This is a genomic window from Achromobacter maghribensis, assembly GCF_057334215.1.
Window position 1 is genome coordinate 112199 of record NZ_JBHFII010000017.1, and the last position, 57671, is coordinate 169869.

At 63.1% G+C, this 57671-nt stretch carries 52 protein-coding genes (1 of these 52 cut by a window edge); 16 read left to right on the forward strand and 36 right to left on the reverse strand.

The genetic code is table 11. The features are described from left to right. The 10 genes from ACE039_RS07355 to ACE039_RS07400 all read right to left on the reverse strand — a co-directional run. Nucleotides 1-1125 (reverse strand): 3-deoxy-D-manno-octulosonic acid transferase (locus ACE039_RS07355; RefSeq protein WP_485822012.1); only part of this gene is annotated, 1125 nt, incomplete at its 3' end. A 1-nt stretch (nucleotide 1126) separates the two neighbouring features. Further along, entirely contained in the window at nucleotides 1127-2164 is a 1038-nt protein-coding gene (waaC, locus tag ACE039_RS07360; protein ID WP_313460600.1) for a lipopolysaccharide heptosyltransferase I, read from the reverse strand. Between the two features lie 115 nt (nucleotides 2165-2279). Further along, complete coding sequence (locus tag ACE039_RS07365) at nucleotides 2280-4115, reverse strand: polysaccharide biosynthesis protein (RefSeq protein ID WP_313460599.1); 1836 nt, start codon at nucleotides 4113-4115, stop codon at nucleotides 2280-2282. A 17-nt stretch (nucleotides 4116-4132) separates the two neighbouring features. Next, the gene (locus tag ACE039_RS07370) at nucleotides 4133-4717 is read right to left on the reverse strand and encodes a NeuD/PglB/VioB family sugar acetyltransferase (RefSeq protein WP_448711541.1); all 585 of its coding nucleotides are present in this window, start codon (nucleotides 4715-4717) and stop codon (nucleotides 4133-4135) included. A 63-nt stretch (nucleotides 4718-4780) separates the two neighbouring features. After that, a complete protein-coding gene (locus tag ACE039_RS07375) occupies nucleotides 4781-5806 on the reverse strand; it encodes an MraY family glycosyltransferase (RefSeq protein ID WP_485811094.1) in 1026 nt (341 codons plus the stop codon). A gap of 52 nt (nucleotides 5807-5858) precedes the next feature. Beyond that, entirely contained in the window at nucleotides 5859-6737 is an 879-nt protein-coding gene (locus tag ACE039_RS07380; protein WP_448711545.1) for an NAD-dependent epimerase/dehydratase family protein, read from the reverse strand. A 52-nt stretch (nucleotides 6738-6789) separates the two neighbouring features. Further along, nucleotides 6790-7917 (reverse strand): non-hydrolyzing UDP-N-acetylglucosamine 2-epimerase, encoded by a 1128-nt coding sequence (gene wecB, locus ACE039_RS07385; RefSeq protein ID WP_485811091.1) that lies wholly within the window; start codon nucleotides 7915-7917, stop codon nucleotides 6790-6792. After that, nucleotides 7910-8920, reverse strand: coding sequence for a polysaccharide biosynthesis protein (locus tag ACE039_RS07390; protein WP_169273426.1), 1011 nt, complete (start codon nucleotides 8918-8920; stop codon nucleotides 7910-7912). Before ACE039_RS07390 ends, wecB begins: the two co-directional genes overlap by 8 nt. Before the next feature lie 21 nt (nucleotides 8921-8941). Next, complete coding sequence (locus tag ACE039_RS07395) at nucleotides 8942-9802, reverse strand: dTDP-4-dehydrorhamnose reductase family protein (RefSeq protein ID WP_448708821.1); 861 nt, start codon at nucleotides 9800-9802, stop codon at nucleotides 8942-8944. Nucleotides 9803-9804: 2 nt separating this feature from the next. Further along, nucleotides 9805-11052, reverse strand: a complete 1248-nt coding sequence (locus ACE039_RS07400) for a glycosyltransferase family 4 protein (RefSeq protein ID WP_485822013.1) — start codon at nucleotides 11050-11052, stop codon at nucleotides 9805-9807. A gap of 462 nt (nucleotides 11053-11514) precedes the next feature. On the opposite strand from ACE039_RS07400, the gene ACE039_RS07405 reads away from it, so the two are divergent. The 3 genes from ACE039_RS07405 (at nucleotide 11515) to ACE039_RS07415 (ending at nucleotide 14469) form a co-directional block, all read left to right on the forward strand. After that, nucleotides 11515-12084, forward strand: coding sequence for an SRPBCC family protein (locus ACE039_RS07405; protein ID WP_105555783.1), 570 nt, complete (start codon nucleotides 11515-11517; stop codon nucleotides 12082-12084). Nucleotides 12085-12183: 99 nt separating this feature from the next. Then, the gene (locus tag ACE039_RS07410) at nucleotides 12184-13536 is read left to right on the forward strand and encodes an MFS transporter (protein ID WP_485822014.1); all 1353 of its coding nucleotides are present in this window, start codon (nucleotides 12184-12186) and stop codon (nucleotides 13534-13536) included. Nucleotides 13537-13599: 63 nt separating this feature from the next. Then, complete coding sequence (locus ACE039_RS07415; RefSeq protein WP_105555781.1) at nucleotides 13600-14469, forward strand: DMT family transporter; 870 nt, start codon at nucleotides 13600-13602, stop codon at nucleotides 14467-14469. An 8-nt stretch (nucleotides 14470-14477) separates the two neighbouring features. Here ACE039_RS07415 and clsB read toward each other — a convergent pair whose 3' ends face one another. From clsB to ACE039_RS07475, 12 genes are all read right to left on the reverse strand, one after another. Beyond that, nucleotides 14478-15689 carry a cardiolipin synthase ClsB gene (gene clsB / locus ACE039_RS07420; RefSeq protein ID WP_448708824.1) on the reverse strand — a complete coding sequence of 404 codons (1212 nt, stop codon included), beginning with the start codon at nucleotides 15687-15689 and terminating at the stop codon, nucleotides 14478-14480. Then, a complete protein-coding gene (locus ACE039_RS07425; RefSeq protein WP_105555779.1) occupies nucleotides 15686-16552 on the reverse strand; it encodes an endonuclease/exonuclease/phosphatase family protein in 867 nt (288 codons plus the stop codon). The genes clsB and ACE039_RS07425 overlap by 4 nt, the downstream gene beginning before the upstream one ends. A 271-nt stretch (nucleotides 16553-16823) precedes the next feature. After that, complete coding sequence (aspS, locus tag ACE039_RS07430; protein ID WP_105555778.1) at nucleotides 16824-18611, reverse strand: aspartate--tRNA ligase; 1788 nt, start codon at nucleotides 18609-18611, stop codon at nucleotides 16824-16826. 40 nt (nucleotides 18612-18651) lie between these two features. Further along, nucleotides 18652-19317: a DUF502 domain-containing protein gene (locus ACE039_RS07435; RefSeq protein WP_485811089.1), complete on the reverse strand. Its 666-nt coding sequence runs from the start codon at nucleotides 19315-19317 to the stop codon at nucleotides 18652-18654. A 16-nt stretch (nucleotides 19318-19333) separates the two neighbouring features. Then, the gene (locus ACE039_RS07440) at nucleotides 19334-19654 is read right to left on the reverse strand and encodes an FmdB family zinc ribbon protein (RefSeq protein WP_485811088.1); all 321 of its coding nucleotides are present in this window, start codon (nucleotides 19652-19654) and stop codon (nucleotides 19334-19336) included. Nucleotides 19655-19859: 205 nt separating this feature from the next. Beyond that, entirely contained in the window at nucleotides 19860-21143 is a 1284-nt protein-coding gene (locus tag ACE039_RS07445) for a putative Na+/H+ antiporter (protein WP_448709202.1), read from the reverse strand. Between the two features lie 181 nt (nucleotides 21144-21324). Next, nucleotides 21325-22221, reverse strand: a complete 897-nt coding sequence (locus ACE039_RS07450; protein ID WP_448709201.1) for a DUF6999 family protein — start codon at nucleotides 22219-22221, stop codon at nucleotides 21325-21327. After that, nucleotides 22218-24152: an iron-containing redox enzyme family protein gene (locus ACE039_RS07455; protein ID WP_448709200.1), complete on the reverse strand. Its 1935-nt coding sequence runs from the start codon at nucleotides 24150-24152 to the stop codon at nucleotides 22218-22220. Before ACE039_RS07455 ends, ACE039_RS07450 begins: the two co-directional genes overlap by 4 nt. Nucleotides 24153-24186: 34 nt before the next feature. Then, a complete protein-coding gene (locus tag ACE039_RS07460) occupies nucleotides 24187-25119 on the reverse strand; it encodes a fatty acid desaturase (RefSeq protein ID WP_310035056.1) in 933 nt (310 codons plus the stop codon). Beyond that, nucleotides 25079-25855, reverse strand: a complete 777-nt coding sequence (locus tag ACE039_RS07465; RefSeq protein WP_485822015.1) for a sterol desaturase family protein — start codon at nucleotides 25853-25855, stop codon at nucleotides 25079-25081. Before ACE039_RS07465 ends, ACE039_RS07460 begins: the two co-directional genes overlap by 41 nt. A 134-nt stretch (nucleotides 25856-25989) precedes the next feature. Continuing rightward, complete coding sequence (dapA, locus tag ACE039_RS07470) at nucleotides 25990-26883, reverse strand: 4-hydroxy-tetrahydrodipicolinate synthase (protein ID WP_485822016.1); 894 nt, start codon at nucleotides 26881-26883, stop codon at nucleotides 25990-25992. A gap of 342 nt (nucleotides 26884-27225) precedes the next feature. After that, nucleotides 27226-27711 (reverse strand): GAF domain-containing protein, encoded by a 486-nt coding sequence (locus ACE039_RS07475; RefSeq protein WP_485822017.1) that lies wholly within the window; start codon nucleotides 27709-27711, stop codon nucleotides 27226-27228. Nucleotides 27712-27869: 158 nt separating this feature from the next. Between ACE039_RS07475 and ACE039_RS07480 the strand changes: the two genes are divergently transcribed. The 5 genes from ACE039_RS07480 (at nucleotide 27870) to ACE039_RS07500 (ending at nucleotide 32736) form a co-directional block, all read left to right on the forward strand. After that, nucleotides 27870-29066, forward strand: coding sequence for an aminotransferase-like domain-containing protein (locus tag ACE039_RS07480; RefSeq protein WP_448709197.1), 1197 nt, complete (start codon nucleotides 27870-27872; stop codon nucleotides 29064-29066). A gap of 213 nt (nucleotides 29067-29279) precedes the next feature. Beyond that, nucleotides 29280-30206: a 4-hydroxybenzoate octaprenyltransferase gene (ubiA, locus tag ACE039_RS07485; RefSeq protein WP_485822018.1), complete on the forward strand. Its 927-nt coding sequence runs from the start codon at nucleotides 29280-29282 to the stop codon at nucleotides 30204-30206. A gap of 98 nt (nucleotides 30207-30304) precedes the next feature. Beyond that, complete coding sequence (locus tag ACE039_RS07490) at nucleotides 30305-30709, forward strand: DUF1090 domain-containing protein (protein WP_448709195.1); 405 nt, start codon at nucleotides 30305-30307, stop codon at nucleotides 30707-30709. Between the two features lie 312 nt (nucleotides 30710-31021). Continuing rightward, on the forward strand, nucleotides 31022-31414 hold the full coding sequence (locus tag ACE039_RS07495; RefSeq protein WP_105555766.1) for a DUF4148 domain-containing protein: 393 nt from the start codon (nucleotides 31022-31024) through the stop codon (nucleotides 31412-31414). A gap of 203 nt (nucleotides 31415-31617) precedes the next feature. After that, nucleotides 31618-32736 (forward strand): saccharopine dehydrogenase family protein, encoded by a 1119-nt coding sequence (locus ACE039_RS07500; RefSeq protein ID WP_485822019.1) that lies wholly within the window; start codon nucleotides 31618-31620, stop codon nucleotides 32734-32736. 28 nt (nucleotides 32737-32764) lie between these two features. Here ACE039_RS07500 and glcC read toward each other — a convergent pair whose 3' ends face one another. After that, on the reverse strand, nucleotides 32765-33529 hold the full coding sequence (glcC, locus tag ACE039_RS07505; RefSeq protein WP_105555764.1) for a transcriptional regulator GlcC: 765 nt from the start codon (nucleotides 33527-33529) through the stop codon (nucleotides 32765-32767). A gap of 240 nt (nucleotides 33530-33769) precedes the next feature. Here glcC and ACE039_RS07510 point away from each other — a divergent pair, with 240 nt between their 5' ends. The 3 genes from ACE039_RS07510 to ACE039_RS07520 all read left to right on the forward strand — a co-directional run bounded on the left by ACE039_RS07510 (nucleotide 33770) and on the right by ACE039_RS07520 (nucleotide 37810). Next, entirely contained in the window at nucleotides 33770-35941 is a 2172-nt protein-coding gene (locus ACE039_RS07510) for a malate synthase G (protein WP_485822020.1), read from the forward strand. Between the two features lie 138 nt (nucleotides 35942-36079). Then, nucleotides 36080-36697 (forward strand): TetR/AcrR family transcriptional regulator, encoded by a 618-nt coding sequence (locus ACE039_RS07515; RefSeq protein ID WP_105555762.1) that lies wholly within the window; start codon nucleotides 36080-36082, stop codon nucleotides 36695-36697. A gap of 255 nt (nucleotides 36698-36952) precedes the next feature. Further along, on the forward strand, nucleotides 36953-37810 hold the full coding sequence (locus tag ACE039_RS07520) for a cysteine hydrolase family protein (protein WP_332007332.1): 858 nt from the start codon (nucleotides 36953-36955) through the stop codon (nucleotides 37808-37810). Between the two features lie 86 nt (nucleotides 37811-37896). Here ACE039_RS07520 and ACE039_RS07525 read toward each other — a convergent pair whose 3' ends face one another. The 4 genes from ACE039_RS07525 to ACE039_RS07540 all read right to left on the reverse strand — a co-directional run bounded on the left by ACE039_RS07525 (nucleotide 37897) and on the right by ACE039_RS07540 (nucleotide 40803). Then, a complete protein-coding gene (locus ACE039_RS07525) occupies nucleotides 37897-38499 on the reverse strand; it encodes a TetR/AcrR family transcriptional regulator (RefSeq protein ID WP_448709192.1) in 603 nt (200 codons plus the stop codon). Between the two features lie 129 nt (nucleotides 38500-38628). Then, nucleotides 38629-38937: a DUF4148 domain-containing protein gene (locus ACE039_RS07530; protein ID WP_485811084.1), complete on the reverse strand. Its 309-nt coding sequence runs from the start codon at nucleotides 38935-38937 to the stop codon at nucleotides 38629-38631. 99 nt (nucleotides 38938-39036) lie between these two features. After that, complete coding sequence (locus ACE039_RS07535; protein ID WP_448709190.1) at nucleotides 39037-39345, reverse strand: DUF4148 domain-containing protein; 309 nt, start codon at nucleotides 39343-39345, stop codon at nucleotides 39037-39039. A 291-nt stretch (nucleotides 39346-39636) separates the two neighbouring features. Next, nucleotides 39637-40803 (reverse strand): mandelate racemase/muconate lactonizing enzyme family protein, encoded by a 1167-nt coding sequence (locus ACE039_RS07540; protein ID WP_332007331.1) that lies wholly within the window; start codon nucleotides 40801-40803, stop codon nucleotides 39637-39639. 107 nt (nucleotides 40804-40910) lie between these two features. On the opposite strand from ACE039_RS07540, the gene ACE039_RS07545 reads away from it, so the two are divergent. After that, on the forward strand, nucleotides 40911-41813 hold the full coding sequence (locus ACE039_RS07545; protein WP_448713053.1) for a LysR family transcriptional regulator: 903 nt from the start codon (nucleotides 40911-40913) through the stop codon (nucleotides 41811-41813). Here ACE039_RS07545 and ACE039_RS07550 read toward each other — a convergent pair. Next, on the reverse strand, nucleotides 41810-42688 hold the full coding sequence (locus ACE039_RS07550) for a LysR substrate-binding domain-containing protein (RefSeq protein WP_485822021.1): 879 nt from the start codon (nucleotides 42686-42688) through the stop codon (nucleotides 41810-41812). The two genes, ACE039_RS07545 and ACE039_RS07550, sit on opposite strands and share 4 nt — an antisense overlap. 105 nt (nucleotides 42689-42793) lie before the next feature. Here ACE039_RS07550 and trpB point away from each other — a divergent pair, with 105 nt between their 5' ends. Continuing rightward, complete coding sequence (trpB, locus tag ACE039_RS07555; protein ID WP_485822022.1) at nucleotides 42794-44002, forward strand: tryptophan synthase subunit beta; 1209 nt, start codon at nucleotides 42794-42796, stop codon at nucleotides 44000-44002. Then, complete coding sequence (trpA, locus tag ACE039_RS07560; protein ID WP_485822023.1) at nucleotides 43999-44790, forward strand: tryptophan synthase subunit alpha; 792 nt, start codon at nucleotides 43999-44001, stop codon at nucleotides 44788-44790. The genes trpB and trpA overlap by 4 nt, the downstream gene beginning before the upstream one ends. Before the next feature lie 19 nt (nucleotides 44791-44809). Here the strand turns inward: trpA and ACE039_RS07565 are convergent, their stop codons facing one another. From ACE039_RS07565 to ACE039_RS07595, 7 genes are all read right to left on the reverse strand, one after another. Continuing rightward, entirely contained in the window at nucleotides 44810-45862 is a 1053-nt protein-coding gene (locus ACE039_RS07565) for a glycosyltransferase (RefSeq protein WP_448713060.1), read from the reverse strand. Between the two features lie 44 nt (nucleotides 45863-45906). Further along, nucleotides 45907-47118, reverse strand: a complete 1212-nt coding sequence (locus ACE039_RS07570; protein WP_448713062.1) for a glycosyltransferase family 2 protein — start codon at nucleotides 47116-47118, stop codon at nucleotides 45907-45909. 12 nt (nucleotides 47119-47130) lie between these two features. After that, nucleotides 47131-48324: an O-antigen ligase family protein gene (locus ACE039_RS07575; RefSeq protein ID WP_448713063.1), complete on the reverse strand. Its 1194-nt coding sequence runs from the start codon at nucleotides 48322-48324 to the stop codon at nucleotides 47131-47133. Then, nucleotides 48321-49766, reverse strand: a complete 1446-nt coding sequence (locus ACE039_RS07580) for a flippase (RefSeq protein WP_485822024.1) — start codon at nucleotides 49764-49766, stop codon at nucleotides 48321-48323. The genes ACE039_RS07575 and ACE039_RS07580 overlap by 4 nt, the downstream gene beginning before the upstream one ends. A gap of 188 nt (nucleotides 49767-49954) precedes the next feature. Continuing rightward, nucleotides 49955-50857, reverse strand: coding sequence for a Wzz/FepE/Etk N-terminal domain-containing protein (locus ACE039_RS07585; protein WP_448713066.1), 903 nt, complete (start codon nucleotides 50855-50857; stop codon nucleotides 49955-49957). 511 nt (nucleotides 50858-51368) lie between these two features. After that, nucleotides 51369-51890 (reverse strand): single-stranded DNA-binding protein, encoded by a 522-nt coding sequence (ssb, locus tag ACE039_RS07590; RefSeq protein ID WP_169273366.1) that lies wholly within the window; start codon nucleotides 51888-51890, stop codon nucleotides 51369-51371. A gap of 302 nt (nucleotides 51891-52192) precedes the next feature. Next, nucleotides 52193-53377, reverse strand: coding sequence for an MFS transporter (locus tag ACE039_RS07595; protein WP_313457093.1), 1185 nt, complete (start codon nucleotides 53375-53377; stop codon nucleotides 52193-52195). A gap of 192 nt (nucleotides 53378-53569) precedes the next feature. On the opposite strand from ACE039_RS07595, the gene uvrA reads away from it, so the two are divergent. Together uvrA and ACE039_RS07605 are read left to right on the forward strand one after the other, a co-directional pair. Continuing rightward, complete coding sequence (uvrA, locus tag ACE039_RS07600; RefSeq protein ID WP_448713067.1) at nucleotides 53570-56425, forward strand: excinuclease ABC subunit UvrA; 2856 nt, start codon at nucleotides 53570-53572, stop codon at nucleotides 56423-56425. Between the two features lie 54 nt (nucleotides 56426-56479). Next, nucleotides 56480-57142: a glutathione S-transferase N-terminal domain-containing protein gene (locus ACE039_RS07605; protein WP_485822025.1), complete on the forward strand. Its 663-nt coding sequence runs from the start codon at nucleotides 56480-56482 to the stop codon at nucleotides 57140-57142. A gap of 16 nt (nucleotides 57143-57158) precedes the next feature. On the opposite strand, the gene ACE039_RS07610 is transcribed toward ACE039_RS07605, so the two are convergent. Next, a protein-coding gene (locus ACE039_RS07610; RefSeq protein WP_485822026.1) for a LysR family transcriptional regulator crosses the window boundary here: on the reverse strand, nucleotides 57159-57671 show its 3' portion. Its footprint extends 390 nt past the window's final position; 513 of the gene's 903 nt are visible here — the last part of the coding sequence; its start codon lies off the right edge, out of view — the gene reads right to left on this strand; the stop codon is at nucleotides 57159-57161.

A 57671-nucleotide genomic window follows, 5' to 3' on the forward strand; every position in this document is an offset into this window, starting at 1 on the left:
TTTGGCGTCTTCCGCCGCCTGCTTGAAATTGAACGTGTGCGGGCCGACGATGACGGGCACGCCGGCCGCGCACGCCTCGATCAGATTCTGGCCGCCCAACGGGGCAAAACTGCCCGCCACGATAGCTACGTCCGACGCGGCGTAATAGAACGCCATCTCGCCCAACGTATCGCCCAGCATCACCACGGTGTCCGGGCCCGGCTCGACACCGTCGGCACGCCGCACGAACGACAGCCCGGCCTCCGTCAACTGGCGGGCCGCCTCGTCAAAACGCTGGGGATGCCGGGGAATCAGCAGAAACAGCGGCGCATCAGGCCCCCAGGCTGCGGCGGCATGCCGTTTGATGGCGGCGATGAAACCGCTGTCTTCGCCTTCGCGGGTGCTCGCCACCGCCACCACCGGCCTTGCCCGTTGCGCCCGCCACGCCCGGCCCGCCAGCACCTGCGGCGCCGGCAGCACCAGATCGAATTTCAGGTTCCCGGTCACGATGGGCGGGGGCGCGCCGGCCTGGGCCAGCCGGGCCGCGTCTTCGGACGTCTGCGCCAGCACCCGGTCCAGACCGGCCAACGCTTCACGCATCACGCTGCCCATTCGCCCCGCCTGACGTAGCGACGACGCCGAATACCGGGCGCTGACCAGCGCCATCGGCACCCGCGCGCGCCGCGCCGCGGCCAGCAGGTTGGGCCAGATCTCGCGTTCGATCAGCAGGCCGCAGCGCGGCTGATGGCTATCCATGAAGCGGCGCGTCGCGCCGGGAAAGTCGTAAGGTAGCCAGGCTTGGCGTAATTGCCCGCGGCCAATGGCCTCCGGGAACAGGCGCTGGCCCTCGGCGCGGCCGGTCGCCGTCATATGGGTCAGCAGCACGGGCAGGCCCCGGTCCAGCAACGCCTGCAGCAGCGGCTGCGCGGCGCGCGTTTCACCCAGGCTGACGGCATGCACCCAGACAGGCCGCGTCCAGGACGAAAAAGCCGGGGAAGGGGCAGGGGCCGGCGCCTCGGCATGACCGAACCGCTGCGGCGAGAAGATTTCCCACTGACCGCCCGCGCGCCTGGCGCGGTGGGCCATCCACAGCCAGACCAGCGGTGACAGTGCCCTGAGCGCCAGAGAATAGACGCCGCGGTTCATATCACTGGGCAGCCAATGCCTGCTCCACCGCCGCCATCACGGCCTCGCGCGACGGCGACGCGCCGCGGTCGCCCAGGCTGGCGGTGTAGTTCGAACCCACCAGCGGCGTGCGCACCGGCGTGGAAGCCCGGTAGATGCCGATCGTGGGGCGGCCCAGCGCGGCGGACAAGTGGGTCAGGCCGCTGTCCAGGCCGACCATCAGCCGCGAGCCCGCCAGCAGACGCGCGACCGCGCTCAGATCCATGCGGGGCATCACTTCGGCCCCATCCATGCCCGCCACCAGCAGGCCGGCGCGCTGCGCTTCCGAGTCATTGCCCGCCAGCAGTTTCAGGGTGCACCCGGCCTCGCGCAGCCGGCGGAACACCGCGCGCCAGTCTTCTTCGGGCCACAATTTGTCGTCGCGGCTGGCCGACGGCATGATCACGGCGTAGCCACGATCGGTATCCAGGTGATGCAGGCGTGGCAATTCGGCGGCATTCAGCCCGTCGCTGCCCACATCATGCACGGGAGCGGCCGCCTGGCCTGCCTGGCGCACAAATGACTGCAGGCCAAAATCCGGCAAGCCCGCATGCTGGTAGCCGAAGGTCAGCCCAGCCAGTTTGCGCTGGCGGATCACGGCGGGCTGCCAGAATTCCACGCGATGACGCACGTTGTAGAACAGCGATGCCAACGGCTCGCGCGCCGAACGCCAGTCCAGCCCGTGGCGCACGCCGCGCGCCTGGCGCACCAGCCATGCGGACTTCAGAAGACCCTGCATATCGAGGACGATGTCGTATTGCACCGACCGCAAGCGTTCCTTGAGCGCTTTGCGCTCCGCCCGTACCTGCGCCGACCACCACGCCTTGCGCCAGCGGCGATGGGCGACTTTGATGACCTGATTGACAGCGGGGTGCCATGCAGGGATATCCGCGAAAGCTTCTTCCGCGATCCAGTCGATTTCGGCGTCCGGGACATGGCGGGCGATGTCGGATATAGCCGGCAACATGTGCACCAGATCACCTAGGGAAGAAGTGCGGACGATGAGAATGCGAGTCGGCATCAAGTCGAAGGGGGTACGTTGGAGAAGGGAATGTACAACACAACCCCACAGGCGATCGATACAAGCCCGCATCCCTGCCCAAAGACCAGGGCATCCTTTTCTGGATGAGCCCTGTTCAAAGGCGCGAAGGCACGTACTCAGGCATCCAGTGCTTCAACTGTGCACGTACTTCATCATCCGAAACCGGCCCTTTTTTCGTCATCCACGCCAGACTTTCCTCGTAGAACCCTTCCGGCACCGAGCGGGAGCGTGCAATTCTCAGTTTTTCGTGCGGCGTCTCGCGCGTTTCCTCGGAATCAGCCAACAATTCCTCGTACAGTTTTTCGCCGGGGCGCAGGCCCGAATACTCGATATGGATTTCGTCTTCGGTATATCCGGACAAGCGGATCATATTGCGCGCCAGGTCGGCGATCCGCACGGGTTCCCCCATGTCCAGGACAAAGACCTCGCCCCCTTGCCCCATCGAGGCCGCCTGCAGGACCAACTGCGCCGCCTCCGGGATCGACATGAAATAGCGCGTGATGTCGGGGTGAGTCACGGTGATCGGTCCGCCTCTGGCGATCTGCGCCTGAAACTTCGGGATGACGCTGCCAGTGCTGCCCAGGACATTCCCGAACCGCACCATCTGGAAACAGGTGTTCCCGCCGCGGCAATGCAGCACTTCACAGATCATTTCCGCCATGCGTTTGGTCGCGCCCATCACATTCGTGGGGTTGACGGCTTTGTCGGTCGAGATCAGCACGAAGCGCTTGGCGCCGAACCGACGGGCGCACTCCGCGACGTTGAGCGTGCCCAGCACATTGTTGCGCACCGCTTGCCAGGCATTTCCAACTTCCATCAAGGGAACGTGCTTGTAGGCGGCCGCGTGGAAAACCACTTCCGGCTTCCATGTCTCGAATATCTCTTCCAGGCGCGCAGCGTCTTTCACATCGCCTGCCAGCGGGATGATGCGGACACCGGGATGGTGCTCGGTAAACCACTGCTCGATGGTGTACAGCGCAAACTCGCTTGCCTCGAAGAGGATCAGACAGCTTGGTCCAAAACGCGCCAATTGCCGGCACAGCTCGCTGCCGATCGAGCCGCCCGCCCCCGTCACCAGGATCGGCTTGCCCGCGATCATCTCCTGGACATTCACGTTATTGATCCGGACCGCTTCACGGCCGAGCAGGTCCTCGATATTCACCGGGCGCATCATGTTGATCGCGACGCGGCCGCTCATCAATTCACTCAGCCCCGGCACCGTGAACAGCGCCGCGCCCGCATTGGTGGCGATCTCCATGACCCGCCGGACAGAGGACGCCTTCGCCGACGGAATGGCCAGGATGACCCTCGTCGCGTCGAATTCAGCCAGAACCTCCGCCAGCCTGTCGGTGCCGCCCACTACCCGGCACCCCGACAGTTCCAGCCCCCATTTGGCAGGATTGTCATCAACCAGCGCGACGACATGCCATTCCGTGCTTCGGCTCAGTTCACGCACCAGCATTGCGCCTGCCGTGCCCGCCCCCACGACGACGACCGGCGTCCCGCGGCCGCTGACTCGGCCATATAGGCGATATTCTTTCCACATACGCCATGCGGCACGTCCGCCCCCCATCGCCAGCAGCAGCAACAGGGGGTACAGCAGCAGGATGGATCTCGGCAGCGCGGCTTCATTGCGCACGAGGAATGCAAAAACCAGCAACGCGACCGCGGAAGCGACTACGACTTTCAGTACCCGCTTAAGGTCTGAAATGCTGGCAAAAATCCACATTCCCCGATACAGACCTGCGGCACGGCAGGCGACCGCCTGCACCGGCAACAGGACCAGCAGTGCCATCCAGATCGTGCGCTCCCAGCCGGTGGGCCAATCAAAATTGAACCGCAGCAGGAACGCGCCGAGCCAAGCGACAACAATCGCTCCCAGGTCGAACAGGAAGACCAGGACGGTGCGAAATCGAGTTGGAATGATCATGGATCGAATGGTGTGAATTAGTCGGCGACAAGGCTCGTCCCGGGCCCAACAATCGTGTCTGGCGGAACACGCACGCGATATCCCGCGCATGTGCCCGCCTGCAGCCACACCCGCTCTGCGACAACGACGCCTCCCGCGAGTTGGACTCCCACGCCCAGATGGGAAAAATCACCTACCACCGCATCATGGTCCACCGTGGCGTTGGCGTTGACGATAACGCCGCGCCCCAATCGAGCGGCCGTGCCAACGATGGCTCCGGCCATGATGGCACAGCCCACGCCGACGGTTGCGTACGGGCTCACGTAGGCCCGGGGATGGATGACGGTGGCAAAGGGGATGCCCAGCGCTTCCTGCGCAAGCATCAAACGCTCGCGCGCCGCCTGGTTACCGATCGCCACAATGACAGCATCGCCCGGCCCCGTCAGCGAGCCTAGCTGGCTGGGATGGCCGACAATTTTCCAGGAGCCAGAGGTGGATTGCCCGGGGTAGTTGTCATCGACAAAGACAATTTCCGACCAGGAGCCGTCCAGCTCCGCCGCTTCCGCGACAGCCCGGCCGTGCCCGCCTGCACCTACGACGACAAGATTGCGTTTAGTTTTCATAACATCCAGAAGAGCCGTTGGTTCGACTCGAACAAATTTCCCGATTCCCCCTTCGACCGCCCATCAGGCGCTTGCCGGCTCCCGAAGGCCCGCCTTCAAGCGCAGTGCCGCGATAACCAGCGGCGCATACGCCACCGCCATGCCCAGCGAGCCGTCAATCTTGCCCAGCGCCACCAGACAGGCCATGGGGAAAAGCCACAACACGTTTATCGCCAGCACGGTCAGCGTCACGCTGACGTGGCTGCCCCACTTCCGGGAGGCGTACTGATAGGCATGCGTGCGGTGCGCTTCGTAGACCTTCTCGCCGCGGATCAGCCGCCGAAGCAAGGTCAGGGTCGCATCCACGATGAATACGCCAAGGAGAATGGTCCATGCCCAGAACAGTTCGGGTGCCTGCCAGCCCGCCTTCAGCGACAGGATGCCCAGCGTCAGTCCCAGGAAGCCGCTTCCCCCGTCGCCCATGAAGATCTTCGCAGGGGGAAAATTCCAGATCAGGAAGCCCAGTACAGCCGCGGCCAGCAACATCGGGGCAAGGCCGGCGTCGCCGGCACCCGTTAGAAAGTAGAGAACGCTTGCGCCAGCCGTCACGCAGATTGCCTCGACGCTGGCAAGCCCGTCGATGCCATCCATGAAGTTGTACAGGTTCAGCAGCCACACCAGGTAAAAGGCCGCTGCGATATTCAGCAGCCATCCCGCCTCCAGCGGCAGGCCGCCGATCGACAACGCCGGCACCCCGCCCATCCAGTAAAGGCCCCACGCGGCACCGATAAAATGCGCCAGCAGCCGCCACCGCGCCTGGATGTGGCCATGATCGTCAAGAAACCCGATCAGGGCGATCCACGCGCCCGCCACGGCGACCCCGCATACGACGGACCAGGCGACGAAGCCGCCAGCCCCCATCACGAGCATGCCCGCCACGAAAGCGACGACGAAAGAGATCCCGCCGCCGCGCGGCGTGGGCGTTTTGTGCGAACTGCGCGCATTGGGCACGTCAATCACATTACGTGCCAGCGCATACCGGCGCAATGCGCCCGTCAGAAGCCACGCAAGCGCAAAGACAAGGCCGAACAGCCACCACGGTGCGATCATTGGGTGCGTCAAAAAATACGGTTTATCGAAAAAAAGGCAGCGCGATGCCGGATCAGGCACTCACGTCAATCTCGCGCAGCACGAACCGCTGCGGGTCATACGCAAAATCGCGACGGGCGTCGTCATGGTCGAACACCATGTCGCGGTTCATCCGTTGGACCATGTCCGCGTTCCATTTACGGTAACGGGGAATAAGGCGCAGAAAGAACAAGGCAAAATTGAACAACCAGATCGGCACGCTCAGAAAGCGGGGCTTGCGTCCCATTGCCTTGAAAATCCGCGAGACCATTTCGCGGTAGGTCAGGACTTCGGCGCCCGAAATGTTGTAGCTATTGCAGCCAGCATCAGCGGAAAATACTGACAGAACCGCGGCCTTGGCAACATCATCCACATAGACGGGCTGCCGCAGGCCTTCCGCGCGGCCGAACAAGGGGAAAAGCCCCAGCTTTCGGATCAGCTTGACGATTTCGGCAAGATTACGGTCGGTTCCCCGGCCATAAATCAACGTCGGCCGCAGAATCGTCCATTCAACGCCATGCGCCTGCGCCCACTCGGCGATTCGGCGCTCGCCCTCCACCAGCCGGCGGACGATCTCCTCCTCCTGCGGATTCGAAGACGTGGTTTTCGTGAAGCGGCTGGTGGAAGACAGGCAGACCACGCGGCGTACGCCATGCCTGAGCATCAGGTCGAAATGCTCCGGCAGGTTCCAGATGCCGCACAGCGCGATCCAGTGCGGGATCGGCTCACCATCGGCGTCCGTGGCGTCCGCATGCAGCGTGGCCCAGCGCACCCGCGCATCGTCGGTCTGCTGTGGTCGCCGCGAAAACGCCATCACCGAATGTCCGGCGTCCGCCAATTGGGCAAGCACCTGGCGTCCAACCGGCGACGTCGCGCCCAGCACTCCTGCCGTTAATCTGTCTGAATTGCTCATAGCCTGTCTTCTCAACCGCAGCCAGCGTCGCGCGTGGCGGCCGGTGCGCGTTCTACGGGGTGACCGACCAGACGGTGCGGTTCACGTACGGCACATAACTCAAGACGATCCGAACGATCTTCACCGACACGGCTCCTCCACGGTAGTCGTCCACCGTCTTGACGCGGGCCGCTTCCTCATTCTGGCCGGTCACGACGCGGATGGCCTCAAGCACGCCCTTCGCCTTCAGCCCGCTCATGATCAAAGTGCCTTCGTCCATGCCTTCCGGACGTTCGTGCGCCGTGCGCACGGTCACCGCCGAAAGGTTCAGCAGCGACGCTTCTTCGGTGATCGTACCGCTGTCGGACAGGACGCACTTGGCGCCCATTTGAAGCTTCATGTAGTCCAGGAAGCCAAACGGCTTCACGAAGCGAACCAGCGGATGCTCGATGGAACGACCCAAGGCTTCCAGCCTGGCCCGCGTGCGCGGGTGCGTCGAGACGACGACCGGCATGGAATACGACTCCGCGACCGCGAAAAGCGTATCCAGCAGATCATGCAGGTTCTGGACCGAATCCACGTTCTCTTCGCGGTGGATGCTCACCAGGAAGTACCCGCGCGCGGTCAGTCCTTCGCGTTCCAGCACCGTGGAAGCCTCGATCTGGGGCTTGTAGTGCCCAATCACCTCTTCCATGTGCGAGCCGGTCTTGATGATGGTCTCGGGCCGCACGCCTTCGGCGATCAGATACCGGCGCGCATGCTCCGTCAGCACCAGATTGATGTCGCTCAGATGGTCCAGGACCTTTCGGTTCAGCTCTTCGGGCACGCGCTGGTCGAAACACCGGTTGCCCGCTTCCATGTGGAAGACCGGAATCTTGCGGCGCTTGGCGGAAATGACCGCCAGACAGGTATTCGTGTCCCCGTACAGCAGTAGCGCGTCGGGCTTTTCCTGGGCAAAGATTTCATCCGACTTGGCGATGACCTCTGCGATGGTCTTGGCCGGCGTATCGGCAGCCACGCCGAGAAAATGGTCCGGCTTGCGGATGCCAAGTTCGTCGAAAAAAACCTGATTCAGCTCGTAGTCGTAATTCTGGCCGGAATGCACCAGAATGTGATCGACTTGCTTGTCCAGTTCTGCAATCACCCGGCTCATCTTGATGAGTTCCGGGCGAGTGCCGACCAGCGTCATGACTTTAGTCATTCAATTGCTCCTGCAGGTACGCAAGCCCGAGCAGAATCTTCTCAACGCCAGGAACGTCCAGTCGCGTCGTGTTATGCGACGTGTAGTCATCCAGTTCGGATACTTCCTTTTCACCCTCGACGAAGTACTTCTTGTAGTTCAGGTCGCGGTTATCCATGGGGATCCGGTAGTACCGGCCCATATCCACCGCCTTCGCCATTTCCTCGCGGGAAATCAGGGATTCGTACAGTTTTTCCCCGTGGCGCGTACCGATGACCTTGACCGGGGCGGCGCTCTTGAAAATGTTCTTCAGCGCTTCAGCCAGGTCACCAACGGTCGATGCGGGCGCCTTCTGCACGAAGATATCGCCCTGCTCTGCATGTTCGAACGCGTGCAGTACCAGATCGACGGAATCCTCAAGCGACATCAGGAAGCGCGTCATGCTCGGATCGGTAATGGTCAGCGACTCGCCTGCCTTGATCTGCTGGACGAACAAGGGGATCACCGAGCCCCGCGACGCCATCACATTGCCGTAGCGGGTTGAACAGACCACCGGGCCGCCTTCGGGAATGGCGCGGGATTTGGCGACCACCAGCTTTTCCGCCATGGCTTTCGAAATGCCCATGGCATTGATGGGATAAACCGCCTTGTCCGTACTCAGCACGATCACGCGCTTGACGTGGTTGGCGATAGCGGCGTTCAGCACGTTTTCCGTTCCGAGGACGTTGGTTTTAACCGCCTCCATCGGGTAGAACTCGCAGGACGGAACTTGCTTCAATGCCGCCGCATGGAAAACATAATCAACGCCGATCATCGCCTGGGAAACGCTGCTGTAATCGCGCACGTCCCCGATGTAGAACTTGACCTTGTCGTTGGCAAGTTCAATGCGCATGTCTTCTTGCTTCTTTTCGTCGCGGCTGAATACGCGAATTTCGCGGACGTCGGTATCCAGGAAGCGTTTCAGTACCGTGTGGCCAAAGGAACCCGTACCACCGGTAATCATCAGGACTTTATTTTCAAACATAATTCACCACAGTAGTCAGGGTTACGCGCGCGTTTCGTGCATCGTGGCAATCAAACGATCCCAAGACGGCGGTTGATAATTGAAGGCCGCACGGAAACGGGATGAATCGAGAGAGCGGTCGATATGCAGCTTATCGTCCGGCTCGATATCGATCTGTTTGCCGTAGACCTTGGCCACCAGGGACAACAGGCGGAACTTGTCGATGGGGTCCACCGACACATGGTAGAGGCCGCTGAACTCTGGCTTGGGCAGCACCAGATCTTTGATCACGCGGGCCAGTTCAACGGTCGGCAGCCCGGAAAAAATGGCTTTGGTAAAGCCTTTGACCGGTCCGGTCTGCGACAGGAACCAGTCCACCAAAGCCAGATTCGTGCCCAATTCGTGGCCGATGATCGACGTGCGCAAGGTGATCGCATGCGGAAAATCGTGCAGCTCCCCCATGTACTTCGATTTGCCATACAGGTCTTCCGCGTCCGACAGGTCGGACTCGACGTACATGCCTTTCTTACCGGAAAACACGCAGTCGGTGCTGATATGCACCAAGCGGGCTCCGACCAGGCCGCACAAATGCGCCAGCCGATGCGGGAGGAGGGAATTGAGCGGCAAGGTCACAAGCGGATCTTTCGCAGTGGATGCCTGTTTGATCACGCCCACGCAGTTGATGACCGCATCGGGGCGGACGCGTCCCAGCAGCGACACCAGCGCATCTTGGTCGGTTGCGTCCACGCCGGTGATCAGGCGAGCGCGGACATCGGGGGAAAACCGCTCGCGCAACGTACCGCTACGCAACGTTCCCCAAGCCTCGTAGCGGGCGTCGGAGGAAAACTCGCGGAATGTCGCGCTGCCCAGCATGCCGCTGGCGCCCAGGATCAGAACTTTCATACTCAGTGCCTCGCATTATAAATTTCAGTCGCGGCCGCCAAAAGGCGCGACAGTTCCGTAGCCTGCTTCCGCATTTCGAAGTGCTCCAGGAAGTAGCGGCGCCCCGAATCGGCCAGCTCTTGGCGGGCAGACGCATCCATGCGATACAACTGCTCGATGCATCCGCAAAGGCCGGGCACGTCTTCCGCGCCGCACACGACTCCCGCCCCCGCTTCGCGGACCACCTGGGCCCCCTCACCGTCCAGCGCGGCGATGATCGGGCGGCCAGCAGCGAAATAGGCCTGAATTTTACTCGGAACCGTGTACGCGAAAATCTCTTCCCGCTTCAACGAGACCAACAACGCCTGCGCCCGGCGGAAGAAGTTCGGCATCTCGCTGGCAGGGTAGCGGCCGGCCAGAATAAGATTGTCGAGATTATGCAATTTCTTCTGATTCTCGACCCATCCAAGCATGCTTCCGCTGCCCACCATCACCAGCTTGCAGTCAGGAAGGTGTACCAGTTTCCGGGCGGCTTCCACAATCGTCTCGACGGCCTGCGCCGTGCCGATGTTACCGGCGAATAGAACGCAGAAATTGCTATCCATCGTATGCAGTATTTCCGGCGGAATGCGGGATTCATCCGCCGGCGCGGCTTCTGGTTCCCGGTATGAATTTGGATAATATTCAAGCTTCGCTGGGTCGGCCAATCGCGATATGGGTGCGAAAAACCCGCGCGATTGCACCAGGATGCGGTCGCAAGACGCGTAAATCCGGCGAACCATCGCACCGACCGCGCCAAGCACATGTTTATTCTTGATGAATCCGGTGGCACTAAGGCTTTCAGGCCATAAATCCTGAACCCATACCACCAGCGGCGCTTTCAAGCGCTTCTTCAGGAACACAGCCGGAATCACTGCCGTAATGGGCGACAACGCCACCGCGAAAATCACATCGAATTTTTCGCCCTTGACCGCTTTCCCTGAGTGCCAGATAGCGTTGAAAAGAAACGACAGATAGTTGAGAACCATATTCTTGCCGCCGCCGTTGCCACGCGCCCGCAACGGCACCCGGCTGACGGTAATCTTGTCGCCGTACATTTCACGCTGATAACCGCCGGATGAATACCCCGGGAATATTTTTCCATCGGGATAATTCGGCTTACCCGTCAAAACATGGACCTCGTGGCCTTGCTCTGCCAATTCATGGATCAGGTCATTAACAACAACAAAAGATTCGGGCCAAAAATATTGCGTGACCACGAGAATTTTCATCAATAACCCTATAATTTATTCATGGAGCGGCGACACCCTCCACCCACAGTTTGGCCATCGAAACCGCATACGGATAATACGGCGGCGTTCTTAACCCGATCCGCGCACATATATATTTTTTTTACCATCGTCCGCATACGTGCCAAAAAGTAGGGAAAGATAATAAAAAGTTCCATTGCACGAAACGCAATAATCAAACCCGGACAGCCTTTCTTCAGTCGGCGCATATTATCCCCCAGTCCTCAGATCCACGCCAGAAGAATCCGTGAAAGTAAATGCGATTCAATATACTGATTTCACTGGGCAATCCTTGCGGGGCTGTTCCAAATAGATAACTCCGGCGACTGCCCGTCACACCGGCCTACCCATCCCGGCTCCAGGCCGGTCCTGAGTTGAGGCGCCGGGCTTTCCCTTACGGCCGCTTAGGTCCACAATAGGCCAAAGACCTACAAGGAGACTGCCATGCGCATTGCCGATGCCCAGTGGATTCCTTCGACGCAACACCAGACCTGGGATGCGTTGACCGACCCGAGAGTGTTGCAGAAATGCATACCGGGCTGCGTGGAAGTCGCGATGCGCAGCCCCACCGAGTACGCCGTCACCTTGCGGGCCAATATCGCCGGAATCGACACCGATTACGAAGGCGAGATCCTGCTTTCCGATGTCAATGCGCCAGACAGCTGCACCCTGGTATTCGAAGGCAAGGGCCGGGCGGCCTGTCTCGCCATCGGCACCGCCCAGGTCAACCTCAGCACCAAGGACCAGGGCACCCGCGTAGCCTATACCGTGGCCGGCATGGCGGGCGGCAAACTGGCCGAATGCGGCGAAGGCCTGCTGCTGAAAGCCGGCGACAAGATCATCCAGAAGTTCTTCGCCGCCTTTATCGACCACATGGCCGTGCAGCCTCGCCTGGCACCTCCGCCCCCGCCCCCGGAACCCGAACCCCGCGGATTGTCCAATTCGCGCTGGTCGTGGGTGCTGGTGCTGCTGGTGGTCGCGGTGTTCTGGGGTTACCACTCGTTCTACAAGTGAAAACCCTAGTGGGCCGGTGATATCCTAAGCGGCATGACTCCGCCGCCATCACCGCCCCCGCCAGCCGCCGACCCCGCCCGCTCCCGCAGGGACCTCCTGATGGCGATGGCGGGCGTGTCGGCGACGGTGGTGCTGGCGGCGCTGGATTCCACCATTATCAGCACCACGCTACCCCGTGTGGCCGAAGCGCTAAATGGGATGGCCCTCTATGCGTGGGTCGGCACCGGCTACCTGTTGGCCACCGCGGCGTCCATCCTGATTTTCGGCCGGCTGGGCGACATGTTCGGCCGCAAGCCCTTGATGCTGGTTTCGGTCCTGATCATCGCGTTGGGGTCCATCGCCTGTGGCCTAGCGCAGTCCATGACGCAGTTGATCGTGTTCCGAACCCTGCAAGGGGTAGGCGGCGGCATGATGATCGCCACCGCCTTCGCGGCGCCCGCCGATCTGTTCCCCGACGCCAAGCAACGCGTGCGATGGATGGCGCTGGTGTCCGCCGCCTTCGCCATGGCCAGCGGCATCGGCCCGGTTCTCGGCGGCGCGGCCACGCAAGCGCTGGGCTGGCGCGCGGCGTTCTTCATCTCGCCCATTGCGGCGGCCGGCGCCTTTTTCCTGCTAGCACGCTATTTCCCGCGCATCCGCCCCATCCATGACGGCAGCCGCAAGATCGACTGGGTGGGCGCCATCCTGTTGGTCCTGGCCGTGGGCGCCCCGCTCGCGGCGCTGGAACTGGCCTTTGCCAGCGGCGAGCACGCGCGTCCGCTCCTGGGAGGCATGCTGGCGCTGGTCGGCGTGGCCGCCGTCGCCATCCTGATTCCCACCGAACGCCGCGTGAAATCGCCCATCTTTCCGCTACGCGTCCTGGCGGGCCTCGACTCCCGTTTGCTGAACCTGGCCGCCATGATGGTCGGCGCGGTGATGTTCGTGCTGATCTTCTACAGCCCGCTGCTGCTGCAGCAGGTGCTGGGCTACACGCCCAGCGAGGCCGGCCTGCTGCTGACCCCGCTGGTCGCGGCGATCTCGGTGGGCAGCATCGTCAACGGCCGGCTGTTCCCCAAGCAGACCGAACCGCAGCGCCTGATGGTGTTCGGCGCCCTGCTGCTGGCGGCCGGCACGCTGATGGTGCTGCTGATTTCCCCGGGCACGTCGGCGTGGTGGATCCTGGCCGCCTTCTTCGTCAACGGCTGCGCGCTGGGCTTCCTGCTGCCCAACCTGACGCTCTTCATGCAGATGCTGAGCGAACGCCGCGACGTGGGCGTGGCCTCGGCGCTGGTGCAGACCACGCGCGCCATCGGCAGCGCCTTGGGCACGGCGGTGGTCGGCATCATCATTTCACACAGCACGGTACTAAACGGAGTGCGGGCCGGCCTGGTCCTGTGTATTGTGCTGTCGCTTGCCTGTGCGCTGCTGGCGTATCGGGTCAAGATGAAAAACCTGGTCACCGGCCGGAAGTAGGCCACCCCGGCTTTACCCCAGGCATCACCCAAGAACGCCCCCGAGGCGAACCCGAGACAAATCATGCGCCAACGCAATCTGCTGGACCTGCTGCTGCTTGCAGCGGTCTGGGGCGGCTCTTTCCTGTTCATGCGTGTCGCGGTCGGCGATTTCGGCCCGATCGCGTTGATCGAGCTTCGCGTGGGCCTGGCCGCGCTTTTCCTGCTACCGGCGGCCCTGTGGCGCGGCAAGCTGCCGGTGATCGCCCGGCACTGGAAGGCGTTGCTGGTGGTCGGCACCCTGAACGCCGCCGTGCCCTTCCTGCTCTACGCCTACGCGGCGCAGTCACTGGGCGCCGGCTTCCTGTCGGTGGCCAATGCGGTGACGCCCGTGTGGGGCGCGGTGGTGGGATGGCTTTGGCTGAAGGACAGGCTGCCCTGGATGCGCTCGCTGGGCCTGATGATCGGGTTCCTGGGCATCATCGTGCTGGTGTGGGACAAACTGAACTTCCAGGCCGGCGGCACAGGGCCGGCGGTGCTGGCCGCCGTGTCGGCACCTGTCTTCTACGGCATCGCCGCCAATTGGACCAAGCGCTTCCTCACCGGCGTGGACGCCCTGGCCAGCGCCACCGGCAGCATGATCGCCGCCTCGCTGGTGCTGCTGCCCCTGGCGATCTCCGCATGGCCCGAGGCACCCGCGTCGATGGCGGCCTGGATCTCGACGATCCTGCTGGCCGTCGTCTGCACCGGCGCGGCCTACATCATCTTCTTCCGCCTGATCGCCAACGTCGGGCCCACCGGGGCGGTCAGCGTGACGTTCCTGGTGCCGATATTCGGCGTGGTGTGGGGCGCCTGGTTCCTGGATGAGCGCATCACCCCGTCCATCGCGGTAGGCGCCGCCATCATCCTGATAGGCACGGCCCTGGCGCTAGGCCTGATCAAGCGTCGCGTCTAAGCCCGCGCTCAGTATTTATCCGACGTGCCGGTCAACGCCACGCCGATGCGCAACAGCGTGTAGGACACCGCATCCACCCAGCGCCGCACCCATCCCCGGCGCTGGTAGTCCAATGGGCGGATGAAGCGGCCGCCCTCGCGGATGGCCGTTTCCAGGCGCTCCTGCAAATCCCACGCGAACGGTTGGTCGTCCACGACGACGTTGGCCTCGCGCGCCAGCAGCAGGCTGAACGGGTCCAGGTTGGAGGAGCCCACGGTCGCCACGTTGTCGATCACCGCCACCTTGGCATGCAGGTAGCTGGGCATGTATTCGTAGATCTCGATGCCGTCTCGCAGCAATTGGTCGTACAGCGACCGGGTCGCATGGTATTGCATGCGATATTCGACCTTGCCTTGCAGCAGCAGTCGCACTCGCACGCCGCGCGCGGCGGCCCGGGCCAGGGCACGGCGAAACTGCCGGCCGGGGAAAAAGTAGGCGTTGGCGATAAGGATGTCGCGGCGCGCCTGCGTAATGCCGTAAAGGTAAGCGCGTTCAAACGTCTGGCGGTAACGCACGTTGTCGCGCAGCACCAGCGCCGCGCGCTGCGTGCCGCAAGGGGCTACCGGCGCATGGCGCGGCTTGGTCAGCCGCATGCGGTTCCAGTCGCGCGGATGGCGCCGCAGGCGCGCCCAGTTCAGCCGCACCCACAGCAGGTCTTGCGCATAGGCCGCGTCCGTCACCAGCGGGCCTTCCACCTGCACGGCAAAATCGAAGCGCGGCGCCGAAATGCCATCCGTGGGATCCAGGTCGTCGTAGTCATCGATGACGTTGATGCCGCCGATGAACGCCACGCGTCCATCCACGACGGTGACCTTTCGGTGCAGCCGCCGCAAACGGCTGCGCGACGGGATCAGGCGAGCGAACCAGCGCGGCTCGGGCCGGAAAATGCGGCATTGCGCACCCGCTTCCAGCAGCCGTTCGCGCACCACGACTACGTTTTCAGCGCTGCCGAAGCCGTCCAGCACCACGCGTACCTTCACGCCGCGCCGCGCGGCTGCGGCCAGGCATTCCAGCACCCGTGAACCGGTGCGGTCGACCATGAAGATATAAGTTTCCAGATGCACGCTGAACTGAGCGGCATCGATGGCCGCGCACAGCGCGGGAAAGAAATCGGCGCCGTTCTGCAACAGCCGGATGCCGTTGCCGTCGGTCCATTCCAGCTTGACCTGCTCGGCCTTCACGGGAGTTCCAGCTCGGCCAGCAAGGGGGAGTGATCGGACATCCGCGCCCATTCGCGGCCGCGCAACACGCGCGCGCTGCGCACGGCAAAGCCGCGCTGGTAGATGCGATCCAGGCGGAACCACGGGAAGACGGCAGGAAACGTTCGGGGCGGTGGCAGCAAGAGGCGCGAGCTGCCTTCCATGCCCAATTGATTGTTGCGCTCCATGACGGACAGGCCGCTGTTCGGCAAGCCTCGCAGTGCATTGCTCAAGCGCTTGACCGAGTCACGCAGGCGCGGCAATTCACCACCATGGCTGCGCGGCGCATGGGAAAACACTTCATACAGCCCCAGCTGCTGCACGAATAGCGGGGCCAGGCGGTCATTCCAGTCGTTGAAATCGCCCGCGATCAGGATGGGCTCGCCGTCCGGCACCATGTGCCGGATGCGTTCGGTCAGCGCCAGGATCTGGCGGCTGCGGCTACCGGCGAACAGGCCCAGATGCACCACGAAGCAATGCACCGCGCGGCCATCAAGCTCGATCCGCGCATGCAGCAAGCCGCGTTGCTCCAGCCGATGGTCGGAGATATCCAGGTTTTCGTGGTCAAGAATGGGAAAGCGCGACAGCAGCGCGTTGCCGTGATCGGTCGCATGGCGGATAGCGTTGCGGCCATAGGCCACATCCAGCCGCAGGGCGGCAGCTAGCGATTCGTGTTGAGCGTCAAGCAGCGATTTCTGCTCGTTGCGGCCTTGGACTTCCTGCAGGAAGACGAGGTCCGGGCGCAAGCCATACAGGCCCAGGCGAAGTTCATTCAGGGAATCGAGTCGGCCCAATGCCGAACGGCCCTTGTGAATGTTGTAGCTGACGACACGGATGAGCGACATAAAAGCGATGGCGCCTTTGAAAGCAGAGAAACCCCTGGCCAAGCCCAAAAGCAGCCCCGGCCAGCACCGCCACAAAGCGGCGTTTGCCAGATTACTCCAATTCAGCAGCCCCCAGCCGCAACAGAACACTAACGAGCCGCCACGCCGCAAAAGAAAGCACCACGCCGCAAGCAAGTGCCGCGCCGCAAGCCGGGCCGCCGAGGATCCGGCTCCGCCGGTCCCGCGAGGCGCCCCCCTGGGGGGGAGGCGCCCCCGGCGCCTCGGGGGGGGCTTACTTGTTTTCGACGTTACGCAAGCGGATGTGCAGCTCGCGCAATTGCTTTTCGTCGACTTCGGACGGCGCTTGCGTCAGCAGATCCTGAGCGCGTTGCGTCTTCGGGAAGGCGATCACGTCGCGGATCGATTCGGCGCCGGTCATCATCGTGACGATGCGGTCCAGTCCGAAGGCGATGCCGCCATGCGGAGGCGCGCCGTACTGCAGCGCGTCCAGCAGATAGCCGAACTTTTCCCGGGCTTCCTCGGCGCCGATCTTCAGCGCGCGGAACACCTTGCTTTGCACTTCTTCGCGATGGATACGGACCGAGCCGCCACCGATTTCCCAGCCGTTCAGCACCATGTCGTAAGCCTTGGCGAACGCCTTGCTGGGATCGGTTTCCAGGAAGTCTTCGTGGCCGTCCTTCGGGCTGGTGAACGGGTGGTGGGCGGCGGTGTAGCGGCCGTCTTCCTCGTCGTATTCGAACATCGGGAAGTCAACCACCCACAGCGGCTGCCAACCGGCTTCGAACAGGCCGGTCTTCTTGCCGAATTCGCTGTGGCCGATCTTCACGCGCAGCGCGCCGATGGCGTCGTTGACGACCTTCTCGCGATCCGCGCCAAAGAAAATGATGTCGCCATCTTGCGCGCCGGTGCGCTTGACCAGTTCGGCCAGCGCGGCGTCGTGCAGGTTCTTGACGATGGGCGACTGCAGGCCATCACGGCCCTTGGCCACTTCGTTGACCTTGATGTAGGCCAGGCCCTTGGCGCCGTAGATGCCGACGAACTGCGTGTAGCCGTCGATTTCGCTACGCGACATTTCAGCACCGCCGGGCACGCGCAGGGCGACCACGCGGCTGCCGGGCGCCGTGGCGGCGGCGGCAAACACCTTGAAGTCCACATCGCGCATCACGTCGGTGATGTCGGTGAATTCGAGCTTCACGCGCAGGTCCGGCTTGTCCGAACCGTAGCGGCGCATCGCTTCCGTCCACGGCATGATCGGGAACGGCTGGGCCAGGTCAACGCCCTGCACCACCTTGAACACGTGGCGGATCAGGTTTTCGAAGATTTCACGGATCTCGAATTCGTTCAGGAACGAGGTTTCGCAGTCGATCTGGGTGAATTCGGGCTGGCGGTCAGCGCGCAAGTCTTCGTCGCGGAAGCACTTGGTGATCTGGTAGTAGCGGTCGAAGCCCGACACCATCAGCATCTGCTTGAACAGCTGCGGCGATTGCGGCAGCGCGAAGAAGTGGCCGGCGTTCACGCGCGAAGGCACCAGGTAGTCGCGCGCGCCTTCGGGCGTGCTCTTGGCCAGCATCGGGGTTTCGATGTCGATGAAGCCCAGCTGGTCCAGGAACTTGCGCGTCTCGATCGACACGCGGTAGCGCAGCATCAGGTTGCGCTGCATCTGCGGACGGCGCAGGTCCAGCACGCGGTGCGTCAGGCGAGTCGTTTCCGACAGGTTGTCGTCATCCAGCTGGAACGGCGGGGTGACCGACGCGTTCAGGATTTCGACTTCCTTGCACAGCACTTCGATTTCGCCCGAAGCCAGCTCGCTATTGGCGGTGCCGGCCGGACGCTCGCGCACCAGGCCGGTGACGCGCACGCAGAATTCATTGCGCAGGCGCTCGGCAGTGGCGAAGGCGGCGTTGTCCGGATCGAACACGATCTGGGCCAGGCCCGCGCGGTCGCGCAAGTCGATGAAGATGACCCCGCCGTGGTCGCGGCGGCGGTTCACCCAGCCGTACAGGGTGACGGTCTGGCCGAGATGGTCACGGCAAACCTGGCCGGTGTAGCAGGTACGCATGCGGGATGACTCCGTTGTGTGCTTAGTTTGAGCGTAAGGGTTACGAATCGGCGCGGGGTGCGTCTTGCACGCCATGCGCCGGAGAGAGCGGGGCCGGCCGGTCCTCCGGCGCGGACGCCAGGGCCGGGGCGACAACGCCCATGGAAACGATGTACTTCAATGCCGCGTCCACGCTCATCTGAAGGTCAATCGCGTCGGCGCGAGGCACCATCAGGAAAAAGCCGGACGTGGGGTTCGGCGTTGTCGGCACATACACGCTGATGTGATCGCCGGGCAACAGGCTGGCGACTTCACCGCTGGGCGTGCCGGTGACAAATGCAATCGTCCAGGAGCCCGCCCGCGGATACTGCACCAGCACCGCGCGGCGAAACGCCTGGCCGTTCGGGGCAAGCACGGTATCGCTGACCTGCTTGACCGAGTTGTAGATCGAGCGCACCAGCGGAATGCGGCCCAGCAGGTTCTCCCACTGGTCCACCATGGTACGGCCGATCAGGTTTGCCGCAAACACGCCCGTCATCAGCACCACCACGATGACCAGGACGAAGCGGAAGCCGGGGATATCGATGCCGAACAGCGATTCGGACGACAGAAAGCCAGGCACGAACCCTTCCAGGGTGGCGACCAGCAAACCCAGCACCCACACCGTGATGACCAGGGGAACCCAGATCAACAGGCCGGTGATGAAGTACTTTTTGATGAGGCGCATCCGCATGGCGTGCGCGCTAGGCGGCGGGCGTTCCGCCAGCCGGCGCGGCAGGCGCGGGAGCGGCCGCCGGGGCAGCAGGCGCAGCGGGCGCCGCAGCGGACGCGCCGCTTTCCGACGACGCGGGCGTGCTGGCCGGCGCGGCGCCGCCAGAACCGTTACCGCGGAAATCGGTGACGTACCAGCCGGAGCCCTTGAGCTGGAATCCAGCCGCGGTCACCTGCTTGGAAAACGTGCTTTGGCCACATTCGGGGCAAACCGAAAGCGGCGCGTCGGAGATCTTCTGCAGAACGTCTTTGGCATGGCCGCAGGCGCTGCACTTATAAGCGTAGATGGGCATCAAGGGCTCCCAGGCGCGGGCCCGGCAAATCAAAAGCCGTCGGCCGCCGGACGAACGGATCCGGGGCGGCGGGTGGGCAAGGCCGGAAAATGTACGGGAAAGTCTTGAATTTTAGCGGTTTTTCATGAACCGTCGGTGTCCAGCCCGCCGGGCGGGCGGGAACGGCCTTCCCGAGGGGCCGGCCCGAGTCCGGCGCCCCCCTTCCCTAGACGGGCAGCAGGAACATGACGGCCGCCACCAGGGTCGGCCCCAGGGCCGACAGGAACAGCCGGCCGGACGAGATGCTGCCGTCGGGAAAGTGGTTTTTCAGAATGGCGAAACCGGCCGGATTGGGCGCATTCGCGATCACGGTCAACCCGCCCCCTGTCACGGCGCCGGCCACCAGCATGTAGCGCCAGGCCTCGTTGGTGCCCTCCACCAGCGACCCCAGGTAGGTCAGCGCGGCGTTGTCGGTAATGGCGGTCAGCGCGGTGGCACCCCAGAACAGCACGAACGGCTGCAATCCGCCCAGCAGATCCTGCAGCCACCATTTCTGCAACCCGCCCAGCACCACCAGGCCTGCCAGGAAGAAACCGACCATCAGGCCTTCCTTGATCAGCAGACGGTTCTGGTGACGCTTGTAGGCTTCGGAAAAGCCGATGAACATCATCAGCAGGCCCAGGAAGATCGCCGGATGGTGCGCGGCCAGCACCACGGCCACCAGAAACACCAGGTGCACCAGGATAACCAGGGCGGGCACCGGGGGACGCGAATCCGCCCCTTCCGGCGCGTCCACGCCGCCGCCCGTGCCCACCGACCGCTCCATCAGCGCCTTGCGGCAGATGAAGGTCAGGAGGCCGGCGTTCAGGCAGACCGCCACTGCGGCGCGCCAGCCGAAGTGCTGCGCCATGAAAGTGGAATCCCAGCCGAACGTGGACGCCACCATCAGCACGGGCGGCGCGGCGTACGACGTCAACACCCCCCCGATCGACACGTTCACGAACAGCACGCCCAGCGTCAGGTACTTGAAACCGGCGCGCCCGCTCGTGCGGAAGTACGCGTCGCGCAGCAGGATGGCGGCCAGCGTCATGGCGGCAGGCTCGGTGATGAACGAGCCGCCCAGCGGCACCAGCGCCATCACGACGAAAAACGTGGCCAATTCGCGCGGCAACGGCAGCACGCGCGCCACGACGCGCACCAGCAGCCCAACCAATTCCAGGATCGGCCGGCTGGCCGCCACCACCATGATCACGAAGACGAACAGCGGCTCCGTGAAGTTGCGCGTGTCCATGTAGTCAATGGCCGAGGCCGGCCCCGACAGCGCGGCCATCGCCACGATCAGCGCAAAGGCCCACACGCCGAAGACGGCTTCCACTTCCGAAAACAGGTGCCAGATGCCCGCATGCGGCCCGCCGCGATGCGCCAGCCGCGCGAAAACGGGAACCGAAAAGGTATGAAGGACCGCCACGGCGAACAAGACGGTGGCGATGACTTCGATGGGCTGGGGCATAAGAGGGACTTCCGGAATAAAGACTTACGCAACGGAGAATCACGCGATGCGAACGCGGTCCGGCGCATCCCGCCGAACAAGGGACGCAATATAACGCAGGCGTTTTTCCGTGTAACGCAGGGTCTATACCAAGTCGCCCCGGCGCAAGTCGGGGCCGGCAGCCCATCACCGCCCCGCGTGCCTACGCGATCGGCGCCGGCGGTTCCGCCCCCTGCTGAGCGGCCTTCATCTCCATCAGCAGACTGTGCAGCATCTCGGTCGACAAGCCATGCAGCACCAGGCGATAGCCCGCGCGCAGCGTCGACATGGGCACCAGCGGATGACTGTTGTTGACCAGGATCAGGTGCTGCGGCGCGCCCAGCAACTTGGCCGCGTAGATGCCGATGGTCTCGTCCAGTTGCAGGGAATTGGCCGCGCGCCAGAAATCGTTGTCCGTCAGCATCAGCTGGTAAAGCGGCGTGAACAGTTCGATGGCGCTTTGCAGGTCCAGGAAGTTCAGCTTGCCCTGCGGCATGTCTTCCAGCTTCAGCGGCGGATCCTTGATCATCGAGAAATCGACCGTCTGGGGCGCATGCATTTCCACACCCGCCTCGCGCAGCGCCTGGTTCAACCGGATGACGAAGTTGAACAGGTTCAGGTCGTGCTTGACGAAGAGCTCGTCCTTCAGGTCGTCGATCTCAAGCGGTTCAAGCGGGTGGGTCGTGATCGGCACCGGCGAGTTCGCGGCGATGAAGGCCAGCGCCTGCGCGCCCAGGTGGAAGTGGCGCAGGATCAGCCAGTTGGCCTCGGGCGACACGAAGCGCTTGAGCCCCCATGCCAGGATGCGGTGCAGCAGCCTGGAATGCGACCAGCGGCGCGGCAGGAACGTCTTGATCACCTGGATCAGGATGATGAAGGCGCGCGCCAGCGGCCGCAGGAACGGCAACAGATACTGGCGCGACGCGCAGCTGGAATCCGTTAGCCAGGCTTTCTTTACCTTGTCGGGCAAGGGCGTGCTGCGGTCCAGGTACAAGGCCAGCCAGGGGCTGGGGTCGGCCGGGTCGTGCGCTTTGCTCAGGAATTCGGGTTCCTTGCTCATGCCGTGTCGCCCTCCATCACATGATGGAACTGCATCAGATAGAGCGCGGCCGTGCGGCGCGCGGTGTCCACGATGCGCTGTTCGGCGCGGCCGTCCTCGTCGCAGTCCAACGCCAGCTCCACGGCCGATAGCCAACGCGCCAAATGGTGCTCGTCGTTGTGGCCGTGGTATTCCAGGAAGCGGAAGGCATCAGGCGGTAGCGCCAGGCTGGCTTTCAGCAGCGGCAGCAGCGCGGGCACGATACGCTGGCCAGTGCCTTCGATGATGTAGATCGCGCCCAGCAGGCCAATAGGGTCGCGCGTGGCGGCCAGGCTGTGCAGATAAGCGTTCAGCGCCTCGCCACCGGGGTTGCGGCGCAGCGCGTCGATGCTGTCCACCGTGCCGCCCGCGTTGCGGTAGTCCTGGAAGAGTATCTGGAAGTCGTTCTGCTCTTCGCCCGCGTGCATGTCGATCAGCGCGGCCAGCGGCGCGTACTGCCCGGACAGCGACGCTGCGCCTTCGCGCATCCACTTGCTGCCTTCGCGCACCTGCGGGATCCAGTTCTCCATCCAGTTCAGGTAGTCGGCCGTCTGGAACTGGCGATTGCGCAAACGCCGCACGACCGGTGTGCGCCAGACGCGCGATCGGTAGTCGTGCCAGATGGCCGCCAGCTCGGTCAGCAACTGGCCCAGCCCTTGCGGCGCCATGTCGGGGTCATGCGGCGGCGCGATCGCATCGGCATCCACGCTTTGCGCGTCTTCGCGCGTCGCCGCCGGCCCCGCGCCTGCCGGCTTGCCCGCCACCGCCAGCGGCGCGTGCACGGCTTCGGCCTCCAGCAGCATGTACGCGGCCATGAAGCGCCCCGATTCGGGGATGTAGCAGAAGATCTGCTCGCCCGGCTTCACCTCGCGCGTCTCCAGGAACTCCGCCAGCATGATCAGGATGGACGCCGCGCCGGTGTTGCCGCGCCACGCCAGGTTGCTGAACCAGCGTTCGCGCGGAATCACCAGGCCCGCTTTCTCCATCAGGTCTTCGACCACCGGAATGAATTTTTCGGACGAGTAGTGGCACAAGAAATGGTCCACCTGGTCCGGGTCCAGCCAGCCGTCGCGCACCAGCTTGGCGTATTCGTGGATGCCGATATCGAACAGGTGCGGCAGCAGGCGGATGTCCTGGCGCAACGACAGCGCGCCATCGGCCTCAGCCTCGTTCCACGAGGGATAGTCCAGGTGGCCCTTCTGCCGGTCGGCAGACAGACCCAGCTGCATGCACACCGGATAATCGCCCGAGAATGAACGCTGGTGCACCCACTTCAACTTCAGCCGCACGCCGCTGGACGCGCCCGGCAGCGCACGGCCGGTATTGCCCAGCAGCAGCGCGCCGGCGCCGTCCGACAACATCCAGCGCAGGAAGTGCGCATCGAAGTCGGCGTCGTAGCCGCGCGCCGCGAAGCGCGAACGCTTGAACAGCCGCGACGGCAGTTCGCTGGCCACGGCCAGGGCGCTGGCATGCCCGCCCATCTCCACGCCCTGCGCGGCCGCCTGGATCGCCGATACGCCAGCGGCGCAGATGCCATGCACCGACAGCGTCTCCATCGGTTGCGCGGCCAGTTCGCCCTGGATCATGTTCGCAAAGCCCGGCATCAGCGCGTCGCCGCCCGACGAACCGCTGGTCAAGAGAGACACGGCGGACAGGTCGCTGTCGTTGCGCCGCAGGCAATCGCGGATGGCGTTGGCGGCTAGTTGCGCGTTGGTGAACACGGTCGCGCCTTCGGGATCGATGGCGTAGTAGCGATGCTTGATGCCGTTCTCGGCCAGGATGCGGCTCTTGATGCGGCTGGACATCCGGTTCAGCGGCGCGATGTAGCCGTCCATGGCGTCGTTGGACACGGGCTCGCCCGGCATGAAGTAGCCGGCGCTCTCCAGGTAGACACGATTGAACGCGATAGGCATGTGGCGGGTCTCTAGTGGGAATGTGAATGCGGCGTTAGCGGATGTGCTCGGGCGCCATGCAGGAACGGCTGCGGAACCGCGGCAAGAAGGTGCCCAGCACGAAGACGCGGAACATGTAGGGCGCAAGCCCCCCTTCGTTCAGCGCCGGATCGACGTGCTGGCGATAGTGCTCGCGATGCAGCCGGGTCAGGTCGGACCAGTGCGCGCGCGGATGCTCGTGATGCGCGGTATGCAGGCCGATATTGAACAGCAGCGGGTTGACCAGCCCTTCGAAATTGCGCGCGTAATTCAGCCCGGCGACGACGCGCGGCCCGCCGTCGGCATGCGCGTGCTGAAGATAGTTCGTGGCCAGAAGCCAGTGCAGACCATGCAGCTGCGGCACGATCACGAATACCAGCGCCTTGACCGGATTCACCGCCAACAGGCCGCCCCATAAACCCAGCCACACCCCGTACTGCGCCATGCAGTAGCGCCATGCGCCCGGCCAATGGCGGCGCAGGCGCGCCAGCCACGCGAAGAACAGCGGATACAGCACCCAGCCGGCCTGCAATGGGTGAATCAGATAGCCCCACAGGTGGTTCGTGTCGCCGCCGAATCGGTAGGTGCGCGCCACATCGCGCGCGCCATGCTTGAAGCGATGGTGGTTGGCCACATGCGCCGGGTAGAACACGAAGGTGGGATGCCCCTGCAGCAGCGTGATCCAGAAATCGGTGGCGCGGTTGGTCCAGCGCCCACGCCACATCCTGATATGCGTGTGGTTGTGGTGAATGACGCCGATGCCCAGCGTCAGGAACAGCATCAGCACATATAGCGGCCACCAGAATCCATGCACCCATTGCCAGGCGGCCAACGCGGGCAGCGCGGCCAGATAGGCCAGGCTTTGCCAGTCGCGCCAGTTGCGCAGCGACGGCAGCCGGCGTCTTGGACTACGCCCGTCCGCCAAGTGATTCTCTACGCTGGAACGCATCAAGCTGAACCGCGGCCGCCTCGGCCTTCAGCCGGGTACGGAACAGGCGGTCCATGAACGTGAACTGGAAACCGTAATTACCGTTGTAGCAGGCATGGTGCAGGTGATGCCGGCGGCTGGCGGCGAACCAGTGGGCGTAGGACACCTTGGGGAAGAAGTCGTAATTGGCGTGCCCGATGCAATTGAAGAACAGGCTGAACAGCGGCACGGACGCCAACGCCCAGAAGCTGAAGTCATGCAGCAGCATGGGCAGCAGGATCACGTTGCCCAGCATCAGGGCTTCGATGGGGTGGAAACTATAGGTGGAGAACGGCGTCGTCACCACCGAGCGGTGGTGCGGCAGATGGAAGCGTCGCAGCGGCTTGGTGTGCAGCAGCCGATGGTTGACCCAGAAATGCACGTCGTTCCAGGCCACCAGCACCAGGATTTCGACCACGACCTTCTGCCAGCTCGGGTCCGGGTCCAGATGCGCCCAGCCCAGTTGCAGCAGCCCCCACGGAAAGATCATGCCCGTGCCGAACAGCAGGATGGACAGCCCCGACTGGGCCAATTCGCGCCGCAATTGGCCCGGCGCCAATGGCCGCGGGTCCAGCGGCCGCCCCATGCCCAACGCTGGCAACACGTGCTGGGTCAGCAGCCAGGTCGCCGCGCCGAAGACCAGATAGATGCCGCTGAAAAACAGCAGCCCCGCCAGCATTACCTGCCAGCCGGACAAGGCTTCAAAAGCTTGGGCCATAAACGTTTGGTTTCACCCTGAGAATGGCCGCATCATAAGCAATCCGTCAGCTTCCCGGTAAGGCATTTATTACAAAATGAATCCGGGCACCACAAAGCTGGCGGACGGGGCGTCGGGAACGGTCTAACTTCCGGCTACTGGCAGGGATACTGGCGGTTCAAGCCTGCAACGGCCGCATCCATGCGCACCGCCAGCGCCGCACTCGCCGCCGGCATCGGCAGGCGCAATTCTTCGCTCAGCAGCCCCTGGCGCCCCAGTTGCGCCTTCAACGGTCCCGGGTTGGGCTCCTCGAACGCCAGCTGGATCACGGGCACAAGGGCCTGGAACAGCCGGCGAGCCAGGTCCAGCTGTTGCGCGCGCACGGCCTGGTACATGGCCACGAACAGATCAGGCCGGATATGCGCCGCCGCCGCGATCATGCCCGTGCCACCCAGGCAAAGGGTCGACAGCGATTGCAGGTCTTCACCCGCCAGCACGTTCATCTGGCCATCGGCGATCAGTGCCAGCGTCTTCGCAAGCGAGCCGCCGCAGTCCTTGATGGCGGCGATGTTCGGGTGCGCCGCCAACGACATCAGGGTCTCCGTGTCCAGCGTCGTGCCCGTCCGGTAGGGAATGTCGTAGAGCACCAGGGGAAAGCGCGACGCATCGGCCAGACAACGGAAGTACGCCGCGGCGCCTTCCTGCCCGGCTCGCACGTAATACGGCGCGGGCGCCAGGATGCCCGCCAGCGGCCGGGTGCCGAACGCGGACAGGCGCTGCAGCACGTGGCCCTGATGGTTGCCGGCCAGGCCCATGACGACAGGCAGGCGGCCGGCCTCGGCCAGCACGGCGTCCAGCACGGCCAATTGCTCGGCGTCGTCCAGCGACGCGGCTTCCCCGGTGCTGCCGCACACAACCAGCCCGTCCACGCCCGCCGCGGCGTAATGGCGGACCAGCCGGCGCAAGGCGCCCCCGTCCACGGCGCCGCCGGAAAACGGCGTCACCAGCGGCACCCAGACGCCCTGGAAAAGAGAAGATTGAGATGGCATGAGAACACTCCTTCGATGTAAGCAGACCGTGAGGTTGGCCGTACAGAAGTGCTCGGGATATCAGGGGGTGCGCAGAGGCGCCAAAGCGCCGCCAGGAGGCCGCTGTTCCGTCGCCCATCTGACGGAACAGCATGCTCCGGTCAGATGAGCGGCTGTTTTTTGGATTTCAGGCCGACGGCAGCCAGCACCACGCCCAGGGCGCGGAGACAGGAAGCAGATTGGAAGGCCTGATGAATCATGAATATTTGGAACGCGCGATAAGCGACGGATGCAGAAATCTACCGGGCGCCTGCCAGCGTGTCAACGGCGGCAAACGCAACGTTCGAATGCGTGCCGCGCCGTTCAGCCCAGACTGGCCAGGAACACGGCGCACAACGCTTCCATGCCCTGGCGGTCGTCTTCGTCGAAACGGTCCGGCACGGGGCTATCCACGTCCCACACGCCGATCAGCTGGCCCTGATGCACCAGCGGCACGACGATCTCGGAGCGGGATGCGGCGTCGCAGGCGATATGGCCGGGAAACGCATGGACATCCGGCACCAGCTGCGTCTGGCGTTGGCTGGCCGCCGCGCCACATACGCCGCGGTTCAGCGGAATCCGCACGCAAGCCGGCTTGCCCTGGAAAGGTCCCAGCACAAGCTCGGTGCCATCGAAGAAATAGAAGCCCGCCCAATTCAGGTCGGGCAAGGCCTGGTAGGCCAACGCGCTCAGGTTGGCGGCGTTGGCGATGCGGTCGGGTTCGCCTTCCAGCAGGGCGCGGGCCTGGCCCGCCAATTCGGCGTACAGGGCGGCTTTGGAGTCGGCAACGATCGGGGCGGCTTCGAACATGGCGTCAAATGTAACTGTACAGGCGATTATCGATGCAGGTGATTTTAGGGGTTCCGCGCGTTAAAGGGGCCGGGCTGCTACCGTATGGGACAATAGTTTTTTGTCGCAGTCCCCTTCACAAGCCTCTCCCTTTACCCTTCTTCTTCAAGAAGCAATCCATGGACAAGCCTTTCGAACCTGCGTTTTCCTTCTCGGAACGCGCTCAGCAACTTACCAGCTCCGCCATCCGCGAAATCCTCAAGGTCACCGAGCGCCCCGAAGTCATTTCGTTCGCTGGCGGCCTGCCGGCGCCCGGTGGCTTTCCGGTAGAAGTGGTACGTGCTGCATTCGACAAGGTATTGGCCACCAACGGCCGCGCGGCCCTGCAATATGGCCCCACCGAAGGCTACGCGCCGCTGCGCCAATGGGTTGCCGAGGACCTGAACCGCGCCGGCGCCAATGTCGCCGCCGACCAGATCCTGATCGTCTCGGGTTCGCAGCAAGCGCTGGACCTGCTGGGCAAGGTGTTGATCGACAAGGACAGCAAGGTCCTGGTCGAAGACCCCAGCTATCTGGGCGCGCTGCAATCGTTCAGCCTGTACCAGCCCAAGTTCGTGCCGGTGCCCACCGACGAAGGCGGCCTGATCCCGGAAGCCATCACCCCTGAACTGGCCGACGGCGCGCGCTTCCTGTACGCGCTGCCCAACTTCCAGAACCCCACGGGCCGCACGCTGAACCTGGAACGCCGCATCGCGCTGGTCAAGCGCGCCGCCGAACTGAACCTGACCATCATTGAAGACGACCCCTACGGCGAACTGCGCTACGCAGGCGAGCCGCAGCCGGGCCTGGTCGCGTTGGCCGCCGAATACGGCGCCAACGTCGTGCGCCTGGGCACGTTCTCGAAGGTGCTGGCCCCGGGCCTGCGCCTGGGCTATATCGCCGGCGCCCGTCCGCTGATCAACAAGCTGGTGCAGGCCAAGCAAGCCACCGACCTGCACACGCCCACGCTGACGCAGATGGCCGTGTATGAAATCGTCAAGGACGGTTTCCTGGACGAGCATCTGCCCAACGTGCGCGAAATCTACCGCGCCCAGGGCAGCTGCATGCTGGACGCCATCAAGCGCGAATTCCCGTCCACCGTCACCTGGACCCAGCCGGAAGGCGGCATGTTCATCTGGCTGACGTTGCCCGAGCACATGGACAGCACCAAGCTGCTGGAAAAGGCCATCGCGCAAAACGTGGCCTTCGTGCCCGGCGCGCCGTTCTACAGCGGCGCGGGCAAGCCGAACACGCTGCGCCTGAGCTTCGCCACCGTGCCGGAAGACAAGATCCGCACCGGCATCGCCATCCTGGGAAAACTGCTAAAAGAAGAGTAAGCCCCCCGAAGCGCCTGCGGCGCCTCCCCCCAGGGGGCGCCTCGACGGACCGGCAGAGCCGGATCCGTGCGGCCCCGCTTGGGCTGCAATGGCGGCCTATGAGGGAGGTGCCTCGTAGGGGCGCCTGGCACGACGGAATATCCGGCGGCCGGACTGAATGTCCGGCCGTTGTTTTATGCTGTCGGCTTTCCCGACCATTTTCCGACCGTGACAGTGAGCGCCCCGCAACAACCTCCCGTCGACCTCAGCGACATCGTCTTCACCGACTGGGTCGAACGCTGGCTGCCTAAATCGTGGCGGCCCTACGCGCGCCTGTGCCGCCTGGACCGCCCCATCGGCACCTGGCTGACCCTGCTGCCGGCCATCGCCGCGCTGGTCCAATCCGCCGGCGGCCTTCCCGACCTGCAACGGCTGATCGTCTTCTCGCTGGGCGCGCTGCTGATGCGCGGCATTGGCTGCACCGTCAACGACATGTGCGACCGCAATTTCGACAAACACGTCGAACGCACGCGCTTCCGCCCGCTGACCAGTGGGCAGTTGTCGATGAAGAACGCCGTGTGGTTCTTGGTTGGCCAGTTGCTGGTGTGCGGCTCCCTGCTGTTTTTCCTGAACGAAATGAGTCGCTGGCTGGCCTTGGCCGTGCTGCCCTTCGTCTTCATCTACCCGCTGTGCAAGCGCGTCACGTACTGGCCGCAAGTGGTGTTGGGCATCTGCTTCAACTGGGGCATGCTGATGGCCTGGTCCGACACGCAGAACGTCGTGCCCCTGGCCGCCATCGCCATGTGGCTGGGCGCGGTGCTCTGGCAAGTGGGTTACGACAGCATCTACGCCTATGTCGACGTGCGCGACGACCGCAGCCTGGGGCTGCACTCCACCGCCATGCGCTTTGGCGACCAGGGCAAGCTGTGGATCGGCGGCTTCTACGCGGCCACCGTCGTGCTGTGGGCCTGGGGTGGGCATGCCATGGGCCTGTCATGGGCGTATCAGGCCGGTATCGCCGCCGTTGCGGTGCATCTGGCGTGGCAGTTGAAGGTATTCGACATCCAGCGTCCTGACCGCAATTTCATGCTGTTTCGCGCCAACTTGTGGCTGGGCGCCCTGCTGGTGGCCGCTGCGCTGGCCGGCACGCTTATCCGCTGACCCCGCACACCGGCGGCGGCAGCGATTGACCCGGCGCATTGCCGACAACGCACGATCGCGCGATCATGGTGTCCCCGCCACGCTTACGGAGACAACGCATGTCTGCTTTGATCAAATCCCTGACCGCTGCCGCCGCCGCATGCGCCCTGTTCGCCGTATTGCCGGCGCAAGCGGCCACCGACTGCTCGGCGCAACGCGGCTGCGCCGCCAAATTCTGCGAGATTGAAAACGACATCGCGGCCGCCCAGGCGCAGAACAACACCCGTCGCGAAGCCGGCCTGCGCAAGGCGCTGGCTGAAGCCAAAGCCCATTGCACCGACAGCCGCCTGCAATCGCAGCGCGAAGCCGACGTGCGCGAAAAGCAGTCCAAGGTGTCCGAACGCGAGCAAGAGCTGAAAGAAGCGCGCGCCAAGGGCAAGCAGGACAAAATCGACAAGGCCCAGCGCAAGCTGGAAGAAGCCCAGTCCGAATACAACGCCGCTCTGGTCGAATTGAACCGCTAAGCCAGAACCAGCAACCCTATTCCCCCCCAGCGCAGCCCCGGGTCCGTCCCGGGGCTGCGTTTTTTATGCCTGCCGGCTGCCCTCCGGACCACCATCTATTGCGTCATCAAATGGAAATATCGCCACCTATGGTGTCATTTGGAAGAATCAAAATCGATTAGTACGGATTTTGGAAAGATGTTTTCAGGTAATAAGGGTTTATCCCAGGATTGTTTAAGCCCAGAATGCATCTCATCGGGACACAGCAAGCGAACCCCCAGCAATGAGGCCAGAGGTTCGGATCCCAAGCTCACAAGACACCGGAGGTCTGCTATGAAAACCCTTGCTACCGCATTGATGCTGTCCATGTCCGTCCTGGCTGCCGGCGCTCAAGCCGCTGAAGCCGACCAAGGCCCGACGCGCGCCCAGGTTCAAGCCGAACTGCAACAAGCCAAGGTTTCGGGCCAATACACGTTCGGTGAAGAAGGCTACCCCGCCGCCATCGCCCAGACGTCCAGCCTGACCTCGCAACAAGTGCAAGCTGAACTGGCCCAGGCCAAGACTGCCGGCGAAGTCACCTTCGGCAATCTGGACTACCCGCCCACCGCCGCCGCTGAAACCGCCACGTCGCTGACCCGCGCCCAAGTGCAATCGCAACTGGCCCAAGCCAAGGCAGAAGGCCTGGTCACCTTCGGCAACATGGACTACCCGCCCATGGGCAGCTGATCGCCCGGCCTGAAAAGGCCCTGTGATCGCACATCGAAAGCCCTTCGGCCACAAGCCGAGGGGCTTTGTTTTTGCCATTTCGACGTAGTTTTAAGTCATAACGACGTTAAATTAAGCCGTTACGACAATTTCGGATCTACAAATCGACAGCACTCCCGCATAGGATGAGGCCAACCCATCCCCCTCTACGCAGGAGTTGCACCATGTCCACCCCCAACCATCCCATCGTTCTGCTGGGCGCCGGAAAAATCGGTTTCGCCATTGCGTTGATGCTCGAGCGCAGCGGTGACTATTCCGTAATGGTTGCCGATCAGGATCCCGCCCGCCTGGCCCTGCTGGCCGAACTGGGTTGCGAGACGCGCCAGATCAGCGACGATGCCTCGGTGGCGCGCTGCATCGAAGGCGCCTATGCAGTCGTCAACGCGCTGCCGTTCCATCGGGCCACCGCCGTGGCCGGCTTGTGCGCGCGGGCAGGCGTGCATTACTTCGACCTGACTGAAGACGTCGCCAGCACCCACGCCATCCAGGCGCTGGCTGAAAACGCGCGCAGCGTGCTGATGCCGCAATGCGGCCTGGCTCCCGGCTTTATCGGCATCGTCGGCAACGCGCTGGCGCGTCGCTTCGATACCTTGCTGGATTTGCGCATGCGCGTCGGCGCCCTGCCCCGCTATCCCTCCAACAGCCTGCGTTACAACCTCACGTGGAGTACCGAAGGGCTGATCAACGAATACTGCAATCCGTGCGAGGCCATCGTGGACGGGCAAATGACCAGCGTGCCCGCGCTGGAGGGCTATGAGACGTTCGCGCTGGACGGCGTTGAGTACGAGGCCTTCAACACCTCGGGCGGACTGGGCACGCTGCCCGCCACGCTGCTGGGGCGCGCAAGAAACGTGGACTACAAGTCGGTGCGCTATCCCGGCCACTGCAACATCATGAAGCTGCTGCTCAATGATCTGCGCCTGCGTGACCGCCGAGATCTGCTGAAAGACATTTTCGAATCGGCGATTCCCACCACCGAACAAGACGTGATCGTGATCCAGGCCTCGGCATCCGGCTATCGCCATGGCCGCCTGGAAGAAGAGTCGTATCCGATCCGCGTGTTCGGCACGGATGTGGACGGGCACCGCCTGAGCGCCATCCAGCTGTCCACGGCGGCGGGCATCTGCGCCGCGCTGGATCTGGTGGCGCAAGGGGCGCTGCCGCAACAGGGTTTCGTGGGCCAGGAGACGATCGACCTGGACACGCTGCTGAACAACCGCTTCGGCCGCATCTACGCGGGCAAGCCGCTGGCATTGGCCGGCTGCGCCACCGCCGACCGCTAAGCGCCGGCGCATTCGCCGCCGCGCGACGCTACGTCCAGCCTTCCAGACGCAGCGTCGCGCGAACCAGGCGCTGTTCTTCCTGTTCGATCTCGGCCAGGCTTTGACGCACGCTGTCCACATGGTCGGCGGCGGCCTTGCGCGCCAGTTCGGGCTGCCGGCCCGTCACGGCATTGAACAAGCGGGTGTGCTGCCGGTCAATCTGGCGCTTTTCGGGTTCGCGGTGGTAAAGATTGTTCACGCACGCGAATACGGACCCCAACAGCAGGTCGGTCAGCGATTGCAGCGTATGCACCAGCACGGGATTGTGCGAGGCCTCGCAGATGGCCAGGTGAAACGCGTGATCCAGATGAGCATGCGTAGCGGTATCGGTGGCGGTGCCTTGCGCGCCGACCATCTCGTCATAGCGGCGGCGGATCATGATGAAGTCGGCCTCCGTGCCGCGGATGGCCGCCAGCCGGGCCGATTCGGCCTCCAGCAAAGAACGCACTTCCAGCAGGTCGTAGAGCGTGCGCGGCTGCGAGTTGAACAAGTGCATCAGCGGCCCGGCGTCCACTTTCGAAATTTGCGCGACGAACGACCCCTTGCCCTGCGCGGTATGGATGATCTCCCGCGCCCGCAACAGTTTGAGCCCTTCGCGCAGCGCCGTGCGCGACACGCCCAGCTTTTCGGTCAAGCGCCGTTCGGACGGCAAGGCCTGGCCCGCCTTGAGCACGCCGTCCAGGATCAGGCGTTCGATCCGTTCGGCCACCTCGTCCGCCACCTGGCGGGGTTTCTCTTCTATTTCCGCGTACATGCAATCTCCGGGACCAGTGGTATGACCAAGGCTTATTGACGATTTGAGCCGCGCGATCGCATCACTGTAAGTTGCTGATATAAAACCATAAAAATAATAGGTTTGTCTGGAGAGGAAAAAATAAACTGGTATGACCAGCTGGTTTTGATATAGACATTACGGCAGGTGCGAACGATGATGTCAGGACAGATTCGCCCGGCGCCCCGCGTCGGCCAGCCCTTCTTATCGCTAGAGATCCGCATGACTCAACGCATCCAGCACCACGGCCTGCAAGTGGCGGCCAATCTCAATCAGTTCATCGAACAGGAGGCCCTGCCCGGCACCGGCCTGGATGCCGACGGCTTCTGGCAGGGCTTTGCGGCCCTGGTGCACGACCTGGCTCCCAAGAACCGCGCGCTGCTGGCTGAACGCGACCGCCTGCAAGCCGAACTCGACGCCTGGCATCGCGCCAATCCCGGGCCCATCACCGACCCCGCCGCCTACCGCAAGTTTCTCGAAGGCATTGGCTATCTGCTGCCGCAGCCCGCCAGCGTGCAAGCCACGACCGACAACGTCGACACCGAGATCTCGCAACAGGCCGGCCCGCAATTGGTCGTGCCGATGTCGAATCCGCGCTATGCGCTGAACGCCGCCAATGCGCGTTGGGGCAGCCTGTATGACGCGCTCTACGGCACCGACGCCATTCCGCCCACGCCGGGCGATACCGGCAAGGGTTACAACCCCGAACGCGGCGCCGCCGTCATCGCGCGCGCCCGCGCCTTCCTGGACACCGCCGCCCCGCTGGCCCAGGGGTCGCATGCCGACGCCCGCGGCTACACGGTCGAAGGCGGCCAGTTGCGCGTGGCGCTGGCCAACGGCGCCACCGGCCTGAAGTTCGGCTCGCAGTTCGCCGGCTACCAGGGCGACGCGTCCGCCCCTGTCGCCATCCTCCTGAAGAACAACGGGCTGCACTTCGAAATCCAGATCGATCGCACCAACGCCATCGGCGCCACCGACGCCGCTGGCGTCAAGGACGTGCTGGTCGAAGCGGCGCTGACCACCATCATGGACTGCGAAGACTCGGTCGCCGCCGTCGATGCGGACGACAAAGTCCACATCTACCGCAATTGGCTGGGACTGATGAAGGGCGACCTGACCGAAGCCGTCACCAAAGGCGGCAAGACCTTCACCCGCAAGCTCAACGCCGACCGCGAATACAAGCGCGCCGACGGGTCGTCGCTGACCCTGCATGGCCGTTCGCTGATGTTCGTGCGCAACGTGGGCCATCTGATGACCAACCCGGCCATCCTGGACCGCGACGGCCTTGAAATCCCCGAAGGCATCCTGGACGCCGTCGTCACCAGCCTGGCCGCGCTGCAAGACCGCAAGCACAAGCTGAATTCGCGCACCGGTTCCGTCTACATCGTGAAGCCCAAGATGCACGGCCCCGTTGAAGCCGCGTTCGCCAGCGAACTCTTCGACCGCGTCGAAGACCTCATCAAGGTGCCGCGCAACACCTTGAAGATGGGCATCATGGACGAAGAACGCCGCACCAGCATCAACCTGAAGGCGTGCATCGGCGCCGCCGCATCGCGCGTGGCCTTCATCAACACGGGCTTCTTGGACCGCACCGGCGACGAAATGCACTCCAGCATGGAAGCCGGCCCGATGCTGCGCAAGGGCGACATGAAATCCACCGCCTGGATTACCGCCTACGAGCGCAACAACGTGCTGGTCGGCCTGGATACGGGCCTGCGCGGCCGCGCCCAGATCGGCAAGGGCATGTGGGCCATGCCCGACCTGATGGCCGCCATGCTGGAACAAAAGATCGCGCACCCCAAGGCCGGCGCCAACACCGCCTGGGTGCCGTCGCCCACCGCCGCCACGCTGCACGCGCTGCACTACCACCAGATCGACGTGCAGGCCGTCCAGAAAGAACTTGAACGCACCAAGCTGGACGACGTGCGCGACGATCTGCTGGGCGGGCTGCTGACCGTGCCGGTCGGCGACCCCACCAAGTGGTCCGCCGCCGACATCCAACAGGAACTGGACAACAACGTCCAGGGCATCCTGGGCTATGTGGTGCGCTGGGTCGACCAGGGCGTGGGCTGCTCCAAGGTGCCGGACATCCACAACGTGGGCCTGATGGAAGACCGCGCCACGCTGCGCATTTCCAGCCAGCACATCGCCAATTGGCTGCGGCACGGCGTGACCAACCAGGACCAGGTCATGGAGACGTTCAAGCGCATGGCGAAGGTGGTTGATGGCCAGAATGCCGGCGATGCGGTTTATCAGCCCATGGCCGGCCACTTCGATACGTCGCTGGCGTTCCAGGCGGCGTGCGCGCTGGTATTCGAAGGTCTGGCGCAGCCCAACGGCTACACCGAGCCGCTGCTGCACAAGTACCGCCTGCAATTCAAGAACGCCGTCTGATCACACCGCCCGCTGCGTGATCGAACCGGACCGCCCTGTGGCGGTCCTTTTTATTGGACACCGCGACGCGGCCGCCACCGATTCGGCCCTCAACAAATAAAACCGAATTTTTCGCACAGTCGTGCTAAATTTGCTCGCATGACTGCCAAAACCGAAAAAAGCGAGCTGACCTTCGCGGCCATTGTGGACGCGGCCGTGGACATGGCCGCCGCGCAAGGCATCGAAAGCCTGTCGCTTGGCCAGGTCGCCCGGCATCTGGGCATCAGCAAAAGCGGGGTGTTCTCGCGCGTGGGGTCGTTGGAGGCCCTGCAGCAGGCGGTACTGGACGAATACGACCGCCGCTTCGTAGCCGCCGTCTTCACACCTGCCATGGCCTATCCCCGGGGCCTGCCCCGCATGAACGCGCTGGTCTCGCTGTGGGTGGAACGCGCCAGCAATGTCGAAATGCTGACCGGCTGCATCTACGTGGCCGGCGCCTTCGAATACGACGACGTGGAGTCGCCACTGCGCACGGTGCTGGAAAGCAATTTGCGGCGCTGGCGCGCGGCCATGGTGCGCACGGTGACGCAGGCGTTGGACGCGGGCCATTTGCGGCCGGACACCGACCCCGAACAACTGGTCTTTGAAATCTACAGTTTGATGATCGGCCTGATGCACGACGCGCGTTTCCTGCGCGATCCGAAGGCGCCCACCCGCGTGCGCGCCGCCTATGACCGGCTGATTTCAACCTACCGCAGTTTTACTTACCTGGAATAACGCCCCGCTTTTTACGCGCCGGCTCGTGCCGGCGTTTCTTTTCACCATTTTCGCACGACCGTGCGAATATCTTGGCAAGGAGCCCACCATGTGGATTCTGATCGCAGTCATCGCCGCCGGCCTGGTGGCGCGGCTATGGCGACAATGGCGCGCGTTGCTTCGGCAATTGCCGGACTGCGCCGAACATCTGGTGCTGTTCTAGTGGATACCGCGCATCCCGGTCTATATTCCGGGATATCCCTACCGAATCCCGTCATGCCGCGTTCAATCCATCTCTTGATCATTGATCCGCAGAATGATTTCTGCGATTTGCCCGAGGCCTACCTGCCCACGGATCCACTGACCGGGAACACCATGCGACCCGCATTGCCGGTGGCCGGCGCACACGCCGACATGCAACGGCTGGCGCGTTTCATCGATGCCACCGCGCCCGCGCTGACGTCCATCACCGTGACGCTGGACTCGCACCATCGGCTGGACATCGCCCACCCCACGTTCTGGCGCACCGGCGACGGCGAGCCTGTCGCGCCTTTCACGCCGATTACCGCCGCGCAATTGCACGCAGGTGATTTCCAGCCCCGGCATGCCGACGACCTGCCGCGCACCCGCTTGTATCTGGAAGAACTGGAAGCGCGCGGCCGCTACACCCTGATGGTGTGGCCCGTGCATTGCGAAATCGGCACCTGGGGCCACAACGTGCACGCCGACGTGCGCGCGGCCTACAGCCGGTGGGAAGACGCCGGCCAGTTCATCGTGCGCAAAGTGCCCAAGGGCGCCAACCCCTGGACCGAGCACTACAGCGCACTGATGGCCGAAGTGCCGGACCCCGACGACCCGCGTAGCCAGCTCAACCGCAGCCTGGTCGACTCGCTGGATCGCGCCGAACTCATCCTGATCGCCGGCGAAGCGGGCAGCCATTGCGTAAAAGCCACGACGGAGCACTTGGCCGAACACCTGCCCGGCGGCAACCTGTCGCGCGTGGTGCTGTTGACCGACTGCATGAGCCCCGTCGCCGGATTCGCCGATGCGCAATCCGTCTTTCTGCAGCGCATGCGCGACCTGGGCGTGCAGGAACGCACCAGCGTGGACATGGCGCGCGCCTTGCAAGCCTGAGTCCGCACGGCGCGGACGCCGAACGTGACAACGGCCGCCTGCTTACGCATGGCGGCCGTGTATTGAGCGGCGCGGAATCGCTTTTGCTAAGTGGCCGATGCGGCCTTTCCGGCCTTGTCGCATTCCACGTACAACGCGCTGATGGCCTCGCACAAAGCGGGCGGCTGCTGAAACAGGCGCGCCACCAGCAGGCAGCCCTGCACCGTGGCGAACACCGCCCGGCCGGCCGCGTCGGCGGTGCCCGAAAATTTCAATGTGCCCTGCGCCGCGCCTTCGGCCAACACACGGGCCAGCCATGCCTCATGCGCACGGAAGAAACCCTGCAATGCGCCGCGCACGCGTTCGGACAAACTCATGACATCGGCGGCCAACATGCCGCCCAGGCAAAGTTCACCGGCGCCGCAGGCGCGCGATTCCATCATGGAAAGATATTGTTCCAGCTGCGCTTGCGCGGGCTGCGCGGTATCGATGGCGCGCACGGTGCCCAACGCGCGAGTACTGTAGGCCTCGACCGCTTCGTAGAGCAGGTCGTCCTTGCCTGGAAAGTAATAGTGGATGCTGGACGTCTTCACGCCCACATGCTCCGCCAGGTCGCGGTAGCTGAAACCATTGCATCCGCGCGTGCGGATCAGCTTCTCGGCGTGCGCCAGCAGCAGGTCTCGGGTGGTGTTGGGGGTCGGAGTGTCCATAGCTGAATATTACCTACTAATAGGTCGGTTCGTCATCGGGGGCCGCCCTAAACGCGGTCCAAAACGCCCGTGCGGACCCCGGCCGGGAAACATCCCGCCCCCCGGGGTCCGCATGTGCCGGCATCCTGCTTAGCCTTGCACGGGCGGGTAATCCAATTCACCGCTTTCGGTCAGGCCTTGGGCGCGGGCAGCGGCCAGTTCCTGCTTCACTTGCGCGCGGGTCTTGTCGTTGCCGACGGCGGCAAACGCAGTGGCGGCGTAGCCTTCTTCGCCGGACACCAGTTCACCGTTGGCGCGAGCGGCGGCGAGTTCTTGCTGCACTTGGGCGCGGGTCACCGTGCTTTGGGTGTTCAGGGCGGGCGGGTAGTCCAGTTCGCCAGCTTGCGCGGCGCCAATGAAGGAAGCGGACAGAATCAGGGCGGATACGAGGGTCTTCATGGTTGATCTCCAGTAAGGATCAGTGCTGCATCAGGGGTTTGGGCACTAAAGCTATCTATGACTAGATAGATACGGCTTCAAAAATAAGACTTCAAACACTCAGCCTTGAACGGGCGGGTAGTCCAGTTCGCCGCTTTCGGTCAGGCCTTGGGCGCGGGCAGCAGCCAGTTCCTGCTTCACTTGGGCACGGGTCTTGTCGTTGCCGACGGCGACGAACGTGGTCGCGGCGTAGCCTTCTTCACCGGACACCAATTCGCCATTGGCGCGGGCGGCGGCCAACTCTTGCTGCACTTGGGCGCGGGTCACCGTGCTTTGGGTGTTCAGGGCGGGCGGATAGTCCAGCTCGCCGGCTTGCGCGGCGCCGATGAAGGAAGCGGACAGGATCAGGGCGGATACGAGGGTCTTCATGGTTGATCTCCAGATAACGGGTACGATGCGGTTTCGATTTAAACTATCTACTTATAGGTAGATAACTAGGGAAATAAAAAAGCGGTGCTACTGTATTTCTGGTTCCGATCACAGCGGGGGTGGGTTTGCTGTGTCGATGGATGAATCTTACCTACTACTAGATAGATAACGCAAGCGGGTATTGTGAAACAATATATTTCTTGATGCCGCGGTCTTCGTAGACCTCGGGGTGTCGTAGGTTTCCGGGTCATGGACGGCTCCTGTCAGGAGCCGTCGTCCCTTACCGCCCGTTCAGGCGGATAGCGTCTGCATGACTGCGTACAGGTCCGCCTTGCCTTCGAAGCCAATGCCGGGCAGGTCGGGCATGGTCAGATAACCATTGTCGACGTTCACGCCGTCCGGAAATCCGCCAAAGGGCTGGAACAGGTCCGGGTAACTCTCGTTGCCCCCCAGGCCCAGCCCCGCCGCGATGTTCAGCGACATCTGGTGCCCGCCATGCGGGATGCAGCGGCTGGCCGACCAGCCATGCTGCTTCAGCATGTCCAGCGTGCGCAGGTACTCCACCAGTCCGTAGCTCAGCGCGCAATCGAATTGCAGCCAATCGCGGTCCGGGCGCATGCCGCCGTAGCGGATCAAGTTGCGGGCATCCTGCATCGAAAACAGGTTTTCGCCAGTCGCCATCGGCTTGTCGTAGTAGTTGCGCAGCGTGGCCTGCAGTTCGAAGTCCAGCGGATCGCCCGCCTCTTCGAACCAGAACAGGTCGTACTGCGACAAGGCCTTGGAATACGCGATGGCGGTGTCCAGGTCGAAGCGTCCGTTCGCGTCCACCGCCAGCTTCTGGCCGTCTTGCAGCACGCTCAGGATTGAATCGATGCGGCGCAGGTCCTCGTCCAGCGACGCGCCCCCGATCTTCTTCTTCACGACCGTATAGCCACGATCGATATAGCTGCGCATTTCGTCTTTGAGCTTGCCGTGGTCCTGGCCGGGGTAGTAGTAGCCGCCCGCGGCGTAGACGAACACGCGGCGATCGGCGCGGCCATTGCCGTAACGCTCCGCCAGTAGCTGGAACAAAGGCTTGCCCTCGATCTTGGCTACGGCATCCCATACCGCCATATCGATCGTGCCAATCGCGACGGACCGTTCGCCATGACCGCCCGGCTTCTCGTTCGTGAACATGGCGTCCCAGATCTTGTGCGGGTCCAGGTTATTGCCCGTGGCGTCCAGCAGCGACTCCGCCGCCGCTTCCATGATGCGGGGAATGAAGCGTTCCCGCATCAGCTTGCCCTGGCCGTAGCGGCCATTCGAGTTGAAACCGTAGCCGACAACCGGCTTGCCGTCCCGGATCACGTCCGTGATCACGGCGACCAGGCTCAGCGTCATCTTGCTGAAGTCGATATAGGCGTTACGGATGGGCGAACTGATGGGCAGGGTCTGCTCGCGGATCTCGACGATTCTCATGATGTGTCTCCGGGGTGCGACAGCGGCGCTTTGACAGGGGAACCGCTAGCGTAGTCGTGCCGGCCGGTACTAAGATTCACCTCTATTCATTTGATTATTCACTTTAAGTGAAAAGCGACATCGCCTCCGAACTGGAATTCTTTGTGCGGGTTGCCCGGTTGGGCAGCCTGTCGGCCGCCGCCCGCGAGCTGGACCTGACGCCGCCGGCCGCCACCAAGCGGTTGGCGCTGATGGAACGTCGCTTGGGCGTCCGGCTGGTCAACCGCACGACACGCAGCATCAGCCTGACCAGCGAAGGCGAGACCTATCTGTCCCACGCCGTGAAGATCCTGGCGGATCTGCGCGACATGGAAGACGCCGTCTCCAGCAGCGGAGCCACGCCACGCGGCCTGCTGCGTGTGAACGCCACGTTGGGCTTCGGCCGGACCACCATCGCGCCGCTCGTGTCCCGCTTCGCCAAGCGATACCCCGACGTCGAAGTCCTGCTGGAAGTCACCGACCGGCCCGTCGACCTGGTCGAAAGCGGTTTCGACCTGGCCATCCGCTTTGGCGAATTACCCGATAAACGCCTAAGCGCGCGGCGCATCATGACCAACCGCCGCTTCCTGTGCGCATCGCCCCGCTACCTTGAGCGCTTCGGCACGCCCGCTACGCTCGCGGATCTGGCGCGGCACCGCTGCATTCTCCATACGCAGAATGACGAGGCCCACGGCGCCTGGCGCTTCACCCGCGCCAGGCAGACAGAGGTCGTGAAGGTGCAAGGCGCGCTATCCAGCAATGACGGCGACATCGTGCTGGGCTGGGCGCTGGACGGCCACGGGATCCTGATTCGTTCGGAATGGGACTTGGCGAAGTACCTGGAAAGCGGCCGGCTGCAGGTGGTGCTGCCCGACTTCCTGCTACCTTCTGCGGATCTCTTTGTGTATTACCCACAGCGTCGGCACCAGACGGCAAGGGCCCGCGCGTTCATCGATTTCCTGGCGGAACAGTTCCAGAAGACGAGCGGCTAGATGGCGGCGACCGATTCCGCTGCGGTTTTCAGCCACTGACTCAGGTCGCCTACCGCCGCGCCGGCCTCCGCGCGGAAATACAGACTGAACCAGCCTCCCGTTTCCTTGAACCCCAGGGGCGCGACCAGCCTTCCTGCTCGCAGATCACCCTGCACCAGCATTTCCGGGGCGATCGCCACGCCCAGGCCCACCGCCGCAGCGTCAAGCATGTGATTCAGTTGATCGAACTGGCGTTTCGGCTGGATCCGGGCGGGCGCCAATCCGCAGGACCGGGCCCACTGTTCCCAGGCCTCGGGCCGGGAAGAGGTCTGCAGCAACGGCAGGCCCAGCACGTCGGCCGGCGTGGCGACCCGTTGGGCCACGTCGGGCATGCAGACGGGCCCTATCGCCTCGGGGAACAGCCGCATGGCGTCGATTCCTGCCAAGGCATGGTCCTGGGCGACGATCAATACGTCAACGACCCGACGCTCCAACAATGCGATGTCGGTTGCCGTTTGCAGCCTGACCTGAATCTGCGGATGTTCGCGTTCGAAATGCTCCAGCCGCGGAATGATCCAGTTGGACAACAAACTGGCGGGTGCGCCGACGACGATGTCGGCCGACGCAGTCCGGGCGCGCAGCGCGACGCATCGTTGTTCCAGCATGTCGAAAGCCGGCTGCGAAGCCCGCAGCAGATCGTGGCCCGCGGCGGTTAGCCGCACGCCCCCCGAATGCCGTTCAAACAGCTTGCCGCCCAACCAGGTTTCCAGTTGCCGTATCTGCTGGCTGACCGCGCTATGCGACACGCGTAGCTCCTCAGCGGCTAAAGACAGATTCAGGTGCCGGGCGGCGCTGTCAAAGACACGCAGCGCATTCATGGGGGGAAGCGTTCGCATGCGAACAATATTAGAAAATCTAATAGCGGTAGGCAAGAAATCTATGATTTATTGGAAGAAATTCTGTCGATACCATAGCTGTAACGTGTTCAACGGATTACAGCCATGTCTCCTGCTTCTCACCCCGCTTCTCCCGATACCCTGGGGCAATTTGGCCAGTATGGTGGCCGGTACATGCCCGAGACCTTGATCCCGGCCCTTGATGAGCTGGAGCAAACCTATCGCGACATTCGGGACGACGACGCGTTCTGGACGGAATACCGGTCGATGCTGGCCGACTACGTCGGCCGTCCCAGCCCCCTTCTCTATGCGCGCGCGATCACCGAATCGCTTGGCGGCGCCCGCATCTTCCTGAAACGGGAGGACCTGAACCACACCGGCGCCCACAAGATCAACAACTGCCTGGGCCAGATCTTGCTGGCCAGGCGAATGGGAAAAACGCGGATCATCGCGGAAACCGGCGCCGGCCAACACGGGGTGGCAACGGCCACGGTCTGCGCGTTGTACGGCCTCACGTGCGTGATCTTCATGGGCGCCGTCGACGTCGAGCGCCAAGCCAGCAACGTCGCCCGCATGAAGATGCTGGGCGCGGAAGTGCGAGCCGTGCCGGACGGCGGCGCAACACTGAAGGACGCGATGAACGCCGCTATCCGCGATTGGATCGCCCATCCGGACGACACGTACTACCTGCTGGGAACCGGCGCCGGACCGCATCCGTACCCCTGGATCGTTCGAGAATTCCAAAAGGTGATCGGCGAAGAAACCCGCGCGCAGATTCTGGAAAAAACCGGTCGCTTACCGGATGCGATGATCGCCTGCGTGGGCGGCGGCTCGAACGCGATCGGCCTGTTCTATCCATTTCTGAACGACGCACAGGTCCAATTGCACGGCGTCGAGGCCGCCGGACACGGCGTCGCCACCGCGCATCACGCAGCCAGCATCGGCGCTGGCCGAATGGGCGTGCTGCACGGCTGTTGCAGCTACTTCCTGCAGGATCAGGACGGCCAGATCACCAACGCACATTCGATTTCGGCCGGCCTGGACTATCCGGGTGTCGGGCCGGAACATGCCCTGCTGCATGACACCGGCCGGGTGAACTATGTCTCGGTCACCGATGACGAAGCGGTCGACGCCTATCGGTGGCTGACGCAAAAGCAAGGAATCATCCCTGCATTGGAGAGCGCGCATGCCTTGGCTTATGCCCGAAAGCTTGCCCCGAGCCTGGACGCGGACAAGACCCTCGTGGTGTGCCTGAGCGGCCGCGGAGACAAGGACCTGAACACCGTCCTGCAATTTGCTGGAGCATCGATATGAGCCGTCTTGAACAGAAGCTCGCCGCGCTGCGAGCCGCCGGCAGAGCGGGGTTGGCCGCCTACTTCACGGCGGGCGACCCCTCCTATGACGAATGCCTGCGCCTCTTGAATCGCCTGCCGGCAGCCGGCGCCGACGTGATTGAACTCGGCATGCCATTCAGCGATCCGGTGGCGGACGGCCCCGTCCTGCAATTGGCCAATGACCGCGCGATTCGCGCCGGCCACACGATGCGGCGGACTTTCGATCTGGTTCGCGCATTCCGGCAGCAGGACCAGCAAACCCCGGTCGTGCTCATGGGATACCTGAATCCGCTGCTGCGGTTCGGCGTTGCAAGCTTCATGGCCGAAGCGGGCCAGGCCGGCGTCGATGGGCTGATCATCGTGGACCTGTCGCCGGACCATGGCGCCGAAATCGGCGGGCTGGCGCAAGCCCACGGCATCGACGTCATTCGGATGACGGCCCCGACGACGCCCGCCGCCAGACTGGACGCGGTGTTGCGCGGGGCAAGCGGTTTCATCTACCACGTCATGCTGGCGGGGACCACGGGCAGCGCGTTGCCGTCCGATGACGTGATCGCCGAGTCCCTGCAGCGGGTAAGAGCCAGGACGCAATTACCGATCGCCGCCGGGTTCGGCGTGCGGTCCGCCGAGCAGGCGCGCGCCGTCAGCCGTCATGCCAACCTGGTCGCCGTCGGCACGCGGCTGGTGGACGTGTTGGCAACGGGCGGGATCGAAGCGGCGCTGGACGAAGTGCGGACATTGTCCGGGGGGGTTCGGGCGGCGGCCTGAACGGCATGTTCGCAGCGCCTTACTGACCCACCTCGGGCAACAGTTGCTTCCAAAACTCCTGCGGCGTGTACGGGACCAGCGGGCTTTCGGTGACGCCCAGGAATCGTTTAACGGCACGTGCGATAGACACGGGAGATCCCGCGTCAAAGGTCTGGGCCGGAACGCAGACATCGCGCACGTAATCGAGTTCAGGCGCCAGGATCGGCAGCCCCATATGCATCGCTTCGATAAGCGGCAAGCCAAACGATTCAGCCGAAGATGGAAACACAATCGCCTTCGACTTTCCATAAAGCGCCAGCACTTCTTGGTGTGGCATTTGGCCCAGATCCGTTATCCGAAGGCCGGCATCGGCGGCGGACTGCTCGACTTCCTGCCGGAGTTCGCCATCGCGGACGCTCAACGTCAAGGCCAATGACGGACGCAAGCCATCCTGCGCAAGCAGCCGCCACGCCTCAACCAATATCCGATGATTCTTGTGCGGCACGCCGTCCGCCACATATACAAAATCCCATTCCGCGGAATGCCGGGTGGCGTCAGACGGGGCGGGCAGCTCATCCAGGAACGGCAGCACGCGGACCACGGGCTCTCCGTTCGGCGATACGCCGAACCACCGAATAAGGTCTCGCGCCATCGACGGCGTCTGCACGATGTATTCCGCAACGCGCCGTCGGCAAAATTTGCCGATGCGGCGTTCGATCTCTTGCCGTATGGCGCTTGGACGCAAAGACCACCGTGAACCGGCTCCGTCACTCAAATAAAGCCGATTCTGCAAGAACACTACGATGCGTCCGCGGTTGGGCAACAAAGGAGGCAACCCATGGAAGCAGAAAACGGTATCGCCCTTTTTTGCTTCTTTGCGCAGTTGCCAGCCGGCGTTCATGCGGGACCGAATTGAAGGCTCGACCCAGTGGACCTTGGCGCTGGCAGGAATAACCACCAGCGTCTGCGCGCGGGCGTCAAGATAGGCGACCATAGGACGTCCGACGGGCCAGTCGGCTAACAAGGCGCGCAGTAGAACGACGCCTCCCCCCGTATGCACATTGGGCGCGTAAAGAATCATGCTGGCGGTCACTGCTCAACTCTCCAAATACGGCATTTCACCTGTCGCCGGGACGCTCACTTCGGTTTGCTTTCCAGCGCCTTGTCCCAGCTCCAATGCCGGTTTTCCATATGCGCCCTGAGTACCGCCGGCGCCAGGTCCACCCTGTCGATACCGCCCTTGTACTCCCGCCCCCCCGCGACTGTCGGCTTCATCGCGCGACGCAGGAGTTTAATCAGACGCTCTTTACGGAATCGCATCTTCTCGGCGGAAACCTTCTTCAGGAAGTCTGCTTCCGGCACGCCCGCGATCTTGGCGGCCCTGGGTATCGCTTCCGCGATCTCGTTCGCGTACTCCTTGTGCAACACCTCGCACACGGCAATCAGCCGGGCGAAGTTGAAGCGCGGCACGTTGGCTGGCGCGATCTTGGCGATGGTCTCCAACGCGGCGTGTGCCCATACCGTTTCGACCGAGAAGAACCGCGGCACACCTTCGCTCCACCCTGCGGATTCAAACGCTTTAGTCTGCGACTCCTGGCCCAATTTCCCCTTGTGCTGGTTCATCGCGCTGCGACCCGTATTGCTGCCGCCGGAAGCGCCCGGAATGGTCAGGGGGTAATCAATTTCGACGAAACGGTCCGTACACAGCGCAAGGCCGATCGCGCCGGACACATCCGGGCTGGACCCATGGAAGTAGGCTCCAGACAGTTGTTTTGCTTTCTCAAGAACGCTCCGGCGCACGACCCCGTGGTAGATTTTCGGCAGTCCGTCTGTCCCCTGGGCGGCATTCGCCAAGGCCTGTGTCACGCTGTCCGACGATTGGCGGATGTGCACCGGCCCGATCCGGCTCGGCAGGTACAACCGCCCGGCATGCCCTGCGCCGAAGTGCCGCGACCGGAAATCGGGCCAAACGTAGTTCGACATGACGGTTGGCGCGATCACGTCGATTTGATGCGCCTTCGCCCATTCTGCGGCCAGGAGCAAGTCTTCGGTGATCGTATCGTCATCGCCAATAAGACACACGAACTCGCCCGTCGCCGCGGCGATGGCGTAATTGTGGTTCCCTGTCATATCCAGGCGCTCAGCAGGACGCAAATACTTGAACCGCGGATCCGCGCCAAGCGAACTTCCGTTCTGCTGGACGAGCGCCTCCAGTGCCCCATCCGTGCTGGTATCGCTGACCACAAGCTCCAGCTTTTGGCTTTTTATCGCCAGGATGGATTGAATCGCATGAAACGCATACTGCGAGCGGTTATGCGTAGGGATTGCGATAGAGAGCAGAGTTTCCATGATTTGGGTAGATTAATTCGGGATTTTTGGTGTGCTGACCAAGGCAGGCGACGACGCCTGCCTCAAGGCCAGAATCAGCATATAAGCAAGCAAGACTTCAAACGCCGCTGAACCGACCAGTGGTTCGAACAGTCCGAATACCTGCAGTACGACAAACGCCACGCGCAGGTATCTGAACCAGGGAGCGGTCAATTCCGCACGGCGTAGCCGGACATAAATTTCCCTGATGTACAACACATACAGGCCGGTGCCCAGCAACCCATAGTTCAGCAGCATCTGAATAATGGAATTGTGCGCACCCCATACATTCTCGACACCTGGATTTAGTTCCACGAATGTCCTGAACGTGTTCGGACCTATGCCGAATAACGGGTGCTGAATCCACAAGTCAAAACCGAACGACCAGAGCAATAGTCGATTGATGATCGAGAGCACTTCACCCTGATACGGCCCCGCAAGCGCCGCAATGGAATGCTGATGGTCGACTGAGACAAGCAGCGTCGCAGCAAGAAACATGGCCAGCGGTCCGGCCCAAACGAGCCACAGCATTCTCCACTTCGCCATCTGCAGCGCGACGAGGAACAGCAGGAACATCAGCGCGCCGCCCCGCGACATTGTGCAAAATACCGCAATCGCGAACAGCAAAGCCAGCGCACGCTGTTTCGCCAGCGCCAACGCAAAGAGGAAAATCAAAAAAGCAGCCAGGTAATTCGAGCGCCCCAGCGGGGTCTCGATAAGCAGCTTTTGTTCGTAGTAGCCGCCAGGGCTCATCACGGCAACGACAAACAGGGCTATCGCCATGACAGCCAGCACAACGCCTCCCGCCAGCATCATTCCAACCGCTCGTTCCACGGCGATATAGCGATAGAACTGGGCATAGACCATCAAGATGCAAATCGCGTACAGAAGCGGCAATGTTCCCGCAACTCCTCGCAGAAGGGCACCCTCGGGCGTCAATACCAGCCCCACCATCCCAAAGAACAATGTACCGATCAGCAGCAGGACTGATGACGGTATCACGATGCGCGCAAGCGCCATGCACAACAGCAGCAACGGAAACACAATGAACATCCCCATCGGGACCGTCATTGTGCTTTCTCCGACCGGCAACTGCAGGTCACCCACGAACAACAGGAAGAACGGCAACAGGATAAGGAATATCCCTGCCTGGACGTCATATCGGGATGACAGCGCGTCTTGGCTCACGCACGCACCTCCGGCCGGCCACGGAAGCCCGTCAGGTATGCGATCAATAGGACCAGAGCGACGACACCTGCCACCCATGCGGCGCGAGCCATCATGCCGGGCAGGGCGACTCCGGCGAACCCCACTACCGCGAACAGCGAGATCAGCAGCACATTCCTGCTGGACCCTGAGAACATTGATCTGTTCAATGCGACCTTTGCCCCCCAGAACATCAGGACTGCATCAATGGCCACGCGGAGAAACCACGCGATGGCTGCCCCCGTCAAACCATAATGGCGCGACAAAACAACCAGCGAAATCAGAAACAACGGGGCTTCGATGACATGAATGACCGCCGTCAAATGCGATCGTCCCGCGCCCTGGATGACAGTAAATGGAATTTGGGCGATGCATGTGATGAACATGCCCGCCGAGAAAATCTGCAAAAGCACATAACTCTGCGAAGCGAAGGCCTCGCCTACCCACAGCACAAGAAGTTCTTTGGAAAATATGGCAATGGCCGCAGTGACGGGCAGCAACGCCAGGAATATCCAGACCACCGCTTTCCGTATTAAAGATATCGCAGCTTCGTCCCGACGCGCGATTTGCGCGGCGAGGGTCGGAAACAACACGGCGGTCAGCGCATTCGGCAAAATCGACAGTTTGGTAATCAGTTCCTGGGGCGTAACGTAATAAGCGACCGCAGCCGAGGACAGCACGGCACCAACGATGAACCGGTCGGCGTAGCTCATCAACGGACTGACAACGTTGCTGACCGTCATCCAGCCGCCGGAACTGCACAACGGCCGGATCAGCGTCCTATCGAAGTGCAGCCTGCCAGCGTCGTCCGGCAACACGCGCCTGGCGTACCAGGCATGGAGCACACAGGTAACGACACGTCCGCCAGCCAGAACGACGGTTATCACATCAAGCCGGGGTGTGCCATACATCACAACCGCCAGGGGCCCGAGGAAGGTCAATAATCCCATCGGGAGCCGAATGATATTGACGATTGCGAACGCGTGCCGCGCCTCGAGTATTCCTCGGAAACCGGATGTCAGTACGACAGTAGGCATGGCGAGAGCCATGATCCAAATCGCGTTGATCGCTTCCTGCCGATCTGGGATGGACTGGATAAATCCTAGCCCCCAAGGGCCAAGCGCCGCCATCAAGACGCCTGCCACCACGCCAAAGATCGCAATCACCGTTATAGCGGTCACGACCAGCGCGCCGACGCGGTGGCGTTCTTTGCCCGCAAGCATTACCGCCAGTTGCTGAGTCAGGGCCCGCCCCAATCCCAAATCGAACAAACTCAAATAGCTGACAACGGCCCAGATCAGCGTCAATAGCCCGAATCTGGCATCGCCCAGCTCTTTGATCAGCACGGGAATGCTGAATACCGCCACGACGAGCGGCAGCCCGAGGCCCATCAAGTTATAGAGGGAATGTCTGACTAGTTTCACGAGCCAACCAAGCAAAGTTCATTACGCGCAACGCCAAAATCGTTGTCGGCCCTTTTTCCCGTTCTATCAGTGGGACGGGAATTATTGGCGGCTCGACAGGATTCTGGCGTTGCCACAAGTCGCATATTGCCGTGCCCCAGACTGACAAGAAGGTGGAAACCTTCCAAGAACGGCCGGGACATTCAACGTCAGCGCAATCGATCCAATCGGGTTGTCTTGCGGAAAATAGAAAATACGAATCCACAGAAAAAACCAACTGCCAAACCGACAAGCAAGAAGAGTTTGAGTTTCGGCGAAGCCGGCCGGTCATCGATTTCCAATTGGGAAATAACCGTGGGATACAAATTGGTCGGAAAAACACGGCGGTCCAGATCGCGCTGGACTTTCCGCAATGACTCGATCAATGCGGCACTGTTCTGGACTTGCGCGGTCAGGACCGAAGCGGAAAGCAATTGCGCATCCTGCGGTTGCTGTTGCACCTTTCCGAATTCCTTCGTCAGACGGTCATACGTCAATTCCGCCGCGGCGAGTTCGTTCTGGTTTTTTTCCTGAGCCGACTTCAATTCTGCCTTCAGCACCTCGGGAACCCGGTTATGCGCGGCATAAAGCTGTTGCGTCAAGGCGTCCGCATACTTCTTCAACTGCTCACGCGAATAACCGAGAAATTCCACCTTCAGAAAATCGGTCCCCGCGATGTCGTTCGGCCTTAATGAACTACGGAACAGTCTGACTTCCGGCGGCTCACCCTCGCCAGCGTCCACATCGGCATACCCCGTTGATTTAATTACTGCATCAACGAATTCCTTGCTTCGAATCCGATATGCAGTCTGGCTGACTCCTTCGATAAGCGTGCTGTCGCGCTCCGCGCTTGCGGACACTTTACCAACCTGAACGAGGAGCCGAGCTTGCCATTTCGGGGTTGCATAAAAATAGGCGCCTATTGCACAGACGCCTCCCAACAACGCCGCAAGGCACAATATCTTCCAGTTACGGAACATATTTCCAATAAAGTCCATCGGGAATATATCTTCAGACTTCACTGCCGAGGCCGCGGCACCATCGCCCTTCCGGGAGTAATTCTCATCCTGCATAAATATCCTTTGCTTGGCGACGCCCCTGCCCCTTTGGTGACAGGCTTGGTGCTGTCACTTTTCCGCAACACTCGTTTAATCGAGAAAAGCGTAGCAGTGAGATAACCAGCCGGCAAGTAACGTTTAGATTATTTGGTTAAACAGAAAGCATGGAAAGACACGCCCAGCACGCCGGAATCGCAACGATATAAATTTGCTGCAACATAACGATACGCAAACGTTTCCGCGCGCTGACGTACTTCATAGTGCGTACCGGGAGAGTTGTACACAACTAGATATTTTTTGTAATTGGAATGGTACTACCCGAGCCGCGTGTGTGTCTTCATATGGACACGTCGCGATCGGAAGTCGCGATCCGGCGCGGTCAATCTGGAACATGTGGGCGACAGCCCTGGATGCTGGCCGCGTCGGAACCACGCGGGCTTGGCATCGAAGTGTTCTTTTGCGGGGGAAGAGGCAGAACGGCCGCGTTGCCGATGCAACTCTGGCGGCCGTTTCTTTGAATGCTTGCTTAGAACGGAATATCGTCGTCCATATCTGCCAGGTTGGCGCCGCTGCTGGCCGGAGCCGCTGCGGGAGCCGGGCGCTGTTGGGGCGCCGGGCGTTGCGCCGGAGCGCGTTGCTGCTGCGGACGCGACGGTGCGTCGTCGTAGCCACCACCACCGCCGAAGCTTGCGCCACCGCCGCCGCCGTCTTCGCGGCCGCCCAGCATTTGCATCTGGTCAGCCACCACTTCGGTGCTGTAGCGGTCAGCGCCGGTGTCCTTGTCTTGCCACTTGCGCGTCTTCAGGCGGCCCTCGATGTAGACCGAGCGGCCCTTCTTCAGATATTCGCCGGCGATTTCAGCCAGGCGGTTGTACATGACGACGCGGTGCCATTCGGTTTCTTCGCGCTTTTCGCCGCTGGCCTTGTCCTTCCAGGACGAAGTGGTGGCAATCGACATGTTGCAGATTGCCGCCCCGTCGGGGCTGTAGCGGACTTCCGGGTCGCGCCCCAGATTGCCCACGAGAATGACTTTGTTAACCGATGCCATGCCGTTGTCCCTCTGTTGTTGACAGCCTGCGCCTGTGCGTTGCCGCGAGCGCGCCGGCAACAACATAAAAAGCGATGTTGAAGACCGGCTTCATGAAACACGCCGGTCATCGCAATGATGACCGGCGACGCCGGGTGAAGCCCTAATTTGGTACGTATTATCGACGAAAAGCGCCCGCCGCGCCAAACGCCATTGGTGACAAATCCGCCCGGCCTGGAAAACGAATTCGGGGCCGTTGGCAGGCGAAGACGGCACAATCAGCGACGGTTCCGGGCAGTCGGGGACGCATCCCCCGCGAAGACTCAGGCCAGGGGCCGAAGTGCCCACGTCACGGCCAGCCAGACCGCGGACAGCACGGCCGCGCCGATGAAGACGGCGCTTGCGCCCGAGTGCGACGCCAACCATCCCCCCAGCGCGCCGCCTGCGAACAGGCCGGCCGCCTGGGCGGTGTTGTAGAAACCAAGCGCCAGGCCCTTGTAGGCCTGCGGGGCCACGCGCGACACCAGCGACGGTTGCAGCGCTTCCAGTACGTTGAAGGCCACGAAGAATCCCGTCAGCGCGATGGCCAGCGTGTAGAAACCGTGACTGGCCGCCGGCAACAAGGCGCACACCACCACCAGGCCCGCCACGGCCGCGCGCAAGGCGCCCCGGTGGGCGCGGCGCTTTTCGGCGACGAAAACCACGGGCACCATCAGCACGAACGACACCAGGATGACGGGCAGATAGACCTTCCAGAGTTCGCGCGCGTCCAGGCCGCCAACTTTGGCCAGCAGGGCCGGCACCACGACGAACAGCGACACCTGGATCAAATGCAGGACGAACACGCCAAAATTCAGGCGCAGCAGATCGCGGTGGGTCAGGACTTCACGCGCGTTGGCCCCCTGCATGGTGCGCGCCTGCGTGCGCGGCACCACCGGCACGACAAAGCGCGCGACGGCCAGGCAGACGACGCCCAGACAGGCGATGGTCCAGAACAGGCCCGACAGGCCCCACCAGCCCACCAGCACGGGAGACAGGACGAGCGACACGGCAAACGACAGGCCGATCGACCCGCCCACCATGGCCATGGCGCGCGTGCGCACCTCGTCGCGGGTAGCGTCGGCCAGCCAGGCGGTAACGGCGGCGGAAATGGCGCCCGCCCCCTGGATGGCGCGACCGATGGTGATCCAGTAGACGTCCGTCGCCTGGGCGCACACGATGCTGCCCGCCACGAACAGCAACAGGCCGAAAAGCACGACCGGGCGCCGGCCCCAGCGGTCGGAGGCCAGTCCGAATGGGATCTGCATGAACGCCTGGGTCAGCCCGTACATGCCCAGCGCCAGGCCCACCCGGGCGGGGTCGTTGCCGCCCGGCAACCCGGCGGCCGCCACGGCGAACACCGGCAGCAGCAGGAACAGCCCCAGCATCCGCGCGGCGAACAGGCCGGCCAGCGCGATGCTGGCGCGGCGCTCGGAAGGGGTCAATTTCAGTCTGGTATCTGCCGGCATGCGGAAATTTCAACAATGACAAGGGCGGGCGCGCGTGAATGTCACACGCTCACGGTCTGATCTAGCGGTGCCGCGCCGGACCCGGTTCAGTGCAACTTGACGGACTACCCTGAACACGGGGGGATTCGGCGCGCTATAGTACCAAGTTGGCCTTTGAAACCGCTTAAAAGAGCCTATGGACGCCCGACCGACGTGACAATACGCATCCGGGGTGCACGCACCCACAATCTTAAGAACGTCTCGCTGGACCTGCCTCGCCACAAACTGGTGGTCGTGACCGGCCTGTCCGGTTCGGGCAAGTCGTCGCTGGCGTTCGATACGCTGTATGCGGAGGGCCAGCGACGTTACGTGGAAAGCCTGTCCGCGTATGCCCGCCAATTTCTCCAGCTGATGGACAAGCCGGACGTGGACCTGATCGAAGGCCTGTCGCCGGCCATCTCGATCGAGCAGAAGGCTGCGGGGCATAATCCGCGCTCCACGGTCGGCACCATCACCGAGATTCACGACTACCTGCGCCTGCTGTACGCACGCGTGGGCACGCCCTACTGCCCGGACCATGGCTTGCCGCTGCAAGCGCAAAGCGTCAGCCAGATGGTCGACGCCGTGCTGGGCTGGACGCCCGAGACGCGCTTGGCCGTGCTGGCGCCCATCGCGCGCGGCAAGAAAGGCAGCTTCGAGGACGAATGCGCCAGCCTGCAAGCGCAAGGCTACGTGCGGCTGCGCATCGACGGGCAACTGGTGGAGATCGACGGCATGGCGCCGTTGAAGAAAACCGAGAAGCACGATATCGACGTCGTCATCGACCGGCTGCGCATCAAGCCCGAAAGCAAGCAGCGCCTGGCGGAGAGCTTTGAAACCGCCCTGCAACTGGCCGACGGCCGCGCGCTGGCGCTGGACATGGACAGCGAACGCGAACAGGTCTTCTCCAGCCGCTACGCCTGCCCGGTGTGCAGCCACAGCTTGCCGGAACTGGAGCCGCGGCTGTTCAGCTTCAACAACCCGATGGGCGCCTGCCCCAGTTGCGACGGCATCGGCCAGGTGGGCTTCTTCGACCCCAAGCGCGTCGTCGCCTTCCCGGAACTCAGCCTGGCCGCAGGCGCGATCCGCGGCTGGGACCGCCGCAATGCGTTCACGCATTCGCTGCTGGCAAGCCTGGCGGCGCACTACGAATTCGACATCGAGGCCCCTTTCGAAGAGCTGCCCGAAGCGCTTCGCGACAAGGTCCTGTACGGCTCCGGCGAAGAAGAAATCTCGTTCCTGTACCTGAACGAGAAAGGCCGCAGCACGGTCAAGCGTCACACGTTCGAAGGCGTCATCCCGAACCTGGAGCGCCGCTGGCGCGAAACGGATTCGGCCACGGTGCGCGAAGAACTGGGCAAGTACCGCAATATCAAGACCTGCCCGGACTGCGCCGGTTCGCGCCTGCGCCCCGAAGCGCGCAATGTGCTGATCGGCCACGATCCGCGCGGCGGCGAACGCCATGGCCAGGCCATCTATGAAGTCGAAGCCATGCCGCTGTCCGCCTGCCTGGCCTGGTTCCGCGACCTGAACCTGACCGGCGCCAAGCAAGAGATCGCGCAGCGCATCGTCCGTGAAATCGAAGCGCGGCTCAGTTTCCTGAACAACGTCGGCCTGAACTACCTGTCGCTGGACCGCAGCGCCGACACGATCTCGGGCGGCGAAGCGCAGCGCATCCGGCTGGCCAGCCAGATCGGCTCGGGGCTGACCGGCGTGATGTACGTGCTGGACGAGCCCTCCATCGGCCTGCACCAGCGCGACAACGACCGCCTGATCGGCACCCTGCAGCACTTGCGCGACCTGGGCAACAGCGTCATCGTCGTCGAGCATGACGAAGACATGATCCGTATGGCCGACTGGGTCGTGGACATGGGGCCCGGCGCGGGCGAACACGGCGGCGAAGTCGTGTCGCAAGGCGATCCCGACACCGTGCAGCGCGACCCGAATTCGCTGACGGGCCAGTACCTGAGCGGCGCGCGCGAGATCGCGATCCCGCCGCGCCGGCCGGTCAACGACGAACTGCCCTGGCTGACCCTGACCGGCGCCAGCGGCAACAACCTGAAAGACGTGGAACTGCGCATTCCGGCCGGACGGCTGGTCTGCGTGACGGGCGTGTCGGGATCCGGCAAGTCCACGCTCGTCAACGACACGCTGGCGGTCGCGGTATCGCGCCAGCTGCACCATGCGCAAAGCGAGCCCGCCCCCTACGTGTCCATGCAGGGGCTGGAGAACTTCGACAAGATCATCAGCGTGGACCAAAGCCCCATCGGCCGCACGCCGCGCAGCAATCCTGCCACGTACACGGGCCTGTTCACGCCCATCCGCGAACTGTTCGCCGGCGTGCCGGAAGCGCGCACGCGCGGCTACGACCCCGGCCGATTCAGCTTCAACGTCAAGGGCGGGCGCTGCGAAGCCTGCCAGGGCGACGGCGTGGTCAAGGTCGAAATGCACTTTCTGCCTGACATGTACGTGCCTTGCGACGTCTGCCACGGCAAGCGCTACAACCGCGAAACGCTCGAGATCCGGTACCGCGGCCGCAACATCAGCGAAGTGCTGGACCTGACGGTCGAGCAGGCGCTGGAGTATTTCGACTCCGTGCCGGCCATTTCCCGCAAGCTGCACACGCTGATCGACGTCGGTCTGTCTTATATTCGTCTGGGCCAAAGCGCGACCACGCTGTCGGGTGGCGAAGCGCAGCGCGTGAAGCTGTCGCTGGAGCTGTCGCGGCGCAGCACCGGACGCACGCTGTACATCCTGGACGAGCCCACCACCGGCTTGCATTTCCGCGATATCGAGCTACTGTTGCAAGTGCTGAACCAACTGGTGGACAGCGGCAACACCGTGCTCATCATCGAACACAACCTGGACGTCATCAAGACGGCCGACTGGTTGATCGACATGGGTCCGGAAGGCGGCGACGGCGGCGGCTACGTGGTGGCGCAAGGCACCCCAGAAGACGTCGCGGCGGCAGAAGCCAGCCACACCGGTCAGTACCTGGGCAAGCTACTGCGCCGCAACGCAGGAAGATGACCCGCCCCTTGAATCCAACACCCGCAACACCCCTGCGTAAGGAAGAAATACGGCATGTACACCTTGATCATCGCCAACAAGAACTACTCGTCGTGGTCCTTGCGTCCGTGGATCGCGCTGCGCGCCACGGGGGTTGCCTTCACTGAGCAAAAGCTGGGATTCTTCACCGAAGCGTTCACGCGCCAGGTGGGCGCGGTGTCGCCCGCCGGCCTGGTGCCGGTGCTGCTGGACGGAGATTTCGCCGTCTGGGATTCGCTGGCCATCTGCGAATACGTGGCCGAACAGCGCCCCGAAGCGCGGCTATGGCCTGAAGACGCGAAGGCGCGTGCCCGCGCCCGTTCGCTGGCGGCGCAGATGCACAGCGGTTTTTCCGCGATGCGACAGGCCATGCCGATGAACATCGAAGCGCATCTGCCCGGCATCGACCTGCCCGAAGCCGCCAAGCAGGACATCTCTCGGCTGCAAGCCATCTGGCACGATACACGGGCCGAGTTCGGCCAGGGCGGCCCGTTCCTGTTCGGCGCCTTCTCCATTGCGGATGCCTTCTTCGCGCCGGTCGTGTCGCGCTTCACCACTTACGGCATCGCGGCCGCCGGCCCCGTGCGCGACTACATGGACGCGGTGCTGGCGCTGCCGGCCATGCAGGAATGGATGCGCGACGCGCGCGCGGAAGCCACGTTCGTTCCCGAAGACGAGCCCTACCGCAAGCATCGCTAACGCGGCATTCACGCCATCAATCGTGCAGCCGCTGAGCCATGAACGCGCGCAGCAGCGCCATCGCGGGCGCTTCGGTCCGACCAGTCAGGGTCACCAGCGCGAACAGCGCGTGACTGCGCAGTGGCGGATCGCTAGGTAGTTCCATCAGCTCGCCGGCCGCGATACCGACGCGGGCAGCGCCCACGATCCCCAAAAACACCGCGTCGGAGACGCGCACCGCCTCAAGCAGGCTGCCGATCTCGTCGCAACGCAGGCGCACCGACACACGCGGATCCGGTTCGATGCCGAAATGCTCGATCAGGATCCGCTCGGTGTCGGCGGCAAGAAAAGTGGATGCCAGCGGATAGGCCGCGATCTCGGCGAAACGAGGCGGCCGCGCTTGGCGGGCCAAAGGATGCGCACGGCGGCAGATGAAGCCCGCACGCATCTGCGAGACAGGTTCGATACGCAGATCCGCCGCGGGAGCGATGCCCCGGGTATCCACCACCAGCGCATCCAGGCGCCGCTCGCGCAGCAGCGCCAGATGCGC

Bases quoted from the DNA above. Each gene is read 5' to 3' on its own strand.
- waaC (WP_313460600.1), bottom strand. From the start codon at position 2,164: ATGCCGACTCGCATTCTCATCGTCCGCACTTCTTCCCTAGGTGATCTG.
- ACE039_RS07365 (WP_313460599.1), bottom strand. From the start codon at position 4,115: ATGATCATTCCAACTCGATTTCGCACCGTCCTGGTCTTCCTGTTCGAC.
- ACE039_RS07370 (WP_448711541.1), bottom strand. From the start codon at position 4,717: ATGAAAACTAAACGCAATCTTGTCGTCGTAGGTGCAGGCGGGCACGGC.
- ACE039_RS07375 (WP_485811094.1), bottom strand. From the start codon at position 5,806: ATGATCGCACCGTGGTGGCTGTTCGGCCTTGTCTTTGCGCTTGCGTGG.
- ACE039_RS07380 (WP_448711545.1), bottom strand. From the start codon at position 6,737: ATGAGCAATTCAGACAGATTAACGGCAGGAGTGCTGGGCGCGACGTCG.
- wecB (WP_485811091.1), bottom strand. From the start codon at position 7,917: ATGACTAAAGTCATGACGCTGGTCGGCACTCGCCCGGAACTCATCAAG.
- ACE039_RS07390 (WP_169273426.1), bottom strand. From the start codon at position 8,920: ATGTTTGAAAATAAAGTCCTGATGATTACCGGTGGTACGGGTTCCTTT.
- ACE039_RS07395 (WP_448708821.1), bottom strand. From the start codon at position 9,802: ATGAAAGTTCTGATCCTGGGCGCCAGCGGCATGCTGGGCAGCGCGACA.
- ACE039_RS07400 (WP_485822013.1), bottom strand. From the start codon at position 11,052: ATGAAAATTCTCGTGGTCACGCAATATTTTTGGCCCGAATCTTTTGTT.
- ACE039_RS07405 (WP_105555783.1), top strand. From the start codon at position 11,515: ATGCGCATTGCCGATGCCCAGTGGATTCCTTCGACGCAACACCAGACC.
- ACE039_RS07410 (WP_485822014.1), top strand. From the start codon at position 12,184: ATGGCGATGGCGGGCGTGTCGGCGACGGTGGTGCTGGCGGCGCTGGAT.
- ACE039_RS07415 (WP_105555781.1), top strand. From the start codon at position 13,600: ATGCGCCAACGCAATCTGCTGGACCTGCTGCTGCTTGCAGCGGTCTGG.
- ACE039_RS07425 (WP_105555779.1), bottom strand. From the start codon at position 16,552: ATGTCGCTCATCCGTGTCGTCAGCTACAACATTCACAAGGGCCGTTCG.
- aspS (WP_105555778.1), bottom strand. From the start codon at position 18,611: ATGCGTACCTGCTACACCGGCCAGGTTTGCCGTGACCATCTCGGCCAG.
- ACE039_RS07435 (WP_485811089.1), bottom strand. From the start codon at position 19,317: ATGCGCCTCATCAAAAAGTACTTCATCACCGGCCTGTTGATCTGGGTT.
- ACE039_RS07440 (WP_485811088.1), bottom strand. From the start codon at position 19,654: ATGCCCATCTACGCTTATAAGTGCAGCGCCTGCGGCCATGCCAAAGAC.
- ACE039_RS07445 (WP_448709202.1), bottom strand. From the start codon at position 21,143: ATGCCCCAGCCCATCGAAGTCATCGCCACCGTCTTGTTCGCCGTGGCG.
- ACE039_RS07450 (WP_448709201.1), bottom strand. From the start codon at position 22,221: ATGAGCAAGGAACCCGAATTCCTGAGCAAAGCGCACGACCCGGCCGAC.
- ACE039_RS07455 (WP_448709200.1), bottom strand. From the start codon at position 24,152: ATGCCTATCGCGTTCAATCGTGTCTACCTGGAGAGCGCCGGCTACTTC.
- ACE039_RS07460 (WP_310035056.1), bottom strand. From the start codon at position 25,119: ATGCGTTCCAGCGTAGAGAATCACTTGGCGGACGGGCGTAGTCCAAGA.
- ACE039_RS07465 (WP_485822015.1), bottom strand. From the start codon at position 25,855: ATGGCCCAAGCTTTTGAAGCCTTGTCCGGCTGGCAGGTAATGCTGGCG.
- dapA (WP_485822016.1), bottom strand. From the start codon at position 26,883: ATGCCATCTCAATCTTCTCTTTTCCAGGGCGTCTGGGTGCCGCTGGTG.
- ACE039_RS07475 (WP_485822017.1), bottom strand. From the start codon at position 27,711: ATGTTCGAAGCCGCCCCGATCGTTGCCGACTCCAAAGCCGCCCTGTAC.
- ACE039_RS07480 (WP_448709197.1), top strand. From the start codon at position 27,870: ATGGACAAGCCTTTCGAACCTGCGTTTTCCTTCTCGGAACGCGCTCAG.
- ACE039_RS07490 (WP_448709195.1), top strand. From the start codon at position 30,305: ATGTCTGCTTTGATCAAATCCCTGACCGCTGCCGCCGCCGCATGCGCC.
- ACE039_RS07495 (WP_105555766.1), top strand. From the start codon at position 31,022: ATGAAAACCCTTGCTACCGCATTGATGCTGTCCATGTCCGTCCTGGCT.
- ACE039_RS07500 (WP_485822019.1), top strand. From the start codon at position 31,618: ATGTCCACCCCCAACCATCCCATCGTTCTGCTGGGCGCCGGAAAAATC.
- glcC (WP_105555764.1), bottom strand. From the start codon at position 33,529: ATGTACGCGGAAATAGAAGAGAAACCCCGCCAGGTGGCGGACGAGGTG.
- ACE039_RS07510 (WP_485822020.1), top strand. From the start codon at position 33,770: ATGACTCAACGCATCCAGCACCACGGCCTGCAAGTGGCGGCCAATCTC.
- ACE039_RS07515 (WP_105555762.1), top strand. From the start codon at position 36,080: ATGACTGCCAAAACCGAAAAAAGCGAGCTGACCTTCGCGGCCATTGTG.
- ACE039_RS07520 (WP_332007332.1), top strand. From the start codon at position 36,953: ATGCCGCGTTCAATCCATCTCTTGATCATTGATCCGCAGAATGATTTC.
- ACE039_RS07525 (WP_448709192.1), bottom strand. From the start codon at position 38,499: ATGGACACTCCGACCCCCAACACCACCCGAGACCTGCTGCTGGCGCAC.
- ACE039_RS07530 (WP_485811084.1), bottom strand. From the start codon at position 38,937: ATGAAGACCCTCGTATCCGCCCTGATTCTGTCCGCTTCCTTCATTGGC.
- ACE039_RS07535 (WP_448709190.1), bottom strand. From the start codon at position 39,345: ATGAAGACCCTCGTATCCGCCCTGATCCTGTCCGCTTCCTTCATCGGC.
- ACE039_RS07540 (WP_332007331.1), bottom strand. From the start codon at position 40,803: ATGAGAATCGTCGAGATCCGCGAGCAGACCCTGCCCATCAGTTCGCCC.
- ACE039_RS07550 (WP_485822021.1), bottom strand. From the start codon at position 42,688: ATGCGAACGCTTCCCCCCATGAATGCGCTGCGTGTCTTTGACAGCGCC.
- trpB (WP_485822022.1), top strand. From the start codon at position 42,794: ATGTCTCCTGCTTCTCACCCCGCTTCTCCCGATACCCTGGGGCAATTT.
- trpA (WP_485822023.1), top strand. From the start codon at position 43,999: ATGAGCCGTCTTGAACAGAAGCTCGCCGCGCTGCGAGCCGCCGGCAGA.
- ACE039_RS07570 (WP_448713062.1), bottom strand. From the start codon at position 47,118: ATGGAAACTCTGCTCTCTATCGCAATCCCTACGCATAACCGCTCGCAG.
- ACE039_RS07585 (WP_448713066.1), bottom strand. From the start codon at position 50,857: ATGCAGGATGAGAATTACTCCCGGAAGGGCGATGGTGCCGCGGCCTCG.
- ssb (WP_169273366.1), bottom strand. From the start codon at position 51,890: ATGGCATCGGTTAACAAAGTCATTCTCGTGGGCAATCTGGGGCGCGAC.
- ACE039_RS07595 (WP_313457093.1), bottom strand. From the start codon at position 53,377: ATGCCGGCAGATACCAGACTGAAATTGACCCCTTCCGAGCGCCGCGCC.
- ACE039_RS07605 (WP_485822025.1), top strand. From the start codon at position 56,480: ATGTACACCTTGATCATCGCCAACAAGAACTACTCGTCGTGGTCCTTG.